The following is a 57,671-nucleotide window of genomic DNA, read 5'->3' on the forward strand; positions in this document are numbered from 1 at the left end:
CGGTCCCGACGGTGGAGATGGCGGACGTGGAGGTCACATTATCCTGAAAGGAAGCTCGCAATTATGGACATTGTTACACCTCAAATACCAGAAACATATTAAAGCAAAACCGGGGAAAGCCGGGGAGGGAGGACGTCGGACCGGTGCGGAGGGAGACGATGTCATCATTGAAGTTCCGCTCGGTACCGTGGCCCGGCACGCAGAAACCGGTGAGCAACTGGCCGAAATTACGGAAGATGGTCAGCAGATCATTCTGCTCCACGGCGGTCGGGGCGGTTTAGGCAACGACCACTTTAAATCGTCGACCCGGCAGACGCCGGATTATGCACAACCCGGTGAACCGGGCCAGGAAGCGTGGGTCATTCTGGAGTTGAAATTGCTGGCCGACGTTGGGCTGGTGGGGTTTCCGAATGCCGGAAAGTCGACCCTGCTATCCGTTGTCTCGGCGGCTAAGCCCGAAATTGCCGACTACCCCTTTACAACCCTTGTCCCCCAGTTAGGGGTCGTTGCTTATCGGGATTATAAGTCATTCGTCATGGCTGATATTCCCGGCATAATTGAAGGAGCTTCGCAGGGAAAGGGCTTAGGACTTCGTTTTCTGCGGCATATCGAGCGTAATTCGATACTGTTGTTTGTAGTTCCCGCCACCAGTGAAGATTGTGGGGCGGAATATGAAACGCTGTTGAATGAGCTGCGGCTGTACAACCCGGAACTCCTTGACAAACAGTGCTTGCTGGCTATCTCCAAAATGGATTTAATTTCCGAAGAAGAAGATGCCCAGCTCCGGAAACGTTTACCGGCCCAGGTGCCGACCGTCTTTATTTCAGCCGTTCAGCAGCAGGGACTCACCGAGCTGAAAGACTTACTATGGCAGGCGTTGACAAAACCTGAAGACGACGTATAACCAATCCACAAGCGACCATGGGAGAAAATGGGACGCTCAACTATGAAGATGACCCGACATTTTACAACGTTTGTAAGCTTTTTCTTGGTTCTCCTTCCCGCACTGGCTCTGGCGCAGTTCCAGATCACCTTTCCCAAGTCGAGAATGGTGTTTCAACGAAATAACGGGAACGAAGCCAGCTTATGGATCGGAGGGTATTATTCCCTCCCTTTCTCCCGAATCCAGGTTCGGGTAGAACCGATGGATGGCGGAACGCTCGTGGACTGGACGACCATTCAGGAAAACCCGAAAGGCGGAGCGTTTGCCGGATCAATCACCGTGAAAGGGGGCTGGTATCGGCTGAAGATACGAGGCTTGCAGGGAGAACAATACGTTGAAGGGGGGGGGGTTGAGCGCATTGGGGTGGGCGAAGTGTTTGCTATCGCCGGCCAATCCAACGCCCAGGGCTTTGATAATTTTGGCGCACCAGGTGCGGGAAGTGACCGGGTAAACTGTGTCAATTTGGGCACAAGCGAATACGACTCCCCGTTCGATCCGAATTTCCCCGAATTTTCGCATCTGGATGCGGGAAACCGTATTTTCCCGCGGGGGTACTCCGCCTGGTGCTGGGGCCGGTTGGGCGATCGGCTGGTCGAACGCTTAGGGGTGCCGGTCCTGTTTTTCAACGCGGCCTGGCAGGGCTCGTCGTCCAAGAACTGGCGTGAAAGTGCAGACGGTATTCAAACGACAGAAGAATTCACCAATTCCGTAAAGTATCCGGTAGGGCAACCCTATGGTAACCTCCGGACCGTGCTGAATTATTACGTTCAGGCATTGGGGCTCCGGGCCGTTTTATGGCACCAGGGTGAAGCCGATAACCAGTTTAATCGGACTGCCGATGAGTACGCGGCTAATCTGACGAAGGTCATTCAACGGAGCCGTGAACATAGCGGGAAAGATATTTCGTGGGTTATCAGTCGGGCCTCCTATTTTCACCCTGCCGGAAGCGACGCAGCTATTCTGGCGGGCCAGAATAAGGCAATACAAGATGCCGGAAACGCTTTTCCTGGCCCAAATACCGATAACATCCAGATACCGCGTATTGATAATTTCCACTTCTCCGATAACGGCCTGATTGAACTTGCCGAAGCCTGGAATGCCAGTCTCAACGAGAATTTCTTTCAGAATTCTAGCCCACAATCGCCCACGGCTGGCGCTACCATTACGGTCTCCTGCGCGGGCAACAATACCTTGTCTCTGAAAGTCGATGGCGGTTTTAACTCCATCAACTGGAATTCCGGTGGAAATGGACAGAGCATTACCGTCGGCGGTGGCCAGTATATGGCCACCGTGAAAGATGGTTTAGGAAATACCCGGTTTAGTGCACCCTATCAGGTTCCCAACCGCCCTACAATTACGGCCAACGGCCCCACTACATTCTGCGAGGGCGGAAACCTGACGCTAACCTCCAGCTACGATAACACTTTTTGGAGTAATAACGCTACGGGTCGTACTGTGACGGTTTCGGCGGCCGGAAACTACCGGGGGGTTTATCGGGATGTAGGCAACTGCGAATTTACCTCGGACGAAATTGCGGTAAGAGTGAACCCGTTGCCAGCTCCTCCAACCGTTCGGAACTTGGGCCAGGCGCGCTTCTGTGACCGCTTATCGACCACGCTCGAATCGACGGATGCTCTGGTCTATAACTGGAGTACGGGTGAAAAAACAAAACAGATTGAAGTGCGGAGAGGAGGTAACTATTCACTGACGGTTACCGACCAGAATGGCTGTACATCCCGCGAATCGAATCAGATTGCCATTATCGTCGATCCCCTCCCGGCCCGGCCAACGGTAACAGCGGGGGGACCTACCACATTTTGCGCCGATCAGAATGTAACGCTGACTTCGACGGCTGAAACCAGTTATGTCTGGGAAGGTGGGGCCAGCGGCCAGACCGGCCGTAGCGTGACGGTGAATCAGGCCGGGAACTACCTGGTCAGAACACGGAACATCTACGGCTGCTTGTCAGATCCTTCCAATACCGTGTCAATTAAGGTCAATCCGCTTCCGGCCCCGCCAACGCTCACCGCCAGCGGCCCCACTACTTTTTGCGATGGAAACCAGGTCACCCTCACCGCCAGCGGCTCGCTGAAAGCCTTCTGGAATGTGGGCGATTCGACGCAGAGCATTGTCGCTACGCGGTCGAATACCTACACGGCTCGTGTTCGGGATGCCAACGGCTGTTTCTCACCGCCCTCGCTGGGTTTGGTGGTCGATGTAAAACCGGTGCCTACTGTGCCGGTGGTGCAGCAGATTGGTACGTACACACTGGAAGCCTCCGGAACCCGGCAGGGTGATTACTACCAGTGGCAGCGTGACAATGCAGTGGTGGAGCCGCGCACTGCCATCATAAAGGCGAACCAAACCGGTGCCTACCGGGCTCGGGCGTATCTGGCCTACGACAATGGCCTCGTGTGTGCCTCCGACTTCTCGGCCCCCATTGCCTTCACGTTGATCATCGACAACGACGGCCTGAGTGTGTATCCCAACCCCAGTCCGGATAAGGAAATCACGATCGAGACACTGGAAGACATCCGGGATGCAACCGTTACTTTATCCACCTTAAGCGGGCAGGTCTTGTGGAAAACGACGCTGACGACCTTCAATGAACGAAAATTCTGGAACCTTTCAATGGTTCCGGCGGGGCATTACGTGATTACCGTGCGATCATCGACATTCAATGTATCAAAGCGCCTGATTCTGGGCCTGTAAGCAATTCATTACCGGGAACGGTTCCGTCGGATGGGTCTGGCGGAACCGTTTTTTTTTCCGAAAAAAAAAACAAATCTTTGTTAGTTAATTCCGAGTCTGGAGCCAATTGGAGGACTTCAATTGATCCGCGAATTGCACAAGAGCCAGGGAGCAAAACCGAGAGAGATTGAACCGAGAACGATTACTTGTTGACGAATGAAATTTACTGTACTGACCCGGATGCTTGGCATGGCGGGAATGCTTCTTTTTGGGTACCCCTCCGTCGCTCAATTGAAAATAACGTATCCCGTCACGCGGGCGGTTTTTCAGCGTGACGCGAGTGATAACAGCACAATCTATATTGCCGGAAATTATACACAACCTATTACAAAAGTCGAAGCCCGGCTGATCAAAATGAACGAAGGGCAGGGTATCGATACCGATTGGCAAACCATCCAGACCGACCCGAAAGGGGGCGTCTTCCAGGGACCGGTTCGCGGCCGGGGTGGTTGGTATCGGCTGGAAGTTCGGGCCTGGCAGGGCACGACGCTCGTTGGGCAGGATAATGTCCAACGGGTCGGTATCGGTGAGGTATTTATCATTACGGGACAATCCAATGCCCAGGGTTTTCAACAACGGGGGGCCGAAGGTGCTACCGACGACCGGGTCAATTGCATTACGTACGACAATACGGCGGCTAACTCGCTCGAAAATCCGCCTGCGCTCGGTTTTCGGCAACTCGGAGCCGATGCGCTGGTTGGCCCGCGGGGGCAAAGCGCCTGGTGCTGGGGGATTCTAGGGGATCTGATCGCCAAGCAGTACAATATTCCGGTTTTGTTCATCAATACCGCTTGGGAGGGAACAGCCATCCATAACTGGATTGAGAGTTTCGACGGAAAAACGACGAAAAATGTTTTCGTCGATCGAAACCTGCCGGCTGGGATGCCGTATGGCAATCTGCTGGTTTCATTGCGGTATTTTACTTCACTGCTGGGCCTTCGGGCGGTTTTGTGGCAGCAGGGAGAAACCGACAACCACCTGCGGATTTCGCAGGAGCAGTACCGCAATTCGATGCAGTTGCTGATCAACAAAACCCGGGCCGACACCCGGCGCTATCCGTCCTGGATGCTCGCCCGCTCGTCGTACAACCTGGGCCGCTTCGATCAGGGAATTATTACGGCTCAGAATCAGGTGATCGGCACATTCAACAACAACGTGTTTGCAGGGCCGGAAACCGATCGCATCCAGATTCCCCGCTATGATCAGGTCAATGGCGATGGCGGAACACATTTTGGGGGCGATGGATTGCGCCAGTATGCCGAAGCCTGGTTTGCGAGCATGGACGGGCGGTTTCTGACCGGAACAATTCCGCTGATGCCGCTGCCGACACCCGCTTTGACCGTCGCCTGTGCCGCAAACAACCAAAGCATTACACTGAGTTTACAATCGGAAGTACGCGATCGTGACAATACGGTTTTTCCGCTCACCAACGTGACCTGGAGCAACGGCCAGAAAGGCAGTACGCTGACCGTCACGACGCCCGGAACGTATTACGCCATTGCCAAAGACGAGGGCGGAACGACCTTTATCTCGCCCCAGGTGACAATAGCCGCTCCACTGGTCCCGGCGACTCCGGCCATTACGCAGTCGGGGCAACAACAAGCCTGTGCGGATTCCACATTCACGTTTACCACCGATAGCCCGGTTGCCAACAACATCATCTGGAGCAATAACACCACGGGTCGCCAACTGACCGTCGGAACGGCCGGAACCTACACGGCGCGAGCCGTCAATCTCTATGGCTGTACGTCGGGAGCCTCGGCACCGGCTACCTTGCTCATCCGACCCAAACAGACCGCGCCGACCATCGAGCAGCGGGGGCCTTTCTCGCTCCAGGCCATCCCACCCGCCGATGCTCCCATCGCCAAACGGGAGTACGACTGGCTATCGGCCGGAAAGGTCTTGGGCGGTAATTCCGACGTCATCAAGATAACGCAAACCGGGCAGTATGCCGCCCGCTCGAAAACAACTTTTACCATCGGCAGCAATGCAATCGTCTGTTACTCGCCCTATTCGAAGGAAGTCGGATACATCACGAATGAAAATGCGGGCAATGGCCTGATCGCCTTTCCTAATCCGTCGGCGGATGGGGTGGTCCGTCTGGAGATCCGGGAAAACCTGACCAATACGAAGGTAACCGTCTCAACCTTAAGTGGTCAGGTCGTATACACTAAACAAGTGCCGGTTTTTAATAACCAGGTGGCCATCAACCTGTCGGCACTCTCGACGGGCAACTACATCATCCGGATTAAGGCCGACGGCTACGAAGCAACCCGGCGCGTCTGGATAAAATAACCATTAATTTTCAATGAAAGCGGGCCTTCCAACATACTGGGAGGCCCGCTTTGTGTTGATAAATCCGTGGTTATGTGGTAAATTTGGAAGATGATTTGTGTTTGAAATATCATTAACTTGCGTGCTTTCTATAGCTTTCTATGAACTCAACCTATTTGCCTTCTGATTACCTGCCGGTTTTTATCCAGTTGGGCCTGGCGCTGGCATTTATTATCGTCACCATGATTGTGACGCACAATATCGGGCCGAAGCGGAAAAGCCAGAAGAAGGATGCGGCCTTCGAGTGCGGAATTCCGTCGGAAGGCGATGCGCGGACGCCAATTTCAATCAAATACTTCCTGATCGCCATTCTGTTTGTGTTGTTTGACGTAGAGGTCATCTTTATGTACCCCTGGGCGGTCAACTTCAAAACCCTCGGCATGGCCGGTTTTTTGGAAATGGTTCTTTTTATGGGCTTGCTGCTGGCCGGTTTTTATTACATCCTGCGGAAAGGCGTTTTGAAGTGGGAGTAAACCGAAACTCAATAAAAAATGTTAATTTGTTGTTATCAGCAAACAACTCAACAGCATGGCAAGTGACATCAAGATAGTCGAAGCACCGGACAACTATAGTGGAGCCGGTTTTCAGGCGACTTCATTCGATAAAATCATTGGGTTGGCCCGGGCAAACTCGCTCTGGCCATTGCCGTTTGCAACCTCGTGTTGCGGAATCGAGTTCATGGCAACGATGGCATCGCGCTACGACATTGCCCGGTTTGGGGCCGAGCGCCCGAGTTTCTCGCCCCGGCAGGCCGACGTGCTGCTGGTGGCCGGAACGATTGCCAAGAAGATGGCGCCGGTGGTCAAGCAGGTGTATCTGCAAATGGCCGAACCCCGCTGGGTGATTGCCATCGGAGCCTGCGCGTCGAGTGGCGGTATTTTTGACACCTACAGCGTCTTGCAGGGCATCGACCGTATCATTCCGGTGGATGTGTACGTGCCGGGTTGCCCACCGCGTCCGGAGCAGATTCTGGACGGCCTGATGCAGGTGCAGGAACTGGCGCACAACGAGTCGCTGCGTCGCCGGAATGCACCCGAATACCAGCACCTGCTCGAATCGTACAATATTCAATGAAATGATGGTTCAGATGGTTTGATGGTTTTAATGGCTGGATGGTTTTTGACCTTCAAACCATTCAACAATTTTAGCCATCCAAACCATTCAGCCATTAAAAACACTCAATTAGTCGATCTTTTTCATGACGAACGAAGAAGTTGCCAAAGATCTGATCCGCCAGTTTGGGGAAACCGTCTACGATTTCGATGAGCCTTTCGGGATGCTGACCCTGTCGACCACCCGGGAGCAGATCATTCCGATGGTGGAGTACCTGCGGGATCATCCCCTCTATCAGATCAACTTTCTGACCACCCTCTTCGGCATCCATTACCCCGATGACCCGAATCCGGAGCGGGAGTACTGCGTCGTCTACCAACTGCATAGTCTGGTCAATAATTTCCGGATTCGCATTAAGGTTTTCCTGGCTGAAAATGATCTGCATATCCCGACGCTGACGAAAATTTACAGCAGCGCCAACTGGATGGAACGCGAAACCTACGACTTTTTCGGCGTCATCTTCGACGGTCACCCGAAACTGATCCGGATTCTGAACATGGAGGACATGGATTATTTTCCGATGCGCAAAGAATATCCGCTCGAAGACCCGACGCGGGAAGATAAAATTGACGCTTTATTTGGTCGATAATGGATTGAAGGGCTAGATGGCTGAAATTGTTGAATGGCTTTATGGTCAAGAAAACCGTCTGACTATTTTTAACCATCCAACCATTAAAGCCATTCCACAATTTAAAATTCCATGAGCACTGTACTTGACATATCGAATAAAGATGTACCGGGCAGCGATCTGCCTTCCAAACCGGAGGAGTCGGTCCAGTATGTCAACGAATTGACCACGCTCAACCTCGGGCCGACCCACCCGGCCACGCACGGTATTTTCCAGAACATCCTGCAAATGGACGGGGAAAAAATCGTGTCGGGTGAGCAGACCATCGGGTACATTCACCGGGCGTTTGAGAAGATCGCCGAACGGCGGCCGTTCTACCAGATTACGACGCTGACCGACCGGATGAACTATTGTTCGTCACCGATCAACAACTTCGGCTGGCATATGACGGTCGAGAAACTGCTCGGCATCACGGTGCCGAAGCGGGCTGAGTACATCCGCGTGATCATGATGGAACTGGCCCGGATTGCCGACCATCTGATCTGCAACGGGATTCTGGGCGTGGATACGGGCGCTTTCACCGGTTTTCTGTACCTGTTCGAAGAACGGGAGAACATCTACGAAATTTACGAGGAAGTTTGCGGAGCGCGGCTGACGACCAACATGGGCCGGATTGGCGGGATGGAGCGCGACCTGTCGCCGGAAGCCATCCGGAAAATCCGGGCGTTTATCAAGCGCTTTCCGCCCATCATGCAGGAGTTTGAAAAACTGTTCAACCGCAACCGGATTTTCATGGACCGCGTCATCGATGTGGGTCCCATAACCGCCGAGCGCGCCCTGAACTACGGTTTTACCGGCCCGAACCTGCGGGCCGCCGGGGTCGATTACGACGTGCGGGTGATGAATCCGTATTCGTCGTATCAGGACTTCGAGTTTGATATTCCAGTGGGCAAAAGTGGCGACACCTACGACCGGTTTATGGTGCGGAACGAAGAGATCTGGCAGAGTCTGCGGATCATCGAACAGGCCATCGAAAACCTGCCCGAAGGGCCGTATTTTGCCGATGCGCCGGAATATTATCTGCCACCGAAGAAAGAGGTGTACCGAAACATGGAAGCGCTGATCTATCACTTTAAAATTGTGATGGGCGAAATCGACGCGCCGGTGGGCGAAGTCTACCACGCCGTCGAGGGCGGAAACGGCGAACTGGGTTTTTACCTGATCAGCGACGGGGGCCGGGCGCCGTACCGGCTGCATTTCCGGCGGCCTTCGTTTATTTACTACCAGGCTTACCCGGAAATGTGCGTAGGCACGACCTTGTCGGATGCCATTGTGATTATGAGTAGCCTGAACGTGATTGCGGGCGAATTGGACGCATAAACCCCTTGTGGGAGAAAGGAGGGACTATGAAACCCGACTGGCAGGATTTGGTCAGTAGTTCGTATCCGGAAACGGTCATTGCCATCCGAAAAATGATTGAGCAAAACGAATACGAAGAAGCCATTGCTGGCCTGGATGAACTGGAAGATAGCATGTCGAAGCATGAACAGCGGGCTGTCAAAAGCCAACTGACGCGCTTGATGGCGCACATTTTGAAATGGCGTTATCAACCCGATAAACGATCGACTAGTTGGGCTTCAACAATTGCAAATGCCCGAATTGAAATTGAAGATGCACAGGATACCATGCCTTCGCTGAATGCAACATTTATTCGGAGTATTTGGGCGAAGTGTTTTGACCACGCTATTACATTGGCCAAAGCCGAAATGAACCTGTCCCGCAAAGATAAATTTGAGCCTGCCCCGTTGACCTGGCAGGAAGTTTTTGACGACGAATACCTGCTGTAAACCGATATGACGGAAACGCAAAACACCGTAGCATTTACCCCCGAGCGACTTAATAAAGCGCAGGAAATCATTGCCCGTTACCCTGAAGGCCGTCAGAAATCGGCCTTGTTGCCGTTGTTACACCTGGCGCAGGAGCAATGGGGCTGGTTGAGCCCGGAAGTGATGGACTATGTTGCCCGGATGCTGGATATTCAGACCATTGAAGTATACGAAGTCGCCACGTTCTACACCATGTTCCACCTGGAGCCGGTGGGCAAACACGTCATCGAATACTGCCGGACAGGGCCGTGCTGCCTGATGGGGGGCGAGGAAGTTTACGATTACCTGAAACAGAAACTCGGCATTCAGGCGGGCGAAACCACCGCCGATCAGAAATTCACGTTGAAAGAAGTGGAGTGCCTGGCCGCTTGCGGGATGGGCCCTGTGTTCCAGGTTCGGGAAAAGTACTACATGAATTTGACCAAGGAACGGGTTGACGAAATTATTGACGAATTAAGCCGATAATAGATAAATCAATTCCAGCCATTCATAACCCCTAAATTCCACGTAGGCACACACCCATGGAAAGCAAGTTGAAGGACAAATTGCGTCGCGTTTACCGGATGGCCAAATTCCGGATGAATAACGGACCGCTTGATTTTGAAGAGGAGACCTTGCCCTGGATCGATCGGTCCAATGCCGATATTGATGCCTTTGTGAAGAAATTTAAAACCCCGAAAGACTTTCCTTACGACCTGGGGCAACTGCTGCGCGACTGGCGGGATAAAGGCTACGTCATTCTGCAACAGGCGATACCAGTCGAATGGATTGACGGGTTATGGCAGGAAATAGAAGAGGTGGTTGATAACCACGAGAAGTATTCGGTTAAGTCGCTGGTCTATCAATTTAACGAAGGCAAAGAAACGCCGATCAAAGACGTACCGAAAGAAAAGCTGAAAGGAATCGGCTCCCGTTTGCTCGAATACCACAATAGCTCGGTTGCGGCCAAAAAGGTGATGACGCACCCGCACATTGCGACGTTTCTGCAAGCCATTTTTGACGAGAAAACGACGGTTTTTCAAAGTCTGATTTTCAAGTACGGCAGCCAGCAGGCCACGCACCAGGATTTTCCCTGGGTGCGGTCGAAAATTGCCAGCCATCTGGCGGCCGCCTGGATTCCGCTGGAAGATGTCAGCCCGGATTCGGGCCCGCTGGTGTACTACCCCGGCTCGCACCGGCTGCCTAAATTCAATTTCGGGACCGGAATCCTGTACCGGGAAGACGAGTCGTTGTACAGCCCCGACGATTTTTCCAAATACCTGGATAAGATCTGCGCCCAAAACGGAATCGAGAAAACAGTGCTGCTCCTGAAGAAAGGCGATGTTTTATTCTGGCACGGCGCACTGGCCCACGGAGGAAGCCGGATCAACAAACCAGAACTGACGCGCAAATCGTTTGTTTGCCATTATTCAACCGTGCGTTCGTATCCCAAACACCGCTTTGAAGAAGGCGACAAATCGATTGCGCAATTACACAACGGTATTACCATCTACGCGAACCCGACTAATCTGGCCGAAGAGGACATTATGACGACGGGGAAAGCGTGGAATTGACTTTTTGATGTACACATAGGGTGACGAACCCGTTTTTGAAATAAGGCTATGGGCAAAAAAATTCTGCTCGAACACATTAACGTCCCCGGCATCGAAACCTACGATGTATACCGGAAACAGGGCGGGTACACGGCGGTTGAAAAGGCGCTCAAAACCATGACGCCCGAAGCCGTGGTGGAAGAGGTTAAAAAATCCGGCGTTCGCGGTCGCGGGGGCGCGGGCTTCCCGATGGGCATGAAGTGGAGCTTTCTGGCTAAACCGGAAGGCGTACCCCGTTACCTGGTCTGTAACGCCGACGAATCGGAGCCCGGTACCTTCAAGGATCACTACCTGATGAAAAACATTCCGCACCTGCTGGTGGAAGGAATGATCATTTCGAGCTACGCCCTGGGTGCCAATAAGTCGTTCATCTACGTGCGGGGCGAGTTGATGTATGTGATTCATATTCTCGAAAAAGCCATTGCCGAAGCGAAAGCGGCCGGTTTTCTCGGAAAAAACATCCTCGGTTCGGGCTACGATCTGGAACTGGTCGTTCAGCCGGGCGGGGGAGCCTACATCTGCGGGGAAGAAACCGCCCTGCTGGAATCGCTGGAAGGCAAACGTGGGAATCCGCGTAACAAACCGCCGTTCCCGGCCGTCAAGGGGCTTTACCAGAGTCCGACGGTGGTGAACAATGTCGAGTCGATTGCCACCACATCGTGGATCGTTAACAACGGGGGCGATGCCTATGCCGCGATTGGTGTCGGCCGGAGTACGGGAACGAAGCTGATTTCAGCATCGGGCCACATCAAAAAACCGGGTGTGTACGAAATCGAGCTGGGCGTACCGGTTGAAGAATTTATTTACTCCGATGAATGGTGTGGCGGTATTCGCGACGGTCACCACCTGAAAGCGGTCGTGGCCGGTGGGTCATCCGTCCCGATTCTGCCCGCCAACCTGATTCTGAAACTGGCCAACGGCGACCCGCGCCTGATGAGCTACGAATCGCTGGCTGAGGGCGGTTTTCAGACGGGAACCATGCTCGGTTCGGGCGGTTTTATTGTCTTCGACGAAACGGCCTGCATCGTCCGGAATACCTGGAACTTCTCCCGGTTTTACCACCACGAATCTTGCGGGCAGTGTAGCCCCTGCCGGGAAGGAACCGGCTGGATGGAGCGAGTCCTGCACCGGATCGAATACGGGCACGGCAACATGCACGACATCGATCTGCTGGTCGATGTGGCTAAAAAGATTGAAGGAAACACCATCTGCCCGCTGGGCGATGCGGCTGCCTGGCCCGTCGGGAGCGCCATTCGGCACTTCCGCGACGAGTTCGAGTGGCACATCACCAATCCGTCCGAAGCTACGCGGCCGGGCGCGGTTTTCAAAGGTGATATGGCGCTGGTGTAAGCGTAAACACAATTAATCATTCGACGCTATGGAAGAAATACTGCTGTTACGGAAAATGGTCGAAGAGCATGATTATCAAAGTGCTCTCGCGCTCATTGATGAAATGGAGGAAATGGCGAAGGATGACAAGATTACAAAAATAGAAGCCTATGTTCTCGTCTTATTGATTCATTTAATCAAACAGCAGGCCGAAAAACGGACGACCCGGTCATGGGATCATTCGATCGACAATGCGCTGGACGGTATATATGTTTCCAATAAGCGTCGGAAAGCGGGCGGATTTTATTTGACACATGATGAACTACGGGAAGCGGTAGAGGAACGATTTACCCGCGCCCTGAAAGATGCTGCCCACGAAGCTTTTGAAGGAATTTATTCAGCCGCACAACTAGCCGGTATGATCGATACCGAACAGGTGAAAAAAAAGGCACTTGAGCTTATTACAACCTACGAGCCTTAGTTACATGGAAAATACACAACCTCAACTGTTTAAAGTCACCATCGACGGGATTGAAGTCGAGGTGGAACCCGGAACGACCATTTTGCAGGCGGCCCGGAAAATCGGTGGCGATGTGGCCCCACCGGCCATGTGCTACTACCAACCCCTGAAAGGCAGTGGCGGCAAGTGCCGGGCCTGTCTGGTTCGGGTGGCGGCCGGTTCGGCCAAAGACCCGCGCCCGATGCCGAAACTGGTGGCGTCCTGCATCACACCCGTTCAGGATGGGATGGTGGTCGAAAACCGCTCCAGCGAGCAAGTGCTGAACACCCGGAAAGCCATCGTGGAGTTTCTGCTCATCAACCACCCGCTCGATTGCCCCGTTTGCGACCAGGCTGGCGAGTGCGATTTGCAGAACTTTGCGTTCAACCACGGCATGGCAACGACCCGCTACGAGGAAGAGCGCCGGACGTTCGAGAAGCACGACATTGGTCCGTACATCCAATTGCACATGACGCGCTGCATTCTGTGCTACCGCTGTGTGTATACCGCCGATCAGATTACGCAGAAACGCGTGCATGGTGTGATGGGCCGGGGTGATGCGGCCGAAATCAGTACATACATCGAGAAAGCCATTGATAATGACTTCTCCGGAAACGTCATCGACGTGTGTCCGGTGGGCGCGCTGACCGACAAAACGTACCGGTTTAAAAACCGGGTCTGGTTTACCAAACCGGTGGATGCGCACCGCGACTGCCCAACCTGCTCCGGCAACGTGACGCTCTGGTACCGGGGTGAGGAAGTCATTCGGGTGACGGCCCGGAAAAACGAGTGGAACGAAGTAACCGAGTTTATCTGCAACACCTGCCGGTTCGAGAAAAAGAAAACCAGTGACTGGGTGATTGAAGGCCCGACGAAGGTATCGCGCAGTTCGGTGATCTCGGCCAACAAGTACCGGCGGGATACGGTTATTCCGGATTTCCAGAAAAAACTGGCGGCTGCCACGTATACCGATGTGCATGAAGAACGCGACACGTCGCAACTGGGTATTCAGCAACTTCCTCCAGAACGGTTTGCGCCGGTTTTACCGCATGCCAACGATCCCGAACCGTGAAATAGACAAGAGAGGATAGACAAAAGATGTAAAGTCTCTTGTCTCACATCTAACATCTTTAAAAATGAATTTGACCGAACTCATCATTAAAGCGATCATCATTCTCGTCCTTTTTGGCGTGACACTGCTGATTGCCATGTACTCGACCTGGGCGGAACGGAAAGTCGCGGGTTTTATCCAGATTCGCTTTGGGCCAAACCGGGCCGGACCGGGCGGTATTTTCCAGCCGCTGGCTGATGCCGGAAAGATGTTCTTCAAGGAAGATTTCATTCCTTCGCAGGCCAACAAATGGCTGTTTATCCTCGGCCCCTGTCTGGCGATTCTGACGGCCCTGATGTCGAGTGCGGTGATTCCGTTCGGCGAAAGCATCCGATTCGATGATCTGCTGATTCCGGTTCAGGGCATTGAAATCAATATTGGCATTCTGTATATCTTCGGTGTCGTGTCGCTGGGGGTTTACGGTTTGATGGTCGGCGGTTGGGCTTCCAACAACAAATTCTCCCTGCTGGGCGCGATCCGGGCCGCTTCGCAGAACATCAGCTACGAAATTGCCTTTGGCTTGTCGATCATCGCCATCCTGATGATGACCGGTTCGCTGTCGATTCGGGCGATTGTGGCCGAGCAGCACGGCATTGCCTGGAACGTCTTCAACCAGCCGCTGGGCTTTATCATCTTCCTGACCTGCGCGTTTGCCGAATGTAACCGGACCCCGTTCGACCTGCCGGAGTGCGAAACCGAACTGGTAGGCGGTTATCATACCGAGTACAGTTCCATGAAACTCGGTTTTTACCTGTTTGCCGAGTACATCAACATGTTTGTGTCGTCGGCGGTTATTTCGTCTCTGTATTTCGGCGGGTACAACTACCCCGGGATGGACTGGGTACGCGAAACCCTGACCGGTTCCCTGGGTGCGGCAACCGGCCATAACCTGGCGACGCTGATCGGTACGCTCGTGCTGTTTGGCAAAATCTTTTTCTTTATTTTCTTTTTCATGTGGGTTCGCTGGACACTGCCCCGGTTCCGGTATGATCAACTGATGAACCTGGGCTGGAAAAGCTTTATTCCGCTCTCGGTTTTGAATATCGTGGTAACCGGTTTTGGGTTGTTGTTTGACATTAAGTACGCTAGCTGGGTTATTGTGATTGTCATGGTCGTGCTGGCCGTGGCTTCGCAGGCCCGGGCACCCAAGGAAGTCGTTCAACCCCAGCGATCCTGATAACGTTTGACACGCCTTATGCAATTAACGAATCGATCCAAGCAAGTCAGTAACAAGCAGATGACGCTGGCCGAGAAGATGTATCTTCCGGCGGTCATGCAAGGGCTGGCCATTACGATAAAGCACTTCTTCGGCAAGAAAGTCACCGTGGCTTATCCGGAGGTAAAACGGTATTTAGGACCGGTTTTCCGGGGCCATCACGTCCTGAAGCGCGACGAAGACGGTCGCGAACGCTGTACGGCCTGCGGGTTATGCGCCGTAGCCTGTCCGGCCGAAGCCATCTCGATGGTCGCTGCCGAACGGAAAAAAGGGGAAGAAAACCTGTACCGGGAAGAAAAGTACGCAGCGGTATACGAAATCAATATGCTCCGGTGCATCTTCTGTGGACTGTGCGAAGAAGCCTGTCCGAAACAGGCCGTTTACCTGCGCCACGACCGGATGGTACCTGTCTTTACCGAACGCGACGAAGTAATTTACGGCAAAGACAAACTGGTCGAGAAACTCGACGACCGGTATGTCCGAACCAACCCAGAGGTGCAGGCAACGCCCACGGAACCGTCACTGTCGCGATCAGTATCCTAATTTTCGTTTAACGTTTGAAGTTTAACGTTTAAGGCTCTTGATGAAAAACGTTAAACCTCAAACGTTAAACCTTAAACACTAAAAAATGAAGCCTACTGAAATTTTATTTTACGTACTAACCGCGATAACGCTGCTGAGTGCCTCGTTTGTGGTCACGGCCCGCAACCCGATCCACAGTGTATTGGCGCTGATCCTGACATTTTTTACGCTCTCGGGGCATTATATCTTGCTGAATGCCCAGTTTCTGGCGGCCGTCAACATCATCGTTTACGCGGGGGCTATCATGGTGTTATTTCTGTTCGTCATTATGTTTCTGAACCTGAAAAAAGAAGACGAAGAATCAAAAACCACCGTGACCAAGCTAGCGGCAGTGGTTGTGGGGGGCGTTTTGCTGGTGGTGTTGGTTGCGGTTTTTCGGGCGGCTTCCCTGACAACCTATAATCCGTCTACTTATACTGCCGAAGTCGGTCTGGTAGAGGGGCTTGGCATGGTTCTATACAAAGATTATTTGTTACCGTTTGAGCTGGCGTCGGTCTTGTTGCTGGTTGCCATGGTCGGGGCCGTGATGCTGGGCCGTCGTGAACCGGGTGACAGGCATTTCTGATAACATCATTAAAAAAGGGGGCTCTCGTCGACGAGAGCCCCTTTTTTAATGTAATCTGTAAGTTGTATTACCGTGAGTTGATGACTTTCCGAATACCCAGATAGCCACCCGCCGAGTTGTAGAGCAACTTCCCGTAATCATTCGCGAACGATGCGTTAATCTGGAACTCGCCCAAACCGCCCAGGTCGACCGGAGCTACCAGGCTGAATAAAGTCGACCACTGCTTTGTCTTCGGATACGGCTCGTTGTAGGTGCCGATGTTGTCGCTATAAGAAAGCTTTCCGAGCCACTGAACCCGACCCAACGCACCCGACAGCCCAAAATGCAGCAGGCTGACCCGGTTGTTGCCAATGGCCCCGTTGGGCAAACCGGCCCGCACATCCGTTCCCGGCGTCATAAAAGGAGTACCAATCGTGCGTCCCTGATAGACCCAGCCATCGACATATTGGGAATGATTGAAGTAGTTATCCCGACCGCGCTTGGCGGGATTATCGATTAAAAAGACGGGACCACCCTGGTTTTTGGTGTACAGAAACTCGGCCAGAAACTCATTGATCGAGAAAAACGAACGTTCCTCCCGGGTGTTTTTAAAACGAATCCCCTGCAAGCCATCGCGGATATTCGTCAGGTAAAACAACGAGCCGTCGTCGTACATGCTTTGGCGATACATGAGTACGTTGAGCGCGCCAAAGTCGACCTCAAGCGCCAGATCGACGGTACCAAGGTGATTTCCAACCCGGTTTTCTTCAAAACTCGGCAGGGTGGTATCGATCTTGTTCGAGTTGCGGTGCGAGGTAACCACAAACCAGTAGCTTTGCAGACTCGAAGGCAGGTAGCCATTATTCGTAAAATCCGGCGAAATTTTATCGGAATACCCCGCCCATTGCACCTGGTGATTGATGCCGGCATAGAACTTCACTTTTGAATCCGGTTTTCCCAACCGTCCGTATAAGGCTTTCTGATGGAGGTAGGTGTCCCGAACAATGCGGTCGTTATCGAACCAGCCGTGGTTATAAAAGGCGTTGATAGCCACAAAGTTATTGGTGAACGGAAGCGGAACAAACCCGCGCGTACCGATCTGGATCACCGGAATCGGCAGGGCATTGCCCGACCAGGCATACGAACCGGACGTCAGCGTGGTATCCATCAGGCCGTATACATTCCGGCGACGACCCGCGTAAAACTCGATGCTTCCGTAGCGGGCCTTAACGTAGGCTTCCGGCAGGAGAACTTTCGTTTTCCCGGCTACATTGCCGACTACCTCAACGCCGTAGCCCCAGTCAAATTTTTTCTGGCGCACGAGGCCACTATCTAAAACGGCAACTCCATAATCGGACGAAATCCCGACGCGAAGTGTGGCTGCGGGGGTTGTCGTGGGTACAATACCGAATTGATTGGCCCGGAGCCAGAACGGCGTCCGGTCACCGGACGACACATACGCCCCGGCCTGTACATCGTACCGGGTTGTTTTGGGAAAATAGGCCCGTTGGGCAACAACCGGATGGAGAAAGCATGCGTAGCACAGGAACAGCAATCCGGCTTTACTTTTCATAAAATCGATTAGAGACACAACACGTTTATTTTCCTCGTCCCTGCACCATGACCCGAACCGTCTGAACGATGAGCCAGACATCGGTCGAGAAAGAGACATTTTGCAAATACTCCAGGTCATACCACAGGCGCTGCACCATCTCCTCCACATTTTCGGCATAACCGAACTTAATCTGCCCGATGGACGTAATCCCCGGTTTAACCATCAACAAATACTTATATTCCGGCGATTTTTCAATGATCTGATCAATGAAATACTGCCGTTCCGGACGCGGCCCTACCACCGACATATCGCCTTTCAGCACATTGTAAAACTGCGGTAACTCGTCCAGCCGGGTTTTTCGCATGAATTTCCCCCAGGGTGTGATCCGCTCGTCGTTATCCCCCGACGAAAGCGCTGGACCGCAGCGTTCGGCATCGGGATACATGCTGCGGAATTTATGAATGTGAAACGGCCGTCCCCATTTCCCGATCCGTTCCTGCGAGTAAAAAACCGGCCCTTTCGAGCTGAGTTTCGTTATCAGCGCCACCAGCAGAAAAACCGGGGCTCCGAAAGCCAGCACACTGGCCGAAAACACAATGTCGAATGCCCGCTTGAACACATTCACCTGCAAGTCATCGAGGTAATGCGTCGACATGCTGATCACGGGCTGAACATCGTGGTACTCGACCGTGACGCCTTTCGTCAGGAAGCCCTTAAAATCCACAATCAGTTTGACCTGATAACTGGCTTCCTCCGAAAAATTCATGATTTCGCGCAGTTGTTCGGTTTGGATGTAGGGCAAGCAGCAGTACACGCAGTCAATTTCGTTCCGAATGATGTATTCCTTCAGGTAGCTGTAATCACCCCGCAGGGAAGCCGCATTTTCGGGCGTTAGTTTATCGAAATACCCGTAAAACTTGAATCCGATTTCCGGATACATCTGGTAAAACGTCTGAATGCTGCGGGAAAGCGGGCCGTAGCCAACCACCACAAACCGCCGGGTGTTGTATCCCATTGCCCGGTAGGTCTTCAGCAAAATCAACACTACGGCGCGCCAGAGCGACCCGGCACACAGAAACAGCACGTATGTCAGCAGCAGGTGTTCGCGGGAATACGAAAAACCGCCTTTCGTAAATACCCAGAAAACCGACACCAGCGCAATGTGCAAACCAATCAATTTGGCCAGGCCGACCAGCAGGTTCTGGATCGTGAAAGTCAGGCGGGAAAAATTGTACGGTTTGTTCAGGATCAGGATTAAGAGCCAGGCGGCATTGATGAACCAGAACAGATTGACGTAAGGCTCGTTAAAAAGCGACTCGGTCGAACCAAATTTCAGACGATAGGCCAGGGCAAAACAGATATCCAGGAAAACGATATCCATTGTTGCACTAAACGGACGCAGTAAGAATGAAAACCGGTGTTTCATGGACAATTCGTTCGGAACAGCGGCTACCCGGATAGGCTACTAACTTGCCATTCTGATCCCCCTCGCTTGAATTCGTGATCAATAAAATAAGGACTTATTATAAAAAGACGGGCCGGTCAGCCGACTTCTCTCCATAACTTCAAGTTCACCTTATTTGTACGATATTCAGCCGAAAATTATTGAAAAATACAGCATTATTTATCCTAAGGGCAAACCGCTTACCAAATTCTTGCTATAGTTCTATTTAATAATCAGATCTTTACAAGATTTTATACTTTACCTACCATTCGGTAAGTTTGGCTGAAACAAACTGTTCAAATGCCTGTTGGAAATTGGCACGACTGAATCCTTCGGCGTGCTGGCGGATCAATACCGGGTCGAATTGGTCGGCATTTTGTTCGAATCGCCGGACACATTCCCGAAGCGAAGTAACCTCCTGCCGGTTGAAAAATAAGCCGGTTTTTTGATCGATAACCGACTCCCGAACTCCCCCTTTTCCGAAAGCCAGCACCGGTGTTCCGCAGGCCTGCGCTTCGACGGGCGTAATCCCGAAGTCTTCTTCGGCGGCAAAGATAAACGCTTTTGCCTTTTGCATGTACAAGGTGAGCGAATTGTTGGGCTGAAAACCGACCAATTCAATGTTGGGCGTGGCCAGCCGTTTGATCTTGTCGAAATCGGGACCGTCGCCAACCACCACCAGCCGTTTGTCGGGCATGGCCGCGAAAGCTTCAACGATCAAGTTGATTTTTTTGTATGGCACCATCCGCGACGCCGTAAGGTAGTAGTTGTCTTTCCGGGCGTCAAGTGTAAACAGCTCCGTATCGACAGGGGGATATATAACGTGGGCGTCGCGGCCGTACACCTTGCGAATCCGCCGGGCGATGTAGCGGGAGTTAGCCACAAAATAATCGACTCGCTGGGCCGACTGGTAATCCCAGAGCCGGATGTAGTGTAGAATCAGCTTGGCAACCGCGCCACTCAAGCCGGTTTTCAGGCCGCTTTCGTTCAGGTACTGGTGGTACAGGTCCCAGGCGTAGCGCATGGGCGAGTGGCAATAGCAGATGTGAAGCTGGTTGGGGCCGGTCAGCACGCCTTTCGCTACGGCATGGCTGCTCGACAGGATAACATCGTAGGCGCTGAGGTCGAACTGCTCGACGGCCAGCGGCATCAGCGGCAGGTAAGAGCGGTATTTGGACTTCGCCCAGGGCAGTTTCTGGATAAAGCTCGTCGTGGCCCGTTTGCCCTGCACGAGCGGGCGCTGCGCGTCGGGCAGGTAATCGACCAGCGTAAACAGGTCGCTTTGCGGGTAGAGCGCCAGCATCTGTTCGACCACACTTTCCGAACCGGCAAAGGTGACCAACCATTCATGAACCAGCGCGATCTTTTTATCAAGCATGCTTAGACAAGAGAAGTGAGACAAGAGACAAGAGACCTGAAAAGCAGGGGTTACATTGCCGCTCGTCCAGCGTCCCTTGTCTTAGGCCTAGTGTCTTTGGTGTAATTCTGAAATAATCCCGGCGAGTTTTTGGGCCGATCGGTCCCAGCTAAAGTGTTCGACCCGGCTGCGGCCTTTCTCGACCAGACTTCGCCGGAGATTTTCGTCGCTGTATAGCTTGATTAGTCCGTCACGGATGCTGCCGATGTCGTAGGGATCGACGTAGACGCTGGCATCTGCGCAGACTTCGGGCAGGCTCGTCGTATCGGACACCAGCGTGGCGCAGCCGCACGACATGGCTTCGAGCGGAGGAATGCCGAAGCCTTCGAAATACGACGGATAGGCGAAAAACAGCGCGTGCTGGTACAGATTGACCAGTTGTTCGTCGCTGACGTAGCCCGTGAAAATGATGGACGGGTCATTCTCGATCAACTCTTTCAACCCCGTGTCGGCAAATACTTTATGGGCAGCCCCGACAATCACCAGCCTGGCATCCGAAAAGTTGGCTTGCTGAAACGCCTGGATCAGCCCCTTGAAGTTTTTGCGCGGATCGAGTGATGAAACCGCCAGGATGTATTTGCCGTATTGATTTTCGCCTTTGACGGCGGGTGGATACCGGAAAATGTCCGAAATACTCGGGTAGATAATGTCCAGCGCCGACTTCGGAACGTGGTAAAACTGATGTAAGTCGTTCAGAGAATACTCGCTGATGGTCAGAACTTTATGCGCCGACTTGACAATGCGGGGCACCGTAAAGTTATAAAGCATTGAAAACTTTTTTGAGAACCATTCCGGGTGGCGGTGAAACGACAGGTCCAATACCGTCACAATCTTGTTACTGTATACGATCGGGGCGGTATTGCAGAGGTTCAGCAGCAGGGGGCTTCCCTGTGTCCGGAGGTACATCGGCATTTCGATCTGTTCCCAGATATAGCCTTTGCTGCGTCCGTAAACCGTGGCACCCAGATCGTTTGCAATGTCGTTTTGCAGAATATTATGCGGAGTTAAAAACGTAATATCGGGAAGAAGTTTCCGGAGTCGCATCCCGAGTTCGATCCCGACGCGTTGCGTGCCCGTAATGGGCTGCGTCAGAAACCGGGCATTGACTACAACTGATTTATGATTCATACAGAAAAAATTGAGCGGCTGTAAAGTTAGTGGTTGCTTTCCACACTCTGATAACCGTAGACAAATGAAGAAAAAGACCCAACCATCGACCAGATTAGCCTTTCATAGGTTGTCTCTTGTCTAACTATCTACTATACTAACCGCAGCGTTCACTTGTTTAGTATCGAAATTTCGTTTGAGGATGTAAAGGCACAGCGCAATCACCAGCGGCAGCGCATTGGAAGGCGACGTAATCCGGTGTTCGGTGAAGCTCATCACCGACAGATTGAAATACGAAACCAGCAGAAATTTTTGCACAATGCTTTCGGGACCTTTCTTCAAATATCGGTATAACGCGTACCAGAAGACCAGAAAAATTGCCAGCCCCACCAGTCCTTGTTCGCCCAAAATGTGCAGGTAGGAGTGGTGAGCGTGGGCGTCGTTAAATTCTTTCTTCGGCTGGTCATTGAGACTCAGCACGTACGGAATACCTTTATACCGCAGCGGAATGTCGTTGACCGAGCCAAAACCGGTGCCGATCAGGGGCGAATGCAGGAAACAATCGACCGCCCGGGGCCAGGTTTCGACCGCCCGGATGGCAATGTTGGCCGATTTGGTACTGACTTCGCCAAACAGCGGAGAAATGTAGGTGCTGGCCCCCGCTTCGCTCAGGTCGGCATCACGGACGTAAAGATCATACAACGGATAGGTGTACGACAACACCGCGCACTGCACGGCTACAATGCCGAAAAGTGCCAACCGGATCAGGTACGCTCGGTTGGTCCGGTCGAAAAAATAAAACGCAAAACCGGCTACCAACCCCAGAATGGAACCCCGTGAAGTTGTGGCTACCAGAAAAACGAAGTTGATCAGGATCAGCAGCAGCCATTTTCGTTTGCGTTCCTGCCAATACAGGACAATGTTCAGTGACAGCACAATGCTGATAAAACCGCCCGCGCCGTTGGTGCTTTTGAAAAAACCGTGGAAAAAGTATTCCGGATTGGTCCAGTCATAGAGGGCTGCAAACCGGGAGAAGGCCAGATTCAGGGCAAAGGCGATGCCGTTGATGAGTGTTGCAAAAACCAGAAACCGCTTGAAAAGCCGGTCGACGGGAATGTTATAGGAGAAAAAGAAAACCAGTAGCAGCGGCAGGTACGAAATGATGAAATTGCCGTCGTAGCGGTAAAAACCAAAATTCCAGAGCGAAGGCGGGTAATAAATCAGCACCCCGGCCAGCGAATACAGAAAATAAATATAGAGGTAGTAGATGAACCGGGGAATGACCAAAACCGTGTGTCGGAGCAGCAAATACGGCAGCACCGCCAGCGCCAGAATCGATGGCAGCGGGCTGATAAAGATCAGGTTCGTGACGGTCCCGAACAAACCGATCAGCAGGGCGATATAGAGCAGGGTACTGATTCTCATCGCACGCGGCCGGTTAGTCGTTTGGTGAATACGTTTAATTTATCTTTATAAAGCCAGGTCAGGTATTGCCGGCGCGTCAGCATTCCCTTTTCGTACCATAAATGCAGATTCTCCCAGACGGCTTCCGGTCGGTGGGAAGCCCCGCCCTGCCGAAAGTTACTGAGAATGACGTTAAGGGAAATAAATGGAACCTGATTTTGACGAAACCGCAGCATCAACTCGTAGTCGCTCACGTACCGGTATTGCTCCGAAAACAAACCGTACTGCTGGTAAAACGAAGCCGGTACAAAGCAGGTCGGGTGTTCGATATTGCCCTTCGGAAGCTGGCTGGCGTACGTCTGAATCAGAAACGCTTCCTGATCATCCACAAACGTCCGCTGAATACCGTGGAAAACCGCCGGGCCGGATTGCTGGTAGGCGCTAACCACGCGCTCGACAGCGTCGGATTCGTACCAGTCGTCGCTATTGATGATTCCGATCAACTCGCCGGTTGCCAGCCGGATGCCCTTGTTCATGGCGTTGTAAATACCGGTGTCGGGTTCGGAAATGTACCGGATTTTGGCCGGAAACTGCCGCGCATACCGCTCGATGATGGCCACGGTCTGGTCAGTCGATTTCCCATCAACCAAAATATATTCGATCCGATCATGCGTCTGATTCAGAACGGATTGAATGGTTTGTTCGATGTGTTTCTGGCTGTTGTAACTGACCGTGATGATGGAAACCAGGGGCGGCATAGGCGAATCCAACGAAGGGCGTCAAAAAAACAAATAAACGGGCCGCTTAAAACGGTTCGGTCGTTTGGGTTCGGGTGTTAAAAACCGGCAGTCCCCGGATGATGGTAACCCGGTCGTCACCGGTTGCGTAAGTCAGGTTGCCGTTCGGGTCGCGGGCTTCCCGAAACTTGGAGTAAACGTACCCTTCAGCGGCCGTGAGCGGTTTTAAAACTCCTAACTGGCTATTTTTTACAAAGTAAGCATTCAGGCCGACACTGTTGCAACCCACCAGCGAATACCCTTTTTCAGCGGCCAGATCGCAGAGGGCCGCCAGCGATGTTCCGAAATACAAATGGCTGTAGTGGGCCTTGCTGCGCACGAAATCCGGCTGGTAAGGCACCGTAATGGCCCGTTCGGCCCCGAACAGGCTGTTGTATTCAACGATAACAATATCCGGGTCCACCACCTGGATGGCTTTCCAGACCCAGTAATCATTCCCGTCGATGTCGATACTCAGTAACCCCAACGGCCCGGCAAAACCGTTGTCGGCCAGGAGCACGTTGATATTTTCGGCGGTGATGAAAGATTGTTTCGCAATCAGGTGGTGTTGCCAGAAAAACGGATCGGCCTGAATGTAGGCGATATTCTGTGGGCTGCCGTCGAGTACCAGGCCCTTCCAGTTGTTGTTGATCAGCAAAAAACGCGTGTTGGACTCCACGTAGGTCTCCACCCCGAATTCGACAAAACTATGTGAACGAATAGCCGCCGTTTTGATCAGGTATTGAATGATGCCATCGTCGCCGTATTGCGAAAAAACTTTGTATTCCGCATCCTGAAGGGAATGAACCGTCTGGAGTTGCATCGAAAGAAGCTTCCCCAGCAGAACGCGGTTGTCGTAGACTTCCTGCCGCGTTTGTTGCAACAGGCTCGAAAAAAACTGGATTTTCCTAAGGATTTTCCCAATCATAATCCTGAAACGCATCCTTTTTTATGAAAGGACTACGTGTTTATCGCTGGTTTTCATCATAAACGAACGGGCAAAGATAGAAAATTGCGGTTCGGCAGCGGTTTTATCCGGGAACAGTCTTCGTAAGCGGGCAAAAAGTTACTATAAGCGCTGGTACAGGTCGAGGGTTTCCCGGACGGTTTTTTCCCACGAAAATTGAAGCAATTGCTGATGCCCCTGTTGACGAAGTGTCTGTCGCAGACGGGCATCCGTCAGCATCCGTTCGGTGGCCTGCTGCATGGAAACCGCATCGTCCGGATCAAAATAAAGGGCGGCCGAACCGGCAATTTCGGGTAGTGAACTCCGGTTGCTGAGCAGGATGGGGCAGTTGCAGGCAAAGGCTTCCAGCACCGGAATACCAAAGCCCTCATACAGTGAAGGAAAAACAAAGGCGAGCGCCCGGCTGTATAGTTGACGTAAAGTGGTATCCGTAATGGGTTTATGTTCAACGAGTTGAGTCACCATGAGTTCCTGCAGGATGGCAATTTCCCGGGGTGTAAAGGCTCCTCCACCCGCGCAGACCAGCCGAACCTGATGGGCCCGGAGCAAGGGCGCAACCGCCCGGAGGAACGGCTCGAAATTCTTGTATATGCCGCGATTGCCCACAAACAACAGGTAAGGTGACTCGGTGGTCGTCTCAGGAGTAACCTGCTCAACCGACACTGATGAGCCCAGGTAAATCACCCGGATGCGCTCCGGCGGAATCCGGTAATAGTCGATCAAATCCCGTTTGGTGTTTTCCGAAATGGCAATGATGGCCGAGGCCCGGTTAACAATTTCTTTTTTCCAGGCCATGACCTGATGATCGGCGGCCAGTTCGGGAAAAACCGTGTGGTACTTTTCGTGAATCATATCCAGAAATGTTACCACAACGGGCCGTTTCCGGATGTGTTCGAGGAAATAAGGCTCGTAATAGGTGGCATGGAAGACATCGTACGACCGAGTGCGCATCTCCAGCCGGTTGAAGGCTTTGTTGAGTTTGTAAATAAAGGGCTGGGTTCTGTGAAACGGCAGGTTCGGGAAGAAAGATACCGTCCCGAGTCCCTTTTCCTGCAAATGAGCATTATTAGAAACCAGGAGGGATAAGTGAGCCTGGTGGTCGGTCGGTTGCTGGTTGATACCGGCAATCAGTTCGCAGAAGTATCGGGAGATGCCGCCGTAATTTTGTTGAGAGAAGGTTTGGTGATCAAAAAAGATGTTCATGCAGAGGTGTTTCAAGGAAGCAGATGCTTCTTGAACGTGGTTTTCATGTTTACCAGCCCGGTTTTCTTTTTTATTTCTTCCACCCGCCGTTTCAACCGGGTTAGTTTTCGAAAATAATTCTGTAAAGAATACTCCGTGGCCTGACGGTTTTCAATGATAAACCGTGGATGAACGATTTCGTTCAACGGTTGGACGGGTCTGTTTGAAAAAATCTCGTTGTTCTCCCGAGTATGAGTGGCGTCAATGCCGAAACCGATGTTTGAAATCAGGTTTTGGTTTGGATTGATACAGAGGCCGTTATGGGTCCAGATGGTGTAACACCACTGAAAATCCCAGGTATCGATCAGGCCGGCAAACGTGCCGTCGAATGACTCCGTCCAGAACTGCTGCACCTGCGGATCGGTGAAAATATCCGTGATGAGCTTCTGGCTTTTGAAATCCGGGTAGGTCGTCATGTCCACGTCATAATTCGCCCAGGCCCGGCGCCAGGAGGCCCATCCCCAGACGTGACAGATCTTGGTGTAAAAATACGAGCCCTTCCCATACCACCGGCCGTTGTGCAGGTTGACGCCCCCGATGTGCATGATCGCCGTGTTGTCGCGGTGGTAGTGCAGGTTTTCGCGGCAGAAGGTAAAGAAAGTAGGGTCGGGCAGGCAGTCATCCTCCAGAATGATGCCCATTTCGACCTGCCGAAAAAACCAGGTAATGGCCGTACTGACCGCCCGGCGACAGCCCAGGTTCTGCTCCTGCGTTAGTAGCTGAATCTGGCAGGGCCAGTCAACTTCGTCGAGCAAGGCCAGGCACTGCGCCACCCGCTCAGGATCGGTAGGGTGGTTGGGGCGAGGACCATCGATGGCCAAAAACAGTTCGCGGGGTTGAATTTGACGAATCCGTTCAAAAACCCGGCGGGCCAGCGCAGGGCGGTTAAACAAAATAAAAAGAACGGGCACGTCGAAGGGGGGAGGCACGTCAACTTGAGGAGCCGGGAGCGGTGTCACTTTATCTTGCTAATTTTAGGCGATGGTAGTTACAAAATAAACAATAAAATTACCAAAAAAGGTGATCTCTTGTCTATTTTCAATAGGCTTCCAGTACCCCGACGACAGCTCACCGGTTACAGCTAATCGGAACTAAGAAAAATTAAATTCGAACCGGCAGCCGACGACCCATCTATGACCCCTCAGGTCTTCAGGCCAAGTCGTCTTTTCAGTCCTTCGGCTTTAATGGTTACCCAGGTCGGTTTTTTGAAGTAATGGTTGTTGGAGTATTCCGTGGCGGTGATGTTCTCGATCAGAAAACTGGGGTGACGGACCTCGGTCAGCGGTTGCAGAGGCACGTTGGAAAGCGAGCCGTCAGCGTCTACCGTATGGGTGGCTTCGTCGCCGAAACCGATGTTGGAAACCAGGTTCTGGTTGGGTGAAATGCAAAGGCCGTTATTGATCCAGATGGTGTAGCACCAGGGATAGGCCCAACTGCTGATTCGCCCTTCGTGCACACCATCGAAGGCATCTATCCAGTATTCCTGCACCAGCCGGTCGGCAAAGAGGTCGGCAATCCGGTTTTGCTTCCGGAAATCCGGGTACGATTTCAGCGAACCATCGTACTTTTCCCAGGCCCGGCGCCAGGAGGCCCATCCCCAAACATGGCAGATTTTCGAGTAAAAGTACGATCCATCGCCGTGCCATTGCCCGTTTTGGAGATTGATACCCCCGATGTGCATGATGGTTGAGTTGTGGCGATGGTAGTGCAGATTTTCGCGGCAGAACGTAAAAAAGGTAGGGTCGGGCAAACAATCGTCTTCCAGAATGATGCCCATTTCGACCTGCCGGAAAAACCAGGTAATAGCCGTACTGACCGCCCGGCGACAGCCCAGGTTCTGGTTTTGCACCAGTCGGTGTACCGAACACGGCCAGTCGATTTCGTCAAGCAGCGCGAGACATTCGGCTACATTCTGGGCATCGGTCGGATGGTTTGGACGCGGCCCATCCACCGAAACAAACAGTTCGCGGGGCTGGAGTTCGCGGATACGTTCAAAAACCCGACGGGCAACAACGGGTCGGTTAAATAAGAGAAATAGGATAGGAACGTCAAAATGCATCATTACGATGAGGTAAGTTATAGCTCAAGAAAAAGCCTCTTCGCTTGATCCCCTATAAACAAGTAACGCCAATTGTAAGGGAAGCAATATGAGGTCCGGACATTTTTGACAACACATAATCAGACAACAGAATGCAACCGTTATTTTTTAGACAGGATTTCGGCCCGAATGGTTGCCAGTGTTGTTGTACAAATTACCACTGTGGCCGAACAAGTAGACGGTTTGTTTATCGGAGGTTAAAAAGTGTATTGCCGAATTTGTATATTGATAATCAGTGGATTATATTGCTGGCATAGTTGCAATAGCGTTGAATCTAGATCATCCGATTGATCCGTTCCCGTAGAAATGTTAGCTTCAGCGTGTCGAGGAAAGCACTGGTTTGGGCGAAAAAAACCGGACGGGCCTGGCTGATGACGTAATTCATCAGGTACGAAGTCGTCAGTTGGGCGATCAGAGTGGCGATGGAGGTGCCGACGGCACCATACCGGGGAATCAGGAAAAAATTGAGCAGGATATTGAGCACTGCGCCCATGATGGTTTTGAGCAGTAGCAAACGCTGTTTATTGTGAATGACAAACCAGTAACTACTGCCCACACCCATGAATACAAAAACCGCTGACCAGATGTGAATCACCAGAATGTCGTCGACTCCGCGATACTGCTGGCCGTACAGGAACTGAATGAGCCAGGGAGCCGAAAACGTTATGAACACGGCAATCAGCAGACTGATGAAGATCAGCAGGCTTAGCAAGTTCCGATACGCCCGCTGGAAGGCTTCCTCATTCTCGGTTTTCAGGCGGACAATGGTTGGGTAAAACGACGAGGTGAGCGCCGTTGCAATGAAATACCAGACTTCCGAGAGCCGCAAGGCCGCACTGAACTTGCCCAGTTCGAGGTTGGTCGCCAGTTCTTTCAGCATAAATTGGTCGCACCGCATGTAGATGAAGATGAAAAACTCCGATACCATCAGCGGCCAGGCTAACTGCAGAAGCAGAACCGCCAACTGCCGATTGAAGCGCCATTGCACCAGGTATTGACCCTCCTGCCGGTTGTAAATCACCAGCAGAATCAGGGCCGAAAGCGCGGCTTCGACAAATACAACGGATGAAAAGGCGAGCAGACCAAACTCATTGGCCAGAAAATAGACCCGCAGACCCGTCGAAAGGGCAAAAGCTGTCGATTTGGCAATCACCGACAGCTTCGACTTGACCCGCGACTGGAAATACAGGTCGATCACATCCACGCTCTGACAAACCAGCACCGAACTGGTAAACAGAATCATGGCCTGCAAGACTGGCTGGTCGCTGTACAGGATGCGGGCCGTCACCGCAATGGCCAGCAACGAAACCGTTCCGGCCAGGAGCCGCAGGAGGAAGGCGGTTCCCAGGAGCTGGTTTTCGGTATAATCCTTGTTGCGAACCAGTTCCGTCACCAGCACATTGGCCAAACCTAAGCCCGCCAGCGACGTCAGAACCGTTGGGAAGACGTTGGCAAAGTTGAGCAAACCGAACTGCTCCGGCCCCAGGTACCGCGCCGACCAGACGCCCACCAGTAGCGCCGTCGCCATCCGGAAAATCCGGTCGAAAAACACCCATCCGGCGTTGGCGAAGGCTTTCCGGGCGGTTGTACTCAGCTTTCGGGGGCTTGTTTCGATCATGCGGTCGGGTCAGGAAGCAGTCGGGTGAAACACGCCGTTCAGTTGCGCGTCGACCATCATCTGGGCTACTTCCTCCATCTTATGTTTGGCTTTCCAGCCAAATTGCCAGAAAGCTTTAGCCGGGTTGGCGTTTCCTTCGGCCAGGTCGGTCGGGCGGAAAAAGGAAGGGTCTATCTGCACATGATCTTCCCAGTTCAGGTCAACGCGTTCGAAAACCGTCCGAATAAAATCCTTCAACTTCCGGGTGTGGCCCGTCGCAATCACAAAGTCGTCGGGTTCGGGTTGTTGCAGCATCAGCCACATGGCCTCCACGTAATCGGGTGCCCAGCCCCAGTCGCGGGCAATGTCGATGTTCCCCAGGGTCAGTTTTTCGGTACTGCCCTGGGCAATCCGGCAGGCGGCTGCTACAATTTTGCGGGTAACAAACCGTTCCGGCCGCAGGGGGGATTCGTGGTTAAACAGAATACCGGTGCTGGCAAACAACTGGTAGGCTTCGCGGTAGTTGGCAACCTGCCAGAAGGCGGCAGCTTTGGCCACACCATACGGGCTGCGCGGCCGAAAGGGCGTTCGTTCGTCGGCGGCCAGTTGGCCCGTATCACCGAACGATTCGCTCGATCCGGCGTTGTACAACTTGATCGGTAATTCGCTGAACCGGATGGCTTCCAGCAGATTCAGCGTGCCGACACTGATACTTTCCAGCGTTTCCACGGGTTGTTCAAACGACAACCCCACCGAACTCTGTCCTGCCAGGTTATACACTTCGTCGGGCCGGATTTTTAGCAGGGTTTGCAAGACACTACGGAAATCATTGATATTGACCGAAACCAGCGAAATGTCCGATCGAATGTTTAGCCGGGTCAGGTTCTGAAACGATGACATCTGAGCATCCCGCGAACCGCCGTAGACTTCGTACCCCTTCTGCAACAGCAAATGCGCCAGATAGGCCCCATCCTGCCCTGAAACGCCACAAATCAATGCTTTTTTCATCGTGCTTAACTGGTTTTCAGTATTCAGTTTACGGTTTTCCGTTTTCGCTATTCGTTATTCAATATTCATTATTTGCTATTCCTTCTTTCCATTGCCCCTCACGGCACCAAGCCACAACGGAAAACCGTATACTATTTCCTTCTTTACTTACGCCAGCGGACCATTGACGCGTCCCAGTACGGTTTTAACAAACGTCCACGCCAGACCGCCAACCATCCCGGCGACGAGGGCGGCTACAATAAACAGCATTCGCCGGGGGCCGCTCGGCCGCAACGGAATGCGGGGCGGTTCGAGCATTTTGAAAACCGGCGTTTCTTCCTGGACGCGGATTTTGGTCTGTTCCAACTGCCGCGAGAGGTCATTGTAAACGTTCTGAGCCAGGATAAACTCGGCCTGCAACCGCTGCTCGGCGATCCGGGCCAGCCCGCTGTACAGACTGCGGTTGCGGTCGCGGTAACTTTCCAGTTCAACTTCGGCAGCCTGGTACCGACGCCGGGACTGCGCGACCTGTTGCGTCAGAAACCGCTCCTGATTCCGTACCTTCTGGGTCCGATAGCTGGTAATATAGTTCGTCAGGTATTCGAGCGAAAACCGGGCGACGGTAGCGGCCACCACCGGATCGGGCATGACGACCTCGATGGTCACCATGCCGGTTCGGCGTTCGTAAGTCGTCGTGATGCGCTTGATCAGGGCAGCGGCCAGTCCCTCCTGCTCGGGTGTGATCTGGAGCGCCTTGCTGTAATTTTTCGGGTCGGGTAATGCTACGGGAGCCGGTTTTATGGTTTCGGGGGGCGAATCATCCGTGGTGCCGGTCAGTCGCTGAAAAGCCGTTTCCTGCTGTTGCCGTTTCAGGTACGTCTGCAACGGCATGGTGGTGCCGTACGTTTTGGAATACACCGGCTGCTTGAGCACCTGCAATGCAAACGGAATGCTTTGCAGCACATTCGGGAACAAATCCGGCCGGATAGCATCGCCACCCGTATTGTCGAGGTTGATACCGGCTAAACCCGCCAGGGAACCCAATCCACCCGCTCCGCCCGCCGGACTGGCCGACGCTTCCGGCATGACGATGACTTCGGCTTTATAATCGTCCGGTTTCGAAAAAGCATAATACAGACCCAGCAGCATCCCAGCCAGCGCTCCAAGGAGTACGGCTTTGCGGCTGCTTTGGAGAAACTTCCAGATGTCACCCGGCCGAATTTGAATCAGATCATCGTCCATTTTGGGCCCGGCAGTGGATGTTTGCGTTGTTACTGGCATGAGCGACGTTCTAAACGTTGCGCTAAGGTACGCTTAAAAGGTTCGAATCAGATTTAGAATAACGGTTGTCAGGGTGACGGTCATCGTTCCGACGACCGAAATCAGGCTAATGCGTTCGCCCGGCGTCAACCGTCGTTCGTCGGTCAGCGGACCGAACGGCACGATAACCCGTGAACCTGGTTCAACTTTTGGGTATTTTCGGAAAAACAAAAACCGTTTGGTTCGGTCTTTCAACCCGTTGGCATACACGACGTAGGCTTTTTTGTGCCGGGCATTATCGGTATAGCCGCCTGCCTGGGTCACGTAATCCCGGAAACTGAATCCCTGCGTATAGCCCACCGTCGATGGGTTCAGGACAGCGCCCTGAATGGATACGGTTTCGGGACGTTTCGGAATAATAATCGAATCGCCCACTTCCAGCAGCAGGTTGCCCGGAACGCCCGGATCCTGCAGGATCGCGCCCAGGTCCGTGGCAATCACGACGCCCCGCCGGGAGAAGCGCGTGCCCGGCAGGAATGCTTCCGGTTTGAGGCCCCCGACGCGCCGGAGAATATCTGAAATGCGTTCCGACCGCGACTCGATGGCGTAATTGCCGGGGTGCATCACTTCGCCAAAAACCGCCACATTCTGCTGAAGCTCATACCGGGGCGAGGTCCGCACGTAAACCACGTCGAACGGTTTGAGCAAAAACCGGGCTTCGGCCGGTTGAAGGTTTAAGCTCCGGTCGATGGAAAACTGAAAAATCTGCACGGTTTCGCGGCCGGTTGTTGTCGTGGTGTCTTCCCGAATCCGGCGGGCTACCTCGATGCGGGTGGGCGTGGCACCTTCCTGAAAACCGCCCGCCAGTGCAATCAGGTCGGCAACAGTCAGATTGGCCACGTACGAAATGGTGTCGGGCCGGTTGACAGCACCCTCGATACTGACGTAATAGGGCTCGCGCAAATCCCGGACGGAATAAATGTGCAGACTATCCTGCCGTACCAGCGGAATATCTTCGGTTTCGTTCCGCATCAACCGTCCGACATCGAACGGAATAGCCTCCAGATCCATATTTTCGCGTTCCCGGTACAATACCGCCCGGTTCAGGAAGGCATCTTTCCGCAGGCCCTCAGCTTTACCAAGCAGCGAACGAACCGAGGAAATATCGTCTCCCAGCGCGTAATCACCCGGTCGCATGACGGCTCCGGTCACCTGAACCCGGTTTTCGTAGCGGTTCAGGATCTCACCGACCGTATACCGGTCTCCCGCCTGAGGGACAAACGTGGCAATCTGTTCCTGGGTGATAGTCGAAATGCGGAGTTCGCGGGGCGTGTTCCGGCGGAGGGTGATCGAAAAGGTATAGGCCCGGTCGGTAAAACCGCCCGCGAAGGCCAGCACATTTTTCAGCGTTTCGCCCGGTTTTACCTCGTAGATCGCCGGTCGCTTCACCTGCCCGAGCATTTCCACCCGAACGCCGTAGTCGTTGACTCGGATCACGTCCTGATCCAGCAGCCGGATATCGTCTTTTTTATCGGCCCGGAGCAGGTAATCGTAGAGGTCGATGGTCCGGATCACGCGGTTGTTGCGAATCACCTGAATGTCGCGAAACGAGCCGGTTTCGGGGTTGGGGCCACCCGCCAGATACAGCGCATTGAAAGCCGTTGCCAGCGATGAAATGGTGTAAGCCCCGGGCGTGACGACTTCGCCGACGAGTGTCACCCGGATGCTGCGGATGTTGCCCAGCGTCACGGTGGCGTAGGTGCCGCTGCCGGGTCGATTCAGGCCCTGGTAGGCCTGCCGCAGCCGCCCGACGATCCGTTGTTCGGCCTGCTCGATGGTCAGCCCGCTGACAAAAATGGGTGCCAGGTTCAACATCCGGACGGAGCCTTCGGGGCTTACGGGTAGCCGAAAACTTTCGGACGAGTTTCCATAAATCTCCACAACAAGCTCGTCGTCGGGGCCGATGACGTAATTTCGGGGCGTTGCGATCCGCAGGTTGGGTTCAAACGTGAGCGTGGTGCCTTTAAACAGGTTGGAGCCAAAGATGTAGGGCCGACGAACCGTATCCCGCCGGAACGGATTCAGGCTGTCGTTGAGCGGGTAAGGCCGCTGGGAAAGCAAACCCTGTTGTGTCCGGTTGATCAGCGTATCGCCCTGAAACTGGCCCGGCCGGGTTGATTGTTGTTGCCTGATTTTGGCCATGCGCTGCCGCATTTTAGCAATGTCGCTCAGCGTATAGCCCTGCGACATGGCCGCCTGTTCAATCTGCATTTCGGTCAGACCGCTGGCCTGGGCGCGTTGGTAAAACTCAATAATCTGCTCGTCATTCATTTGGTCGGCCCGCGACGGTTGCTGCGCAAACCCGCTGACAGACAGGATTAGCAGAAAGAAAAAAGACCATAAGGTACGTTGCCGGAGCAACAAAGAAGAAAGGTCTTGGTACGTGGGCAACGTAAATGTTAAGCTGCTACAAGTCATGCAGTGAAAATAATCTGGCGCACAAAGGTACGAATTGCTTGATTCTCTGTCGCTTTTTATAGTCAACGGCCCAAAAGTGGCTTTTTATGCAAAAATACCGCTATTTCGTTGGAGAATTAGCCAAATAATTAACCGTACAAATAGAATTTTAGCAAGATGGCACTAGTAAAACCGGTTCGCGGAATCGAGCCAACATTTGGCGAGGAATGCTGGTTTGCGGATAACGCAACGATTGTCGGTGAGGTGAATATGGGGCGAAATTGCACCGTCTGGTTCAATGCCGTCGTGCGGGGGGATGTTAACAGCATTACGATGGGCGACTACTGCAACGTACAGGATGGGGCCGTCATTCATTGTACGTATCAACGATTCAAGACGACCATTGGAAACTATGTATCCATTGCACATAACGCCATTGTCCACGGTTGCACGATTGAGGACCAAGTGCTGATCGGGATGGGCGCTATTGTGATGGATGGCGCGGTGGTTGGTAGCGGTTCCATTATTGCCGCCGGGGCTATTGTTACGCAAAACACGGTTGTGCCGCCGGGTACGATTTACGCGGGCAATCCCGCCCGATTCCTGAAAAACGTAACCCCGGAACTCGGCGAAGTTTTTATGCGGACGGCCAATAATTACGTCATGTACGCTAAGTGGTACCAGTAAATAGCGCTGATTGACAGGTTTTTCTTCCTGAGCCTATTGCTTTGTATGAAATAAAACAGTATTTTTGTTTGAACTTAGTCTAAATAAATAACTGCTGATAGACTATTCGGTTAAACGTCTCCTAGTCGGACGACCGTTCCCTGATTACGCCCATGCTGGAATCAACCTCGTTATTTAAAACCGCCCGAACAAAACTGGAAGAATACCTGCTGACGAAGGGGCTGCGCCGGTCGACGGAGCGGTTTGCCATTCTGGAAGAAGTCTATTCGCGCGATGATCACTTCGATGCGGAAGATTTGTACCAGGCGATGCACCAGCGCTCGTTTGCCGTCAGCCGGGCAACGGTTTACAATACGCTGGACGTTCTGGTGGATTGCGGACTGGTGCGGAAAAATCAGTTTGGGGACGAGGACAACACGAAAAGCCGGTTTGAAAAAGCACTAGGCCGGCAGCAGCATGCCCACTTGATCTGTGTCAATTGCCACCGGGTCATCGAGTTTTGCGATCCGCGCTTACAACTTATCAAAACCACCGTGGGGCAGACCCTACAGTTTGAAGTGGAATCCCATTCCCTGGTTTTTTACGGCGAATGCGCCGACGAAGCCTGTGTTGCCCGCACCAAAGCCGCCAACCTGAATACCCGCGTTAATTAGTACTACATTGCGCCAGGCGGGATAGAAGGGAAAAAGGAATGATAAATGTAATGGACAGCACACACTTCTAACGCCCAAAATCCCGATGCGCCCGGTTGTTTGTCTTTTCGTTTTGCTGGTGGCTTCCTGTGCGCCCCGGATTCGGCAGGAGCAGATGCGGATGGCTCCCAACCAGCTTTTACACCGAAGCAGCGATGTGTTTCGGACCGAGTCCGGCCCGTCGATCAAATCTGTTAAAAGCGTTTTTCTGCAAGCTCGAAACCTGAACGTTCGGTACGCCGACGGCCACTCGGAGATCGTACCACGAGCCGAGGTCTGGGGCTTTAGCGACAAAAAAGGACGGATTTACCGGCTGTACAAACGTGGTCAGTACGAAGTTGTCAATATTGGGGATGTGGTTACGTACGAACAGCAAAAGACCCGCAGCTATACCACAAATGGGCAAACGAACACCACGACAGAAACGGAGACGTTTTACAGCAAAACCCTCGACAGCAAGATTGTCAGCAGTCGCAAAAAAGCCCTGGCCGAATAGCCATTCGTCTGATTACAGTTTCGCCATCGGTTTGCGCCGGAAGTTTTTGATGCGGTGAAAGGTCAGAAAGTTGGCATCGTGGTTGTTGTGCGCCCCGCCCAGGCCGTCGTCGAAAGCCGTGCGCGAGAGGAAAATAATATCCCGGCCTTCAAACAGCCAGTCGACGTACTGAAAACCGTGTTTGGCCACATCGGGATGCTGCAACACCACGCGGTGCAACTCCCAGTTCATCAGATCCTTCGAGCTACAAAGCGCCTGTGTATTGCGCAGACTGGCCGGATTTTTCCCCGGATTGGCCTGTTTAAACGGCTCAGGAATGTAATTTGTTAGTGTCCAGTACCGCCCGGATTTCGGATCGTACCGAATCGTGAATTTCTTACTTCCACCCGGAAACGGCACAAAACCGGTGCTCACATCAAAGCGGGCGGTTTTGCCATCCGGACTGATCCGCACAAAGGCGGCTTTTTCGTCCAGCGACTTCTTGTGATCGACGCGCAAAATGTCCAACATCTCGCCCGCCGGACTCAGCACCGCGTTACCTTCTATCCAGCCGCCAAACTCGCCGTTCAGGTACGTCGAATCAAACCGGAGCACGTTGCTGCTCGTCCAGCTCGACGCCTTCATCGGATCGGCGTCCAGCGGCATCGACAGCATGAAAGCGCCGTAGCGTTTGCCCCATTGTTTGATCGGCCCCATCGCGTCTTCCATCGCGCGCCAAAGCCGGCCGTTGTGTTCGAGAAATGGCACCGGGGCGCAGTGGTATTCGCCCACCAGCAGCAGGCCGTTGTCGGCGTCGGTCGGGTTGGTCCAGGTAACACCCCCGTCGTCGGATTTCCGGATGATGGTGTTGCCGTGGTGTTTGTCGGTTCCGAAAAAATAAAGCCCGTTGCGGTGAACGTAGAGTTTCGACCAGAACTGCCCGTTGATTTCGGCGATCGGTGTCCAGGTTTTACCCCGGTCTCTGGAGCGGTAGATGCGGGAAGTGGGCCGGACAAACTCGTTGGATTGCGGCCCGAACAAATCATGCGACGCCAGGTAATCGCCGTTGGGCAGCACGCACAGGCTCGGCGAACCGATGTACAGTCCCGACGAGGCCGGACTGTGGGCGACAATTATTCCCGGCACCCGGGCGAAATCAGGTGTCTGCCCAATCCCAGGCAACGAAAGAAAAAGAAGACCGGATAGCAGAAGGGTGACGAGCCTGGCAAACATACCCTGGAAAGCAGAAAGAAACCGGTTTTTACTTACCCGCCCGATTACCTCGGCAAACGCAGGATAAACTCCGTATACGCCCCTTCTTCGCTGGCGACTTCGAGCTGACCGCCGTACCCTTTCGTGATAATGTCGTAGCTCAGCGACAGCCCCAGACCCGTGCCTTCGCCGGTGGGTTTGGTGGTGAAAAACGGCTGAAAAACCTTCTCCCGGACCGCTGCCGGAATGCCGGTTCCGTTGTCGCGGATGGTCAGGACAACGTGCTGCGCCGTCGCCTGGGTCGAAACCGTCAGTTCGGGTTCGTAACCGGTGGTCGCACTGGCCCGCCCTTTCTGTTGCAGAGCGTAAAACGCGTTGCCGAAGAGGTTGAGCAAGACGCGGCCAATTTCCTGCGGAACGACCTGTATCAGCCCAACCGCCAGCGAGAAATCCGTGCTCAGTCGGGCTTCGAAAAACCGGTCTTTGGTCCGAAAACCGTGGTAAGCCAGCATCAGGTGTTCCTCGGTCAGCGCGTTGAGGTCGGTGGGTTGCCGTTCGCCGGTGATGTTGCGGCTGTGTTCGAGCATGCCTTTGACAATCAGCGACGCCCGCTGGCCGTGGTGGCTGATTTTTTGCAGGTTCTGCGTCAGATCGCCCAGAATCTCCTGCGCATACGCCTGTTCCGATTCCGGCAACTGCTTGAGTGGACCTTCCTTCAGTTCGTCAGCCAGTTCGGTACTGAGTTCGGAGAAATTATTGACAAAATTGAGTGGATTCTGAATTTCATGGGCAATACCGGCCGTCAGTTCGCCCAGCGACGCCATTTTGGCCGACTGAATAAGCTGGGCCTGGGTAGTCCGGAGTTCAGCCAGCGACTGGTTCAGTTCGGCGGTTCGTTTCGTAACCTGTCGTTCCAGCAGCTCATTTTGCGTAGCCAGAATCTGTTGCTTTTCCTGTTCCTGAACCAGCGTCTGCGCCGACAACCGCCGAACCTCCTCCAACTGTTTCCGAAGCGACTGGTACGTTCGGGCATAATCGCCGACCAGCGAAAGGGACAAACCCATCGGGACGCTCAGAAAGGCCAGCAACACCAGCAGGATGATTGCAAACGCCAGCAATTCCGGCCGGTTCCCCAAGCGAAAACTTTCGATTCCAAAGGCTGCAACCACGATTCCCCCGACGATGATAAACAGCGAAATAAACGAGAAACGCAGCGACTTCCAAGGGAGCCGCACGTCGTAATCCCGTCGGAGCCGCCGGGCAAGCCAGCTTACCCGGATGTATTCGACCAGAATAAGCAGAAACGGAATCCAGGCGTTGTCTTCCTGGGTGGGGTCGATGAACAGGGTGTACACGAACGTTCCGACCAGCAGCCCGATCAGTGACCAGAAAATCCAGCCTTTCCGACGTTCGAGGTAGGTGTAGAGTGACAACAACATCAGACCGAAACTAGCGTAGGTAGCGGTCCAGGAAAGCAGTTGCAGCAACGAACTGGCGGTCAGCGTTCCGGCGTAGGTTTTAAGTTGGTCCAGTAAAAATGTAAAGGCAATGGCCAGCATCGTCAGCGACAAGACCCGGTTGACGGATTGAGTCGGGTTGGCGCGGTAGAACAGGAAGTGCAGTAGGCTCAGAATACCCATAATGCCCGTTACCAGCAGCGCGACGCCCGTGTTGTACGACTCCTGGTCGATGAGGTCATTCAGGCTGTGGCCGACCGGAGCCATGCTAAAGTTAAACGGTTTTTTGTCGACCACAAGGCCAATGAGCGGGTCGCGCCGGAACGAATACCGCACCGCCAGCACGTGCCGGCTGGTGTCGGCAATCCGAATCGGAACTACGGCCGAAATGCGTTGCGAACCGCCCGAATCAAACCCGTCCGGTCGAAGCGTTTCGATCAGTTTCCCGTCAAGGTACACGTCCGAAGCGCCAAACTGTTTGAAAGTCAGGGCATACGTCGTGTCTTCAAGGGACCGGAACCGGATGACCCGCCGAAACCAGCCCCGGCCCGACTTCCAGAGCGTGGGATTGTCGTCGAGATCAACGCCCGGATTGATGCGTTCCCAGCGCTGGTGATTGTAGGCCGGATTTTTCCAGGCCAGGCTATCGCCCGCCCGGAACCACCAGCCGCCCTCCGGAACGCGTTCCTGCTTGGGCGGTTTGGCCGTCTGGGCAACTACCGGCCACATCCCCGCAAGGACGCACACGAAAAGACAGACAAAAAGGCTAAACCGGAAACCTGAACGGATCATACAGGCAAGTTAATCCGGCCCGGGTCAATTTACAACCGCGCAAAACAAAGTCTGCTCGTTTGTGAAACCGGGTATACCAAAAAACCGCCCCGCAACCGACGCTCAGGGCGGTTTTTTCGCTTGATAGACGCTTAGAAGAACGACACCCGGATGACCCACGGACTGCCGCCGTAGACAAATGACGAATAAATCGGGTTCGCGTTGTAGCTCAGGTTATACAAAGCCGTCAGGTTGACGCCAAACCGGCGACTAATAGGTTGCGAATACGTCAAACCGACCAACCCGGCACTCACCCAACGGCGCATGTCCTGGTAGGGGATTATGCTCGTATTAGTATATCCTACATTCGTATTTTCGAACTCACCGTGCAGATACAGGTTTTTGACGATATTCGGAACGACTTCGTACATCCCGAAAACCCGTCCACCGTACTGACTTGTCCGGTAAATTTCAGTGGCGCCATTCTGGTAGTAATATTTCGCCCGGTAATAAACATAGTTAATCCCAACACCAAGAATGGCGCGTTCGGAAGCTTGGTAGGCAATAACGGGCGATACGCCGATGCTAAACGGATTACCAATGGAGACATTGCTAATCCCGCCCCCAAACCGCAGTCGTTGTGAGAAAGGCAGGGGATCACCTTCCGGCGTTTTGGTTTTCAGCGGGTCTTTTCCGTCTCCGCGCCGGTCTTCCGGGTCTTCCGTAATTTGCCCGAAGGCGACACTGCTACTGATCAGAAGGATAGCCAATAAGCCTTTCTGTATGAGGTTCATAGAATTGATTAAAGTACAAAAATGAAAACTTGTTATAGTAACGAAAAAGTAAGGGTATTTAGTTGGTGATTTCCCTCAAAACGTAAACTCTTTCACCTCCGGATCGTTGAGCAGGTGCTGGATACAGCGTTCGTGGGCTTTTTCCGGCCCGTCGACCCGCCAGTTTCCGATCAGCTCGTCGCCGATGCGTTGCTGGGTCTGCCGGTGCGGACGCAGGCCGTATTCTTTAAACAGTTTTTCGTAATCGGCCAGGGTTTTATGCCGAAAATCTGTCACAATCCGGTATTGCCGAATCCGGTTGACGCGGGCAATCCAGTTGGCAACACCCGGCAGGATCATCAGCGTCGCGCCGATGATCACAAAACTGCCCAGCGCCACGTCGTAAAAACCGCTCCCGATCGCCATCCCAATGGCCGCTACGGCCCAGATGGTGGCCGCCGTGGTCAGGCCTTTGACGGCGTTTTCCTGCCGGTAAATGATGCCTGCGCCCAGAAAACCGATGCCGTTGACGATGTTGGCTGCAATCCGGTCTTCGTCGTCAAACTGCCGGGAAACGATGGTAAACAGCGTTGACCCGACACAAATGAGCAGCGTCGTTCGTAAACCGGCCGATTTGCTCCGGTACTCCCGTTCAGCCCCGATGATGCCGCCCAGCAGCATCGCCAGCGCCAGCTTTCCCAACTCTTCCTGTACGGCTATGTCCATGCTGCTTTTGGAACGTTGCTAACGGTTCCTGTGAACTTTGCGAAAAAAGAAACCATCCTTTCAAAAAAACCGTTAGCCCAAAGATAGAGTTTTGCTACATTTATAGAATGAATTTATCGGTTAGTCTGCCGCCCAACGGCTCATTTCCCCAGCCCGACGTTGAACGCCTTGATCCCAAAAACTACATCATCATCAAGGGTGCGCGCGTGCACAATCTGAAAAGTATCGACGTTGCCATTCCCCGGAACCAATTGGTGGTGATCACCGGTTTGTCCGGCTCGGGCAAATCGTCGCTGGCCTTCGATACGCTGTTTGCCGAAGGGCAGCGGATGTACGTCGAAAGCCTGAGCAGCTACGCCCGACAGTTTCTGGGTCGTATGGAAAAACCGGAAGTCGACTACATCAAGGGCGTCTCCCCGGCCATTGCCATCGAACAGAAAGTAACGACCCGCAACCCCCGCTCGACGGTTGGAACGACCACCGAAATTTACGATTACCTGAAACTGCTCTTCGCCCGGGTGGGTGTCACCTATTCGCCGGTTTCGGGCCGGGAAGTCCGGAAAGATACCGTCACGGATGTGGTCAACTATTTGTATAGCTTCGAAGCCGGGCAGCGCGTGATGGTGATGGCTCCGCTGCACATCCGAACCGACCGGACGCTGGCCGATGAGCTAAAAGTGCTGCTCCAGAAGGGCTACACCCGGATTGTGGCCGACGGCCAAGTGCTGTTCATCGAAGAAATCCTGGAAAAAACTGTTGGAGAACCTAAATCCGGCGCGGAACTCGAAATTCTGATCGACCGCAGTACGGTGCAGTTCGACGAAACCTGCCAACCCGAAGAAGACAACCAATACCGGTTTTCGGATTCGATTCAAACTGCTTTCAACGAGGGCGAAGGCGTTTGCCGGGTCGATGTGGTCGGGAAGGAATCGCGCGTTTTCTCGGATAAATTTGAACTCGACGGCATTACGTTCGAAGAACCGACCGTCAACCTCTTCACGTTCAACAATCCCTACGGCGCGTGTCGGCGGTGCGACGGTTTTGGCAAAGTGCTCGGCATCGACCCCGATCTGGTCATTCCGGACAAGAATCTGTCGGTGTTCGAAGGGGCCATAGCGCCCTGGCGCAGCGAGAAAATGAGCGAGGAGTTTCTGCGTCCGTTGCTGAAAAACGGCATTCGGTTCGACTTCCCGATTCACCGCCCTTACAAAGACCTGTCGCCCGCCGAGAAGGAGATTCTCTGGACCGGCAATACCTATTTTCAGGGCCTGAACGCGTTTTTCGACTTTGTGGAAAGCCAGACGTTCAAGGTGCAATACCGGGTGATGCTGTCGCGCTACCGGGGCAAAACGACCTGCCCCGAATGCCGGGGTTCGCGCTTACGGCGGGATGCCAGCTACGTGAAGATTGCCGGAAAATCGATTACCGACATCGTGCTGATGCCGATTGGCGAAGCCGCCGAATTTTTCCGAAACCTGGAATTGCCCGCTCACCAACTGGAAGTGGGTAAGCGGCTGTTGACCGAAATCCGCAACCGGCTCGACTACATGGAGCGCGTCGGCCTGAGCTACCTGACCTTAAACCGGCTCACGAATACACTCTCGGGCGGTGAATATCAGCGTATTAAACTAGCTACCTCGCTTGGTAGTGCACTGGTGGGTTCGATGTATATTCTGGACGAACCGAGCATCGGCCTGCATCCCCGCGATACAAAGCAGTTGGTGAGCGTGCTCGAAACCTTGCGCGACCTGGGTAACACCGTCATCGTGGTCGAACACGAAGAAGAAGTCATGCGGGCTGCTGACCAACTCATCGACATCGGCCCCGACGCGGGTGTCAACGGCGGGAATCTGGTGTTTCAGGGAACGTGGGCGGAAATTTTGGCAGAGGGCTTAGGGCAAAGGGCAAATGATTTGGAACCCTCTGCCCTAAGCCCTCTGCCCTCTGCCTCCCACACGATTGCGTTTCTGACGGGGCAGGAAACCGTGCCGGTGCCGAAGTTTCGGCGGAAGGCGACGCACTGGCTGGAAGTGAACGGTGCGCGGGAGAATAATTTGAAAGACCTGGATGCGCGGTTTCCGTTGAATACGCTGACGGTGGTGACGGGCGTGAGCGGCTCGGGCAAATCGACGCTGATTCGGAAGGTGTTGTACCCGGCGCTGATGCGGCTGAAAGGCGACGGTTCCGAAGAAGCGGGCAAGCACGACAGCCTGGGCGGGAGCCTGGACCGGATTGCGGCCATCGAGATGATCGACCAGAACCCGATTGGCAAATCATCGCGCTCGAACCCGGTGACGTACATCAAAGCCTATGATTACCTGCGGTCGGTGATGGCCGAACAACCGGTAGCCAAAGCGCGGGGCTACAAACCGTCGCATTTTTCGTTCAACGTCGATGGCGGGCGTTGCGAGGTGTGCCAGGGCGAGGGCGAGGTGAAGATCGAGATGCAGTTTATGGCCGATATTTTCCTGAAATGCGAAGGCTGCAACGGCAAACGGTTTAAACAGGAAGTGCTGGAAGTCACGCTGAACGATAAAAACGTGGCCGACATTCTGGACATGACCGTCGACGAAGCTATCGACTATTTCCGGAAAGCCGAGCCTAAAATGGTCGAGAAACTGCTGCCGTTGCAGGATGTCGGGCTGGGGTACATCACGCTCGGGCAGTCGTCGAACACCTTGTCGGGTGGCGAAGCGCAGCGCGTCAAACTGGCGTCGTTTCTCGGAAAAGGTAACCCCAACAAAGGCGGGACGCTGTTCATTTTTGACGAACCGACCACTGGTTTGCACTTCCACGACATCCGTAAGTTGCTGAAAGCCATCAACGCGCTGGTCGATCAGGGCGATAGTGTGATCATCATCGAGCACAACACGGAAGTGATCAAATCCGCCGATTACCTTATGGACCTCGGCCCCGAAGGCGGTGATAAAGGCGGTTACATCACCTTCGCCGGAACGCCCGAAGAGTTGGTCCAACTGCCGCAAGGTGAAAACTACACGGCGGATTTTCTGCGCGGTAAAGTCTGACGGTTTTGATGTGTTCTTTCATCCAAAAACACCGTTGTGACATGGTGTTTTTGGATGAAAATTTACGAATGGGTTATTCCGATCGTAAGCTTTTGACCGGGTTTATCAAGGCAGCTTTGATGCTCTGGAAGCTAACGGTTAACAACGTGATGAGCAACGCCCCGGCACCCGTGGCGGCAAAAACCCACCAGGGCAGATCGGTTCGGTACTCATACTTCTGAAGCCAGTTGTGGAGAAGATACCAGGCCATCGGGGTGGCAATTCCGAACGCAATGATGACCAACACGAGGAAGTCTTTGGAAAGTAAAGTCCACAGATTCAAGGCCGAAGCGCCCAATACTTTCCGGACGCCCATTTCTTTCGTTCGCTGCTCGGCCATGAATGAGGCCAGGCCAAACAGCCCCAGGCAGGAGATGAAAATGGCCAGTGTGGCAAAAACCGACGCGAGTTTACCAATCCGTTCTTCGGTGGCAAACTTAAGGCCATACTGCTGGTCGGTAAATTTGTAGTCGAACGGACTGCCCGGATTGAATTTGCGAAATACCGCTTCGACTTTCGCCAGGGACTCACTGGCACTCCGTGCGGGGTTTAATTTGATCGTGATGACATTCGACCAGCCATAGTTCAGCGGAAATACCGTTTGGTAGACCGGCTCAAACGGGGAGTTCATCACCATATCCTTAATGACCCCCACGATCTGGTACGGCTTTCCGTTCCATTTTACGGTTTTCCCCACCGGGTCCTTCAAACCCATGTAGTTGACCGCCGTTTCGTTCAGGACCAGGCCCGACGAATCAGTTGAAAAAGCGCGGGAAAAGTCCCGCCCGGCCACGAATTGCCAACCCACGGTTTTGCCAAAATCATGGGTGACAGCCACCACCCCCAACTGTTCTTTAAAATTCGGATCTTTGCCCGCCCAGTCAAAGCCGACCAGCCGCGAATTGAGCCGGGTCGTTGGCGACGACGAAGTAGCCATTTCCACCACGGCCCCCGTTCCAATCAACTCAGTCCGCAAGGCATTGTAATGACCGTATAATTCCGGTGTATTCATGGCAACAGTAATCAGTCCGTTTCGGTCATAGCCAATCGGACGGTTTTTCGCATGCTGAATCTGACGGAAGACAATGATCGTTCCGATGATGAGCGTTACCGAAACCGTAAACTGGGTTACGACCAGGACCTGGCGAGGGAGAGATGCCAGACGTCGGAATCGTGACGACGAACCGATCCCCTTAAGTACCTCGATCGGCTTAAATGATGAGAGGTAAAAGGCGGGATAACTGCCCGCAATCAGCCCCGTAAACAGACTAAAGCCCAGGGCGGAAAGCCAGAAATACGGCTCGTTCCACGGTAAAGACAGGTTTTTATCGGCTACCTCATTGAAAAAGGGCAGACTCAGCAACACCCCGAGCAACGACAGCCCAAACGCAAGGGCGACAACCAGCAGTGACTCACTAAAAAATTGACTGATGAGCTGGGAACGGACCGACCCAATGGCTTTGCGAATACCGACCTCTTTCGCTCGTTTCTGGGAGCGAGCCGTCGATAGATTCATGAAATTGATGCAGGCCAGCAGCAGCACGAACACCCCGGTGATGCCAAACAACCAGACGTATTGAATCCGACCTTCCTGATGACCCGATTGGTTCCAGCCGTACAAATGCCAGCGGTTCATGGGGAGCAAAAAGATCTCCGGTTTCAGGTGGGCGGTTTCGGGAACATGGATCAGCCGCAGGTTTTTTATTTTCCCCGAAACGGCCTCAAAATTGGAGTTGGGGGCAATCTGCGCGAAAATTTGCCAGGAGTTATTTTCCCATCCGGCATTGTCCCGAATCCAGGGCTCCGACGACACATACAAATCCCAGGGGGCCACAAACGTCATCTCCCGAAATTCAGAGTTGTACGGTAAGTCCTCGTACACACCGGTCACTTTGACGTTCAGCTTGTTATCAATTTTCACGATTCTACCGAGCGGATCGGCATCGCCGAAAAGGGCTTCGGCTACGGATTCTGCCAGGAGAATGGAGGAAGGGTCTTTTAGTCCGGCCCGCGTGCCTTTCCGCATTTTCAGGGTAAGCATCTCGGGGGCTTCCGGGCTCATGTAACGGCCGGTTTTCGTAAATTTTCTGTCACCGGACGCCAGAATATGTTCGCCGTTCCAGGTGGATAAAACGACGGAGGTAAAATCGTCCGGAAAATCCAGCCGCAGGGTGTTAGCCATTGGAATAGGCATGGCTTCACCAGCACCAAATTCGCCGTTAACCGTGGCCCCTTGCATTACCTTGGCAAGGCGGTTATAATTCAAATGGTATTTGTTGAAGGCAAATTCATCATAGATCCACAGGCCAATCAACATGGCGACGGCCATCCCGACGGCTAACCCACCGATGTTGATAGCAGAATAGGCTTTGTTACTGGCCAGATTCCGCCAGGCGATTTTGAAATAGTTACGTAGCATAGCAGGACGAAGTAAAGAGGTTCCGGAATACTCGGTGCTGAATGGGTAGCTGGTTTGTCGTTTGGCAAAAAAGGGCGTCAGGCACTGTAAAACCGCCCAGATGTACTCGCGTCGGGCCTCGGCAACGCTTCCTTGTTGAAGACGCTTGTGGAACATCTCCAGCAAATCTCCCTGCACGTATTCCAACAGGTGCGGAGCAACAAACCACGTAAGTAGCCGATCGGCCCACCGGGGTGGTTCGGCCGGGCCACCGGGGCTGTTCCGGGGAGATGGCGAAGCAGCTTGATTGGGTTTATTCTTCATCTGGAGCGGCAGAGTTGTTTATCGGATACCTAATAGCTGCAGCTTTTCTTCCGGAATGGCCTGCCAGAGCTGCTGACGCATCTGCTGAACTTCCTGCAAAGCCCGGCCCCCGGCCGCTGTCAGCGCAAACAGGCGCTTCCGCCGTCCACCCCGCTCGGTGGTTGCTCCACCCACGGAGGAGGCAAGGAAACCTTTTTCTTCCAGTCGATACAAGGTCGTATGCACCGCGCTGATGGTGAAACTTCGGCCGGTTTGCCGCTGGAGTTCTTCCATCACCGGCACGCCGTAGACATCCTCGGTACTGGCGGCCACGACCAGAAGCACCAGTTCTTCCAACTCTCCCAAGACGGTTTTTTTCATCGATACATCAGCTTAGTATTAGATACAATATTTTAAATCAAATCTGATGCCAGAGATAAAAAAGGGCTTTAAACGCATCCAGAGGCCTATAGAGACAAGCCTCTATGTCCAGAATCGGACGAAGCATTGTCCAATCATGGACAAGAATGAGGTTGGAAGGTAGGTATAGTAGGCAGTTTCCTCAATTGACCCGCTTCATGCCTAGTGGCTTGTCGGCTAAAAGGTCTGATCCGTCGATGTTTCTGCCTCACCTATCTATTGACTTTGTATATTTACCCGAAAAAATGTTGCTTTACTGATTCCGTCTGGTAAACTAAACCTACAGTCTTACTGCTATGAAAAACCATTCCTCACGCCGTCGGTTTCTGGGCACTACGGCCGCTCTTGTTTCGGGAGTGGTGGTCGGGAGCCACAAACTTTTCGGAGCACCGGCCCTCATCCGCAGCCTGGGTGACAAGCCGAATTCATTGATCGACGGCGTCCAGATCGGGTGCATTACGTACTCGTTCCGTGACATGCCCGACCAGAGCGCCGAAGCCACCCTGCAATATGTGCTCGACAGCGGCATCAGTGCCATTGAACTGATGGGTGGCCCGGCCGAATCGTTTGCCGGGGCACCCAAAAACACGGTGAACATGCGGGAGGTTTTGCCGCTGATGCGCAAACGGCGCGAAAAGCAGGAACTGACCGAGGATGAGAAAAAACAGCTCGCTGAAGTGGATGCGCAGATGAAGGCCTACCGTGAGGAAGTTGCCAAATGGCGGCTTTCGGCCCCAATGGCGAAGTTTGAGCAGGTGCGCAAGCTGTACAACCAGGCCGGGGTGAAAATTTACGCCTTCAAACCGGATGCGTTTGGGATGCAAAATACCGACGCCGACATCGACTACGGCATGCGGGCCGCCAAAGCCCTGGGGGCCAATCAGGTCACACTCGAACACCCGGCCAACGATGCGCATACGCTGAGACTGGGCAAGATGGCCGAAAAACACGGTTTGCGTGTGGGCTATCACGGTCATGAACAACAAACGCCGACCTTCTGGGACACCGCTCTGGCGCAGTCGCCGGCCAACGCGCTGAATTTCGATCTGGGGCATTACGTAGCCGCCGGAAATCCGGATCCGCTGGAGCTGATCCGGCAAAAGCACGACCGCATTGCCAGCATGCACATCAAAGACCGTCAAACCGCCGAACACGGCAAGGGAAACCTGGAATGGGGCAAAGGCGACACCCCGTTGCTGCCCGTGTTGAAGCTAATGCGGGAGCAGAAATACAAATTCCCGGCGGTGGTCGAACTGGAATACCAGATTCCGGCGGGGTCTAACGCCGTGGCCGAAGTAAAAAAATGCGTCAACTTTTGCCGGAATGCGCTGAGCTAGTTGAGCTAGTGGGGCAAAGGGCATAGGGCAGAGGGTTCGTTCTCCAATGCCCTTTGCCCTATGCTTTCGCGTTACTCCTTTTTCACCCGCCGGTATTTTTCCACAATCACCCGGTCGATGCCCAGCTTTTCGAGTTTCTCAACGCCTTTCTGAATCAGCGTATCCCCGTTGATCTTCACAACGAACTCGAAGGTATTGTTTTCCCAGGCCGGATCGACGTAATAATCCAGGTGTTCGGTATACACGCTATCCACCAGCGTATACGTGCCGCCCCCGCCCGAGAACGGAAGCGCGGCCGAGTCCTTTCCGGCTCGTTGGTCGTGATTCAAAAACGCAAAATGCGTCGCATTGATGATCTTGATCATTTTCTGACGCGGATTGAAGGTCGAATAGGTGGAGTCTTTTTCCGTTGCGGTGGCCGAAACCAGTTCCCAGGTGCCGACGAGGGGAACATCGGCTTGGTTGGTCTGGCAACCGGACAGGACACCGAGGGCCATCGAGACCAGGGCAATTCTAAACTTCATGCTGGACGGGTTTAGGAGTAGAAGTACGGTAAAGGCGGAAAACGAATGCCTAAAAGTAAGCAAAGTCCGATTTCTGTCTGCATGAATCGCTGGCAAATGCGGTTTTTGTTCGTTAAGTTCGTGGATTACGGGAGTTTCTCGTTTTTCTCTGATCCATTGCACATGTAGAAACCGTCCGCGGTTAACCTACCTATGTCTTTGCCCAATAGCCTTAATGCCTTGGTAACTGACGAGAAAGTCAGGGATTATCTTTTGGCTGAAACCCATCCGCAAAACAAAGGGAAAGCGAAGTTTTTCTTTCAAATAGGATTTACCCTTGAAAACTACGAGGTTCTTCAACAGGCTTTAAAGAGGGTAGCATCAGAAGGTGCTGTTCGTACCAGCATGCACACTGAATTTGGCGAAAAATTCGTGGTTTTGGGCCTTTTAACTGCCCCTAACGGTAAAGTTTACCCAATTGAGAGTGTCTGGATTCTGGAAAAGAAGCTGGAAATTCCGAGATTAGTGACTGCATACCCATTTCCCTGAGAAATCATGAAAGAAGGAGACCTTGTTGCCTTACTAATTGATCTGCCAGCCCGACAACTGGCTGCAGGCGATGTTGGAACGATTGCCTATATCTATCAAAACGGGGCAGGCTACGAAGTGGAATTTGTTAATGCCAACGGGGATACAATTGCTGTCGAGACCCTAAAGGCCGATCAGGTGAAAGGCGTAACAAGCAGTGAGGTCATCCTCCACATCCGATTGGACACTGCTGCCTGAGTAAAGTCAGGAGAGGCAGACGATAGGAATCTATCTTCTTAAACTTATCATCTGGAGTTAGTGTATTTCATGAAACACCTCGTTTACCTGCTCTTCATCAGCGCTTTTGCTAATGGACAATCGTATGATCTGGTGATTAAGAACGGCCGCGTGGTCGACGGAACCGGCAACCCCTGGTATTACGCCGACGTGGCTATCCAAAACGGGAAAGTGGCCCGGATCGGGCGGATTCCGGCATTGGAAGGCAAAACCGTCATTGATGCCCGCAACCAGATCGTGGCCCCCGGTTTTATCGATGTCCACACGCATGTCGAAAGCAATTTGCAGGACCGGCCCGGGGCCGAAAACTTCCTCTACGACGGCGTAACCACGCTCGTGACGGGCAACTGCGGCAGTTCAGCCACCAACCTCCGGCTTTTCTACGACTCGCTACGGATTAGCGGTTTTTCGCCCAACCTGGCGTCGATGATCGGCCACAATACTGTGCGGATGAAGGTCATGAAAATGGCCTTCCGGGAGCCAACCGCCAAAGAACAAACCGAAATGGAAGTGCTGGTTGAGCAGGCCATGAAAGACGGCGCCGTCGGCCTTTCGACGGGCCTGATTTACACACCCGGCACCTACGCCCGCACACCCGAAATCGTCAACCTGGCGAAGGTGGCCGCGCGCTACGGGGGCGTCTATGCCTCGCACATGCGCAACGAAGGGCAGGATGTCAAAAAAGCCATTGCCGAAGCGATCCAGATTGGCCGCGAGGCCCAGATTCCGGTCGAGATTTCGCATTTTAAAGTCGCCAGCAAACCGATTTGGGGCAGCAGCGTCGAAACCATCGGAATGGTGGAAGCGGCCCGGCGCGAAGGGCTCGATGTGACGGTCGATCAGTATCCGTACACGGCCTCAAGTACTTCACTTTCCAGCATTGTGCCGTCCTGGGCGCTGGCCGACGGTGATTCGGCCACGCTGGCCCGGTTTCGCGATCCGGCCACTCGCGCCAAAATTGGCAACGAAATGCTCGACGGTTTGAAAAAGAACGACCGGAAAAATTACGACTACGCCGTGGTGGCCTATTATCCGGCCGACACAACCTTCAATGGCTTGAGCATCAGCAAAATCAATCAGAAACTGGGCCGAAAGAATAAGGTCGAAGCGGAAGCCGATCTGGTGCTGGAACTGATGGAAAAGGCGAACATGAAACGGATTCAGATGGTGTACCACACCATGTCGGAAGACGACGTAGCCACGATCATGCGCTACCCGAACACGATGATTGCCTCGGACGCGGGTGTGACGCGCTACCAGTCCGGGATGCCGCACCCGCGCGGCTACGGCACCAACGCCCGGGTGCTGGGCCGGTATGTCCGCGGGCAAAAAGTCATTCCGCTGGAGGAAGCCGTCCGGCGGATGTCTTCGCTGCCCGCCCAACGCTTCAACCTCGACGACCGGGGCCTGCTCAAACCCGGTTATGCCGCCGATTTGGTGATCTTTGACGAAAAAACCGTGGCCGACCAATCGACCTACGACGTTCCTCACGCTTATTCGACCGGTTTTTCGTACGTGCTGGTCAACGGCGTGCCCGTGATCGAAAACGGCAAACACACCGGCAAACGACCGGGGCAGGTGCTGATGGGGAAGGGGTTTGTTAGGAAAAAGGAATAACGTACGAGCTATTTTTTTGGTGCTTTACCCGCTTGCTCCCGCCAGTTAATTCCTAAAAAGGGAAACGCCGGATGCTGGCCACCAACTGTTTGACGCACCATCTCATCGGCAAAATCCAGACCGTTCGATCCATTCGCAAAATAAATTACCGCGTCTTTGCGCCTGCGGTTCGCCATGACAAAACACTTGAACGTACCGTTATCGCCCCAGTGCCAGAAATACGTTTCCGCCGGTGTTTGTTCCACGCCAATCCCTAAACCCCAGTAGGAATTGGACGCCAGGGTGTCGGAGCCCGAAAAGCGGGTTGGCAATTGACTTTGTGGACTGAGCATCTGATCGACCGTGTTGGGCTTTAACCCCGTTGCGTTGAAAATAGCCTGTATAAACCGGGCATAGTCAGCAGCCGTTGTGTGCAGGGAATAGGCCATATTGGCCTGCGCCGGTTTGTATTTTTGCTGGACTTCTCCCGACTCGTTGTGCGGCTGGGCGTAATTAGCGGTAAAACTCGGTTGCCAGACAAAGCCACTATGCAACATACCCAGTGGCTTCAACACCCGCTCTTCCATCAACGCATGGATCGGTTTGCCGGTGATTTTTTCGACAACTTTTTGCAGATAGACGAATCCTTCCCCGGAGTACCCAAACCGCTCCCCGGGTGAACGAACCATCGACAATTGGGATGATCGCCGGTTTTTACGCCAGTTGGGGAGCCCGGATCGGTGACTCAAAACCAACCGGGCCGTAATTTTCTTATACCGTTCATCGTCTGCCACATCGGGATAAGGCAGGTAGTCAAACAGTGGTTTGTCCAGGTCCAGACTCCCTTCGTCCACCAGTTGCAGAACCGCATACGCAAAGAGTGGCTTGGTCAATGAAGCGGCTTCAAATACCGTATTGGCATCCACTGGCTGGGTCGAGTCTGCTCTGGTAATACCATAGGCTTTCGTATAGGAAAGTTGGCCATTCTGAATCCATGCCAGCGACAAGCCGGGCACGCTGGCGCTGTCCATGAGCTGCTTTACAGCCCGGTCAAGTTGGTTAAAAGCCGTATTATCAGGCTTGTTTTGGGCCTCACTGGAAGTCGCCAGCAGGCAGAACAAGATCATTAACCCAACTAGTGCGCCGGAAGGTCGAGGGTTCACGTTCATCATGTTAAAAGTTTATAAACATGGGCATAGCAGGAATACGATCAGACGAATAGGCATAAAAACACAATCTACTACAATAATTAATCGACTGATCATTCACCATCTTAAACCTGCCTAACATCAGTGGTACTTATAATTCCAATAGCATTCACTTTTTGATATTCAGGTCTTTCTAATTGCTTGAGTTGAGGATATAGTTATAATCGGTATTTTGCCATTTTTGAACCTGCCATCCGGTATGAACCGGGATAACTCATGGAAGAAAACTGGCAAACACAAACGCTCGAAACGCTGGAGGAGCAACGGTGGGAAGAACCGGATTTTGCGGACAACCGCCAGCAGAAAATCCAGGCACTCCGACAAACGCCCCTTACTCAATTCAGCATTGAAGATATCCGGTTTCTGATTGAAAACCGGGTGTCGCTCCCGTACCTGATTCCACTGGCCCTGGAAAAGCTAAATAAAAACCCGTTCTGCGAGGGAGATTATTACCCCGGCGACCTTTTACAAAGTGTATTGAACGTCGACCTAAGTTTTTGGTTGACAAATCGGTCGCTTTGGCAGTATATTCACCAACTTATTATAAAGAATTCGTACGAGCTGGAAGACCGGGGTATCAATACCGAACAGTTTCTGGAGTTGTCTTAATCGTACCCACGGACCGCCGGGCGGCCCCGTTTAGTCCGTGTGAGCCAGCTCATCATTTAGTTGATACCAACTAATAGATCATGTAAGCTCACACGGACTAAACGGGGCCGCCCGGCGGTCCATGGGTACGTTACCATCCTAAATCTAGTAACCCTTTATGACCTCAAAATCAGTCAATCGACGCAACTTTCTCGGCCAGGCTGCGGCTGCTACGGCAGTCGGCGTAGCCATTCCTTATGTGAATTTCGGAGCACAACCCAAAGCCGACGAAACGGTAATCGGCCACGGTTCGCACCGCTACCGCGTCGTGCCGAACTGGGGCGTCTTGGATGCGGGCAAAAATCCGGTCAACGACTGCCATGAAATGGTCGAAGACGCCAAAGGCCGGTTGATTCTGCTCACCAACGAAACCAAAAATAACGTTATCATTTACGACAAATCCGGCAAGCTGCTCGAAACCTGGGGAACCACCTACCCCGGTGCCCACGGCCTGACGCTGGCCAACGAGGGCGGGGAGCAATTCCTGTTTATCTGCGATAACACCCGCCATCAGGTCATCAAAACCGACTTGAAAGGCAAGGAACTGCTCAAAATCGACTACCCGAAGGAAACCGGTAAATACGATTACCCAGTCCAGTTTACGCCCACCGAAACCGCCATCAACCCCGCCAACGGCGATATTTACGTGGCTGACGGGTACGGATTGAATTACATTACCCAGTATGACCGGACGGGCAAATACATCCGGCACTGGGGCGGCAAAGGTACCGAAAACGGCCAGTTCGACTGCTGCCATGGCATTGTGGTTGATACGCGCAACAAAAGCAATCCCACGCTGCTCATCACCGACCGGCGGCACAATTGCCTGAAGCGGTTTACGCTCGATGGCAAGTACCTGTCGACCATTGCCTTGCCCGGCTCCTACATTTGCCGCCCGGTTTTGCACGGCGACATGGTTTTCGGGGCGGTTTTCCGGAGTACATCCGATGCCTATCCCAATTCCGGATACATCCAGATTCTGGACAAAAATGATAAGGTCGTTTCGACGCCCGGCGGCACGGCACCTGTTTACAAAGACGGCAAGCTGGAAGAACAGCGGAAAGACATGAGCGCCACTGCCTTCATGCACCCGCATGATGTGCTGGTCGACAATGATGAGAACATTTACGTGCCGCAGTGGGCCTCTCAGAAGACCTATCCGGTGAAGTTGCAGCGCGTGAGTTGATACGTGTTGATATAATGTCCCTGCTGTGCCTGGAGCCCATCGCACAGTGGCGACATTGTACTAAAAAACTCGACAGTATCACGTTTAATTGGCGAAATTAGGCTTTCGTTAAAATGGAATCAGGTATGATCGACCAACGGATTGCGCCAATTCTCGAAGAATTGAAAACGAGCCTGAAAGCCTTATATGGAAACCGTCTGGCTCAAATTCTGCTCTACGGTTCTTACGCACGAGGAGATTTTCATGATGAATCGGATATTGATATTCTGGTGGTATTGCGGCAGAAAACCGTTGACACTTACGAAGAAATTCTACGAACGGCTGATCTGGTAACAGCACTTAATCTGAAGTATAGTTCCATTATTTCCTTGCTATACGTCACGGAAAACCGGTTCTTACGCTCTCAGATGCCTGTTTATCAGGAAATTAGGAACGAAGGTCTAACTGTATGATGCTGAGCGAAGAGGCCCGGAGGGCTTTGGATAAAGCGATTTTTACGCTGGAAGACCGAAGCAATCTTAGCAGGCGAGCACACACTGGCAGCCATTAATCGGACATATTATACAGTCTATTATGCCATTTGCGCCTTGCTATTCTCGAAAGGAGTTCATGCCAGAACCCATCAGGGCGCTCACTCAAAATTTAATGAATTGTTTGTAAAAAGTGGGCTGTTTACCATCGAAGAAGCTAAACTTGTCAGCGACTCTTTTGCTCTTCGGCAGACTGCCGATTACGATTTCGAAGCAACTATTTCTGATGCAACCGCTTACGACCTTGTTCGAAGAACACGCATTTTCCTCGACACAGTAATTGCGTATTTCCGGTTGTATGATTATTTCTAATCACATGATTCCATTAATTGTCTTATTGCAGGCCCCATCGGCGGCTCCTTCCGATTGGGTTTTGTTTTTCGGCCGCTTTCACCCGCTGATCGTTCACCTGCCGATCGGATTCCTGCTGATTGCCGGTTTGCTGGAACTCGACCGCGTGACCCGGCGGCAACGCGTCAGTTCGCACACGATTACGCTGATTCTGTTCTGGTCGGCTGTCAGCGCGACGATGGCCTGCATTTTTGGATACATGCTCTCGCTGGGCGGTGGTTACGAGGAGGAAACCCTGAACAACCACATGTGGCAGGGGATCGGGGTAGCGGTTTTTGCCTGGATTGCCTGGGCCGTCAAGCACGAGCGGATTGGTCCCCGCATCCGGTTTGGGCCGCTGTTCTATTTTCCGGCGCTGGGTTTATCGCTGCTGCTGCTGCTGGCCGCCGGGCACGAAGGTGGCTCACTCACGCACGGTTCCGACTTTCTGACCCAGTACACGCCGGAGCCATTCCGGTCGCTGGCCGGGATTCCACCCCGCGAGGAAGAAGTGGCTGGTTTTGAGCCTATTGCTGATGTCAATCAGGCAATGGTGTATCAGCAAATTGTGCATCCGATTCTGAAAACCCGCTGTGTGCAATGCCACAATCCGGAAAAATCGAAGGGTGATTTGCGACTCGATACCCCCGACATGATCCGGAAAGGCAGCGAAGACGGGCCGGTGGTACAGCCCGGAAAAGCCGACCAAAGCCGACTCGTGAAAGTTTGTTTGTTGCCCGAAGAAGACGACCACCACATGCCGCCGAAAGGCAAAACCCAACTGACCGAAAATCAGATTGCGTTGCTGTCGTGGTGGATCAATGAAGGCGCTCCGTTCGACAAAAAAGTGGCCGAACTGAAGGTGACCGATGCCATAAAACCGGCGCTGGCGTCGCTGGGTTCGGGCAGTGCGTCGGGTGGTCAGCAGGTGGCCAGCGGCCCGGCACCCGAATCGCCGGTGTTGACGATGAAGCTTCCGGCCGCCGACCCCAAAGCGATTGAGGAGTTGCGGAAAACCGGTTTGCTGGTATTACCGCTCTCGAAAGAACAGAATCAACTGGAGGTCAGCGCCGTCAATGCCCGGACGTTCAACGATGCGCAGGCTGCGGCTTTACCAAAATTGAACCAACAGATCGTTTGGCTAAAACTGGGCGATACCGAAGTGTCCGACGCGACACTGGCGCAGGTGGCGCAGTTGAAGAATCTGCAAAAATTACATCTGGAACAAACTAAGGTAACCGACAACGGCCTGAAAAACCTGAAGAACCTGCCGTATCTCGAGTACCTGAACCTGTACGGTACGGGGGTGACGGATGCCGGGTTGAAAGAACTCGCCGGTATGAAAAACCTGAAAACCGTCTACCTATGGCAAACAAAGGTGACCGACGAAGGCGTTGCCGAATTGAAGAAAGCTTTGCCCAATCTGGAAGTGAATATGGGTCTGGGCGAAGCCACTATTGCCCAATTTACCAAAGCGGATTCAGCAACTGAAAGAACAAAGTAACGGATTGCAAGATCAAAATTCTACACTTTTTAGTACGTAAACTGGTTTATTTTCCCAGTTTTTTGCTATATTTTTGTAGAATCTTTGCATTTTTTCTTTATACTCTTTTTTTCGTATGCGTATTTTGACCGACATACGACTTCCGGCCTGGACCGTGCGTACGGCGATGGGATTGCTTTCCGTAGCCGTCGGGAGTTCGTGCAGCACCAGCGTTGAAAAACCGGCCGAGCTGGTGGCGGTGGAAAG

Annotated in this window: 52 protein-coding genes (2 of these 52 only partly in view); 30 read left to right on the plus strand and 22 right to left on the minus strand. The window is 53.1% G+C overall.

All coding sequences use genetic code 11. From position 1 onward, the window contains the following. The 16 genes from obgE to ACO2Q8_RS22190 form a co-directional block, all read left to right on the plus strand. Positions 1-904 carry the 3' portion of a GTPase ObgE gene (gene obgE, locus ACO2Q8_RS22115; RefSeq protein ID WP_423347038.1) on the plus strand. The gene continues 104 nt to the left of window position 1, outside the view, so only the last 904 of its 1,008 coding nucleotides appear in the window; its start codon lies beyond the left edge, outside the window; its stop codon occupies positions 902-904. 84 nt (positions 905-988) lie between these two features. Then, complete coding sequence (locus ACO2Q8_RS22120; protein WP_423347039.1) at positions 989-3,655, plus strand: sialate O-acetylesterase; 2,667 nt, start codon at positions 989-991, stop codon at positions 3,653-3,655. A 195-nt stretch (positions 3,656-3,850) separates the two neighbouring features. Beyond that, the gene (locus ACO2Q8_RS22125) at positions 3,851-5,989 is read left to right on the plus strand and encodes a sialate O-acetylesterase (protein WP_423347040.1); all 2,139 of its coding nucleotides are present in this window, start codon (positions 3,851-3,853) and stop codon (positions 5,987-5,989) included. Between the two features lie 140 nt (positions 5,990-6,129). Beyond that, entirely contained in the window at positions 6,130-6,501 is a 372-nt protein-coding gene (locus tag ACO2Q8_RS22130; RefSeq protein WP_423347041.1) for an NADH-quinone oxidoreductase subunit A, read from the plus strand. Between the two features lie 55 nt (positions 6,502-6,556). Beyond that, positions 6,557-7,102, plus strand: coding sequence for an NADH-quinone oxidoreductase subunit B (locus tag ACO2Q8_RS22135; protein ID WP_423347042.1), 546 nt, complete (start codon positions 6,557-6,559; stop codon positions 7,100-7,102). Positions 7,103-7,226: 124 nt separating this feature from the next. Beyond that, a complete protein-coding gene (locus ACO2Q8_RS22140; RefSeq protein WP_423347043.1) occupies positions 7,227-7,730 on the plus strand; it encodes an NADH-quinone oxidoreductase subunit C in 504 nt (167 codons plus the stop codon). 111 nt (positions 7,731-7,841) lie between these two features. Next, complete coding sequence (gene nuoD, locus ACO2Q8_RS22145) at positions 7,842-9,089, plus strand: NADH dehydrogenase (quinone) subunit D (protein ID WP_423347044.1); 1,248 nt, start codon at positions 7,842-7,844, stop codon at positions 9,087-9,089. Positions 9,090-9,115: 26 nt separating this feature from the next. Beyond that, positions 9,116-9,556, plus strand: coding sequence for a DUF29 domain-containing protein (locus ACO2Q8_RS22150; protein ID WP_423347045.1), 441 nt, complete (start codon positions 9,116-9,118; stop codon positions 9,554-9,556). Positions 9,557-9,562: 6 nt separating this feature from the next. After that, a complete protein-coding gene (nuoE, locus tag ACO2Q8_RS22155) occupies positions 9,563-10,060 on the plus strand; it encodes an NADH-quinone oxidoreductase subunit NuoE (protein ID WP_423347046.1) in 498 nt (165 codons plus the stop codon). Positions 10,061-10,116: 56 nt separating this feature from the next. Continuing rightward, on the plus strand, positions 10,117-11,148 hold the full coding sequence (locus ACO2Q8_RS22160; RefSeq protein WP_423347047.1) for a phytanoyl-CoA dioxygenase family protein: 1,032 nt from the start codon (positions 10,117-10,119) through the stop codon (positions 11,146-11,148). 48 nt (positions 11,149-11,196) lie between these two features. Then, complete coding sequence (gene nuoF / locus ACO2Q8_RS22165; protein WP_423347048.1) at positions 11,197-12,537, plus strand: NADH-quinone oxidoreductase subunit NuoF; 1,341 nt, start codon at positions 11,197-11,199, stop codon at positions 12,535-12,537. 28 nt (positions 12,538-12,565) lie between these two features. Beyond that, entirely contained in the window at positions 12,566-12,997 is a 432-nt protein-coding gene (locus ACO2Q8_RS22170) for a DUF29 family protein (RefSeq protein WP_423347049.1), read from the plus strand. Between the two features lie 4 nt (positions 12,998-13,001). After that, on the plus strand, positions 13,002-14,087 hold the full coding sequence (locus ACO2Q8_RS22175) for a 2Fe-2S iron-sulfur cluster-binding protein (RefSeq protein ID WP_423347050.1): 1,086 nt from the start codon (positions 13,002-13,004) through the stop codon (positions 14,085-14,087). Between the two features lie 64 nt (positions 14,088-14,151). After that, positions 14,152-15,303 (plus strand): NADH-quinone oxidoreductase subunit NuoH, encoded by a 1,152-nt coding sequence (gene nuoH / locus ACO2Q8_RS22180; protein ID WP_423347051.1) that lies wholly within the window; start codon positions 14,152-14,154, stop codon positions 15,301-15,303. Positions 15,304-15,321: 18 nt separating this feature from the next. Continuing rightward, positions 15,322-15,885, plus strand: coding sequence for a NuoI/complex I 23 kDa subunit family protein (locus ACO2Q8_RS22185; RefSeq protein ID WP_423347052.1), 564 nt, complete (start codon positions 15,322-15,324; stop codon positions 15,883-15,885). 85 nt (positions 15,886-15,970) lie between these two features. Beyond that, complete coding sequence (locus ACO2Q8_RS22190; protein ID WP_423347053.1) at positions 15,971-16,489, plus strand: NADH-quinone oxidoreductase subunit J; 519 nt, start codon at positions 15,971-15,973, stop codon at positions 16,487-16,489. A 67-nt stretch (positions 16,490-16,556) separates the two neighbouring features. Here the strand turns inward: ACO2Q8_RS22190 and ACO2Q8_RS22195 are convergent, their stop codons facing one another. The 14 genes from ACO2Q8_RS22195 to ACO2Q8_RS22260 form a co-directional block, all read right to left on the minus strand. Next, positions 16,557-18,041, minus strand: a complete 1,485-nt coding sequence (locus tag ACO2Q8_RS22195) for a capsule assembly Wzi family protein (protein WP_423347054.1) — start codon at positions 18,039-18,041, stop codon at positions 16,557-16,559. A gap of 25 nt (positions 18,042-18,066) precedes the next feature. Beyond that, a complete protein-coding gene (locus ACO2Q8_RS22200; protein WP_423347055.1) occupies positions 18,067-19,404 on the minus strand; it encodes a sugar transferase in 1,338 nt (445 codons plus the stop codon). A gap of 325 nt (positions 19,405-19,729) precedes the next feature. Further along, positions 19,730-20,845 (minus strand): glycosyltransferase family 4 protein, encoded by a 1,116-nt coding sequence (locus tag ACO2Q8_RS22205; RefSeq protein ID WP_423347056.1) that lies wholly within the window; start codon positions 20,843-20,845, stop codon positions 19,730-19,732. Between the two features lie 87 nt (positions 20,846-20,932). After that, positions 20,933-22,012, minus strand: coding sequence for a glycosyltransferase family 4 protein (locus tag ACO2Q8_RS22210; RefSeq protein ID WP_423347057.1), 1,080 nt, complete (start codon positions 22,010-22,012; stop codon positions 20,933-20,935). A 120-nt stretch (positions 22,013-22,132) separates the two neighbouring features. Further along, on the minus strand, positions 22,133-23,416 hold the full coding sequence (locus ACO2Q8_RS22215) for an O-antigen ligase family protein (RefSeq protein ID WP_423347058.1): 1,284 nt from the start codon (positions 23,414-23,416) through the stop codon (positions 22,133-22,135). Continuing rightward, positions 23,413-24,153 carry a glycosyltransferase family 2 protein gene (locus ACO2Q8_RS22220; RefSeq protein ID WP_423347059.1) on the minus strand — a complete coding sequence of 247 codons (741 nt, stop codon included), beginning with the start codon at positions 24,151-24,153 and terminating at the stop codon, positions 23,413-23,415. Before ACO2Q8_RS22220 ends, ACO2Q8_RS22215 begins: the two co-directional genes overlap by 4 nt. A gap of 46 nt (positions 24,154-24,199) precedes the next feature. Further along, positions 24,200-25,114, minus strand: coding sequence for a hypothetical protein (locus ACO2Q8_RS22225; RefSeq protein ID WP_423347060.1), 915 nt, complete (start codon positions 25,112-25,114; stop codon positions 24,200-24,202). A 126-nt stretch (positions 25,115-25,240) separates the two neighbouring features. Beyond that, positions 25,241-26,341, minus strand: a complete 1,101-nt coding sequence (locus ACO2Q8_RS22230) for a glycosyltransferase family 4 protein (RefSeq protein ID WP_423347061.1) — start codon at positions 26,339-26,341, stop codon at positions 25,241-25,243. Between the two features lie 11 nt (positions 26,342-26,352). Next, positions 26,353-27,339, minus strand: a complete 987-nt coding sequence (locus tag ACO2Q8_RS22235) for a nucleotide-diphospho-sugar transferase (RefSeq protein WP_423347062.1) — start codon at positions 27,337-27,339, stop codon at positions 26,353-26,355. Between the two features lie 182 nt (positions 27,340-27,521). After that, positions 27,522-28,442: a nucleotide-diphospho-sugar transferase gene (locus tag ACO2Q8_RS22240; protein ID WP_423347063.1), complete on the minus strand. Its 921-nt coding sequence runs from the start codon at positions 28,440-28,442 to the stop codon at positions 27,522-27,524. Positions 28,443-28,752: 310 nt separating this feature from the next. Continuing rightward, the gene (locus ACO2Q8_RS22245; protein WP_423347064.1) at positions 28,753-30,096 is read right to left on the minus strand and encodes a flippase; all 1,344 of its coding nucleotides are present in this window, start codon (positions 30,094-30,096) and stop codon (positions 28,753-28,755) included. A 9-nt stretch (positions 30,097-30,105) separates the two neighbouring features. Continuing rightward, positions 30,106-31,083: a GDP-mannose 4,6-dehydratase gene (locus ACO2Q8_RS22250; RefSeq protein WP_423347065.1), complete on the minus strand. Its 978-nt coding sequence runs from the start codon at positions 31,081-31,083 to the stop codon at positions 30,106-30,108. 147 nt (positions 31,084-31,230) lie between these two features. Beyond that, a complete protein-coding gene (locus ACO2Q8_RS22255) occupies positions 31,231-32,343 on the minus strand; it encodes a lipopolysaccharide biosynthesis protein (RefSeq protein ID WP_423347066.1) in 1,113 nt (370 codons plus the stop codon). A gap of 33 nt (positions 32,344-32,376) precedes the next feature. Then, complete coding sequence (locus ACO2Q8_RS22260; protein WP_423347067.1) at positions 32,377-34,773, minus strand: SLBB domain-containing protein; 2,397 nt, start codon at positions 34,771-34,773, stop codon at positions 32,377-32,379. Positions 34,774-34,956: 183 nt separating this feature from the next. Here ACO2Q8_RS22260 and ACO2Q8_RS22265 point away from each other — a divergent pair, with 183 nt between their 5' ends. From ACO2Q8_RS22265 to ACO2Q8_RS22275, 3 genes are all read left to right on the plus strand, one after another. Then, on the plus strand, positions 34,957-35,466 hold the full coding sequence (locus ACO2Q8_RS22265; protein ID WP_423347068.1) for a gamma carbonic anhydrase family protein: 510 nt from the start codon (positions 34,957-34,959) through the stop codon (positions 35,464-35,466). A 152-nt stretch (positions 35,467-35,618) separates the two neighbouring features. Then, a complete protein-coding gene (locus tag ACO2Q8_RS22270) occupies positions 35,619-36,119 on the plus strand; it encodes a Fur family transcriptional regulator (protein ID WP_423347069.1) in 501 nt (166 codons plus the stop codon). A gap of 85 nt (positions 36,120-36,204) precedes the next feature. Beyond that, positions 36,205-36,654 carry a hypothetical protein gene (locus ACO2Q8_RS22275; protein ID WP_423347070.1) on the plus strand — a complete coding sequence of 150 codons (450 nt, stop codon included), beginning with the start codon at positions 36,205-36,207 and terminating at the stop codon, positions 36,652-36,654. 12 nt (positions 36,655-36,666) lie between these two features. On the opposite strand, the gene ACO2Q8_RS22280 is transcribed toward ACO2Q8_RS22275, so the two are convergent. From ACO2Q8_RS22280 to ACO2Q8_RS22295, 4 genes are all read right to left on the minus strand, one after another. After that, positions 36,667-37,866: a sialidase family protein gene (locus tag ACO2Q8_RS22280; RefSeq protein ID WP_423347071.1), complete on the minus strand. Its 1,200-nt coding sequence runs from the start codon at positions 37,864-37,866 to the stop codon at positions 36,667-36,669. 44 nt (positions 37,867-37,910) lie between these two features. Further along, entirely contained in the window at positions 37,911-40,094 is a 2,184-nt protein-coding gene (locus tag ACO2Q8_RS22285; protein ID WP_423347072.1) for an ATP-binding protein, read from the minus strand. Positions 40,095-40,225: 131 nt separating this feature from the next. After that, positions 40,226-40,867: a hypothetical protein gene (locus tag ACO2Q8_RS22290; protein ID WP_423347073.1), complete on the minus strand. Its 642-nt coding sequence runs from the start codon at positions 40,865-40,867 to the stop codon at positions 40,226-40,228. Positions 40,868-40,942: 75 nt separating this feature from the next. Then, positions 40,943-41,572, minus strand: a complete 630-nt coding sequence (locus ACO2Q8_RS22295) for an MgtC/SapB family protein (protein WP_423347074.1) — start codon at positions 41,570-41,572, stop codon at positions 40,943-40,945. A 107-nt stretch (positions 41,573-41,679) separates the two neighbouring features. On the opposite strand from ACO2Q8_RS22295, the gene uvrA reads away from it, so the two are divergent. Continuing rightward, positions 41,680-44,598, plus strand: a complete 2,919-nt coding sequence (gene uvrA, locus ACO2Q8_RS22300) for an excinuclease ABC subunit UvrA (protein WP_423347075.1) — start codon at positions 41,680-41,682, stop codon at positions 44,596-44,598. A 73-nt stretch (positions 44,599-44,671) separates the two neighbouring features. On the opposite strand, the gene ACO2Q8_RS22305 is transcribed toward uvrA, so the two are convergent. Continuing rightward, a complete protein-coding gene (locus tag ACO2Q8_RS22305) occupies positions 44,672-47,359 on the minus strand; it encodes an ABC transporter permease (RefSeq protein WP_423347076.1) in 2,688 nt (895 codons plus the stop codon). An 18-nt stretch (positions 47,360-47,377) separates the two neighbouring features. After that, positions 47,378-47,719 (minus strand): PadR family transcriptional regulator, encoded by a 342-nt coding sequence (locus ACO2Q8_RS22310; protein WP_423347077.1) that lies wholly within the window; start codon positions 47,717-47,719, stop codon positions 47,378-47,380. 335 nt (positions 47,720-48,054) lie between these two features. Here ACO2Q8_RS22310 and ACO2Q8_RS22315 point away from each other — a divergent pair, with 335 nt between their 5' ends. Continuing rightward, the gene (locus ACO2Q8_RS22315; protein ID WP_423347078.1) at positions 48,055-49,095 is read left to right on the plus strand and encodes a sugar phosphate isomerase/epimerase family protein; all 1,041 of its coding nucleotides are present in this window, start codon (positions 48,055-48,057) and stop codon (positions 49,093-49,095) included. 71 nt (positions 49,096-49,166) lie between these two features. Here ACO2Q8_RS22315 and ACO2Q8_RS22320 read toward each other — a convergent pair whose 3' ends face one another. Beyond that, entirely contained in the window at positions 49,167-49,619 is a 453-nt protein-coding gene (locus tag ACO2Q8_RS22320) for a lipocalin family protein (protein WP_423347079.1), read from the minus strand. Positions 49,620-49,811: 192 nt separating this feature from the next. Between ACO2Q8_RS22320 and ACO2Q8_RS22325 the strand changes: the two genes are divergently transcribed. The 3 genes from ACO2Q8_RS22325 (at position 49,812) to ACO2Q8_RS22335 (ending at position 52,040) form a co-directional block, all read left to right on the plus strand. After that, complete coding sequence (locus ACO2Q8_RS22325) at positions 49,812-50,147, plus strand: DUF6883 domain-containing protein (RefSeq protein WP_423347080.1); 336 nt, start codon at positions 49,812-49,814, stop codon at positions 50,145-50,147. A gap of 6 nt (positions 50,148-50,153) precedes the next feature. Then, positions 50,154-50,384 (plus strand): DUF4926 domain-containing protein, encoded by a 231-nt coding sequence (locus ACO2Q8_RS22330; RefSeq protein WP_423347081.1) that lies wholly within the window; start codon positions 50,154-50,156, stop codon positions 50,382-50,384. Positions 50,385-50,453: 69 nt separating this feature from the next. Continuing rightward, entirely contained in the window at positions 50,454-52,040 is a 1,587-nt protein-coding gene (locus ACO2Q8_RS22335) for an N-acyl-D-amino-acid deacylase family protein (protein ID WP_423347082.1), read from the plus strand. An 8-nt stretch (positions 52,041-52,048) separates the two neighbouring features. Here the strand turns inward: ACO2Q8_RS22335 and ACO2Q8_RS22340 are convergent, their stop codons facing one another. Next, positions 52,049-53,188, minus strand: coding sequence for a serine hydrolase domain-containing protein (locus tag ACO2Q8_RS22340; protein ID WP_423347083.1), 1,140 nt, complete (start codon positions 53,186-53,188; stop codon positions 52,049-52,051). Between the two features lie 255 nt (positions 53,189-53,443). Here ACO2Q8_RS22340 and ACO2Q8_RS22345 point away from each other — a divergent pair, with 255 nt between their 5' ends. From ACO2Q8_RS22345 to ACO2Q8_RS22370, 6 genes are all read left to right on the plus strand, one after another. Next, positions 53,444-53,836 carry a contact-dependent growth inhibition system immunity protein gene (locus ACO2Q8_RS22345; RefSeq protein WP_423347084.1) on the plus strand — a complete coding sequence of 131 codons (393 nt, stop codon included), beginning with the start codon at positions 53,444-53,446 and terminating at the stop codon, positions 53,834-53,836. 157 nt (positions 53,837-53,993) lie between these two features. Beyond that, positions 53,994-55,061, plus strand: coding sequence for a twin-arginine translocation signal domain-containing protein (locus ACO2Q8_RS22350; RefSeq protein ID WP_423347085.1), 1,068 nt, complete (start codon positions 53,994-53,996; stop codon positions 55,059-55,061). A 125-nt stretch (positions 55,062-55,186) separates the two neighbouring features. After that, a complete protein-coding gene (locus ACO2Q8_RS22355) occupies positions 55,187-55,513 on the plus strand; it encodes a nucleotidyltransferase domain-containing protein (protein ID WP_423347086.1) in 327 nt (108 codons plus the stop codon). A 63-nt stretch (positions 55,514-55,576) separates the two neighbouring features. Further along, positions 55,577-55,903, plus strand: coding sequence for a HEPN domain-containing protein (locus ACO2Q8_RS22360; RefSeq protein WP_423347125.1), 327 nt, complete (start codon positions 55,577-55,579; stop codon positions 55,901-55,903). A gap of 4 nt (positions 55,904-55,907) precedes the next feature. Beyond that, positions 55,908-57,425 (plus strand): c-type cytochrome domain-containing protein, encoded by a 1,518-nt coding sequence (locus tag ACO2Q8_RS22365; protein ID WP_423347087.1) that lies wholly within the window; start codon positions 55,908-55,910, stop codon positions 57,423-57,425. 115 nt (positions 57,426-57,540) lie between these two features. Beyond that, on the plus strand, positions 57,541-57,671 hold the 5' end (the start) of the coding sequence (locus ACO2Q8_RS22370) for a DUF1553 domain-containing protein (RefSeq protein ID WP_423347088.1). It continues 3,331 nt past the right edge of the window; the window shows 131 of its 3,462 coding nt (coding positions 1-131); its start codon is at positions 57,541-57,543; its stop codon lies off the right edge, out of view.

It is taken from the genome of Larkinella sp. VNQ87, from assembly GCF_049445795.1.
Classification (GTDB): Bacteria; Bacteroidota; Bacteroidia; order Cytophagales; family Spirosomataceae; genus Larkinella.

What these genes read in the sequence shown, in the direction of transcription:
- ACO2Q8_RS22125 (WP_423347040.1), top strand. Translation starts at nt 3,851, where the DNA reads ATGAAATTTACTGTACTGACCCGGATGCTTGGCATGGCGGGAATGCTT.
- ACO2Q8_RS22130 (WP_423347041.1), top strand. Translation starts at nt 6,130, where the DNA reads ATGAACTCAACCTATTTGCCTTCTGATTACCTGCCGGTTTTTATCCAG.
- ACO2Q8_RS22135 (WP_423347042.1), top strand. Translation starts at nt 6,557, where the DNA reads ATGGCAAGTGACATCAAGATAGTCGAAGCACCGGACAACTATAGTGGA.
- ACO2Q8_RS22140 (WP_423347043.1), top strand. Translation starts at nt 7,227, where the DNA reads ATGACGAACGAAGAAGTTGCCAAAGATCTGATCCGCCAGTTTGGGGAA.
- nuoD (WP_423347044.1), top strand. Translation starts at nt 7,842, where the DNA reads ATGAGCACTGTACTTGACATATCGAATAAAGATGTACCGGGCAGCGAT.
- ACO2Q8_RS22150 (WP_423347045.1), top strand. Translation starts at nt 9,116, where the DNA reads ATGAAACCCGACTGGCAGGATTTGGTCAGTAGTTCGTATCCGGAAACG.
- nuoE (WP_423347046.1), top strand. Translation starts at nt 9,563, where the DNA reads ATGACGGAAACGCAAAACACCGTAGCATTTACCCCCGAGCGACTTAAT.
- ACO2Q8_RS22160 (WP_423347047.1), top strand. Translation starts at nt 10,117, where the DNA reads ATGGAAAGCAAGTTGAAGGACAAATTGCGTCGCGTTTACCGGATGGCC.
- nuoF (WP_423347048.1), top strand. Translation starts at nt 11,197, where the DNA reads ATGGGCAAAAAAATTCTGCTCGAACACATTAACGTCCCCGGCATCGAA.
- ACO2Q8_RS22170 (WP_423347049.1), top strand. Translation starts at nt 12,566, where the DNA reads ATGGAAGAAATACTGCTGTTACGGAAAATGGTCGAAGAGCATGATTAT.
- ACO2Q8_RS22175 (WP_423347050.1), top strand. Translation starts at nt 13,002, where the DNA reads ATGGAAAATACACAACCTCAACTGTTTAAAGTCACCATCGACGGGATT.
- nuoH (WP_423347051.1), top strand. Translation starts at nt 14,152, where the DNA reads ATGAATTTGACCGAACTCATCATTAAAGCGATCATCATTCTCGTCCTT.
- ACO2Q8_RS22185 (WP_423347052.1), top strand. Translation starts at nt 15,322, where the DNA reads ATGCAATTAACGAATCGATCCAAGCAAGTCAGTAACAAGCAGATGACG.
- ACO2Q8_RS22190 (WP_423347053.1), top strand. Translation starts at nt 15,971, where the DNA reads ATGAAGCCTACTGAAATTTTATTTTACGTACTAACCGCGATAACGCTG.
- ACO2Q8_RS22195 (WP_423347054.1), bottom strand. Translation starts at nt 18,041, where the DNA reads ATGAAAAGTAAAGCCGGATTGCTGTTCCTGTGCTACGCATGCTTTCTC.
- ACO2Q8_RS22200 (WP_423347055.1), bottom strand. Translation starts at nt 19,404, where the DNA reads ATGGATATCGTTTTCCTGGATATCTGTTTTGCCCTGGCCTATCGTCTG.
- ACO2Q8_RS22205 (WP_423347056.1), bottom strand. Translation starts at nt 20,845, where the DNA reads ATGCTTGATAAAAAGATCGCGCTGGTTCATGAATGGTTGGTCACCTTT.
- ACO2Q8_RS22210 (WP_423347057.1), bottom strand. Translation starts at nt 22,012, where the DNA reads ATGAATCATAAATCAGTTGTAGTCAATGCCCGGTTTCTGACGCAGCCC.
- ACO2Q8_RS22215 (WP_423347058.1), bottom strand. Translation starts at nt 23,416, where the DNA reads ATGAGAATCAGTACCCTGCTCTATATCGCCCTGCTGATCGGTTTGTTC.
- ACO2Q8_RS22220 (WP_423347059.1), bottom strand. Translation starts at nt 24,153, where the DNA reads ATGCCGCCCCTGGTTTCCATCATCACGGTCAGTTACAACAGCCAGAAA.
- ACO2Q8_RS22225 (WP_423347060.1), bottom strand. Translation starts at nt 25,114, where the DNA reads ATGCGTTTCAGGATTATGATTGGGAAAATCCTTAGGAAAATCCAGTTT.
- ACO2Q8_RS22230 (WP_423347061.1), bottom strand. Translation starts at nt 26,341, where the DNA reads ATGAACATCTTTTTTGATCACCAAACCTTCTCTCAACAAAATTACGGC.
- ACO2Q8_RS22240 (WP_423347063.1), bottom strand. Translation starts at nt 28,442, where the DNA reads ATGATGCATTTTGACGTTCCTATCCTATTTCTCTTATTTAACCGACCC.
- ACO2Q8_RS22245 (WP_423347064.1), bottom strand. Translation starts at nt 30,096, where the DNA reads ATGATCGAAACAAGCCCCCGAAAGCTGAGTACAACCGCCCGGAAAGCC.
- ACO2Q8_RS22250 (WP_423347065.1), bottom strand. Translation starts at nt 31,083, where the DNA reads ATGAAAAAAGCATTGATTTGTGGCGTTTCAGGGCAGGATGGGGCCTAT.
- ACO2Q8_RS22255 (WP_423347066.1), bottom strand. Translation starts at nt 32,343, where the DNA reads ATGCCAGTAACAACGCAAACATCCACTGCCGGGCCCAAAATGGACGAT.
- ACO2Q8_RS22265 (WP_423347068.1), top strand. Translation starts at nt 34,957, where the DNA reads ATGGCACTAGTAAAACCGGTTCGCGGAATCGAGCCAACATTTGGCGAG.
- ACO2Q8_RS22270 (WP_423347069.1), top strand. Translation starts at nt 35,619, where the DNA reads ATGCTGGAATCAACCTCGTTATTTAAAACCGCCCGAACAAAACTGGAA.
- ACO2Q8_RS22275 (WP_423347070.1), top strand. Translation starts at nt 36,205, where the DNA reads ATGCGCCCGGTTGTTTGTCTTTTCGTTTTGCTGGTGGCTTCCTGTGCG.
- ACO2Q8_RS22280 (WP_423347071.1), bottom strand. Translation starts at nt 37,866, where the DNA reads ATGTTTGCCAGGCTCGTCACCCTTCTGCTATCCGGTCTTCTTTTTCTT.
- ACO2Q8_RS22285 (WP_423347072.1), bottom strand. Translation starts at nt 40,094, where the DNA reads ATGATCCGTTCAGGTTTCCGGTTTAGCCTTTTTGTCTGTCTTTTCGTG.
- ACO2Q8_RS22290 (WP_423347073.1), bottom strand. Translation starts at nt 40,867, where the DNA reads ATGAACCTCATACAGAAAGGCTTATTGGCTATCCTTCTGATCAGTAGC.
- ACO2Q8_RS22295 (WP_423347074.1), bottom strand. Translation starts at nt 41,572, where the DNA reads ATGGACATAGCCGTACAGGAAGAGTTGGGAAAGCTGGCGCTGGCGATG.
- uvrA (WP_423347075.1), top strand. Translation starts at nt 41,680, where the DNA reads ATGAATTTATCGGTTAGTCTGCCGCCCAACGGCTCATTTCCCCAGCCC.
- ACO2Q8_RS22305 (WP_423347076.1), bottom strand. Translation starts at nt 47,359, where the DNA reads ATGAAGAATAAACCCAATCAAGCTGCTTCGCCATCTCCCCGGAACAGC.
- ACO2Q8_RS22310 (WP_423347077.1), bottom strand. Translation starts at nt 47,719, where the DNA reads ATGAAAAAAACCGTCTTGGGAGAGTTGGAAGAACTGGTGCTTCTGGTC.
- ACO2Q8_RS22315 (WP_423347078.1), top strand. Translation starts at nt 48,055, where the DNA reads ATGAAAAACCATTCCTCACGCCGTCGGTTTCTGGGCACTACGGCCGCT.
- ACO2Q8_RS22320 (WP_423347079.1), bottom strand. Translation starts at nt 49,619, where the DNA reads ATGAAGTTTAGAATTGCCCTGGTCTCGATGGCCCTCGGTGTCCTGTCC.
- ACO2Q8_RS22325 (WP_423347080.1), top strand. Translation starts at nt 49,812, where the DNA reads ATGTCTTTGCCCAATAGCCTTAATGCCTTGGTAACTGACGAGAAAGTC.
- ACO2Q8_RS22330 (WP_423347081.1), top strand. Translation starts at nt 50,154, where the DNA reads ATGAAAGAAGGAGACCTTGTTGCCTTACTAATTGATCTGCCAGCCCGA.
- ACO2Q8_RS22335 (WP_423347082.1), top strand. Translation starts at nt 50,454, where the DNA reads ATGAAACACCTCGTTTACCTGCTCTTCATCAGCGCTTTTGCTAATGGA.
- ACO2Q8_RS22340 (WP_423347083.1), bottom strand. Translation starts at nt 53,188, where the DNA reads ATGAACGTGAACCCTCGACCTTCCGGCGCACTAGTTGGGTTAATGATC.
- ACO2Q8_RS22345 (WP_423347084.1), top strand. Translation starts at nt 53,444, where the DNA reads ATGGAAGAAAACTGGCAAACACAAACGCTCGAAACGCTGGAGGAGCAA.
- ACO2Q8_RS22350 (WP_423347085.1), top strand. Translation starts at nt 53,994, where the DNA reads ATGACCTCAAAATCAGTCAATCGACGCAACTTTCTCGGCCAGGCTGCG.
- ACO2Q8_RS22355 (WP_423347086.1), top strand. Translation starts at nt 55,187, where the DNA reads ATGATCGACCAACGGATTGCGCCAATTCTCGAAGAATTGAAAACGAGC.
- ACO2Q8_RS22365 (WP_423347087.1), top strand. Translation starts at nt 55,908, where the DNA reads ATGATTCCATTAATTGTCTTATTGCAGGCCCCATCGGCGGCTCCTTCC.